General features: G+C 70.0%; 48 protein-coding genes and 1 pseudogene (1 of these 49 only partly in view). 24 read left to right on the forward strand and 25 right to left on the reverse strand.

Annotated features, from left to right (window positions below; all coding sequences use genetic code 11):
• Window positions 1-217 precede the first annotated feature (217 nt).
• Window positions 218-883: a GntR family transcriptional regulator gene (locus BW996_RS03335; RefSeq protein WP_051631993.1), complete on the reverse strand. Its 666-nt coding sequence runs from the start codon at window positions 881-883 to the stop codon at window positions 218-220.
• 103 nt (window positions 884-986) lie between these two features.
• On the opposite strand from BW996_RS03335, the gene scpA reads away from it, so the two are divergent.
• The 11 genes from scpA to BW996_RS03390 all read left to right on the forward strand — a co-directional run bounded on the left by scpA (window position 987) and on the right by BW996_RS03390 (window position 14,456).
• Window positions 987-3,146: a methylmalonyl-CoA mutase gene (gene scpA / locus BW996_RS03340; RefSeq protein ID WP_037482598.1), complete on the forward strand. Its 2,160-nt coding sequence runs from the start codon at window positions 987-989 to the stop codon at window positions 3,144-3,146.
• A gap of 141 nt (window positions 3,147-3,287) precedes the next feature.
• Window positions 3,288-3,671, forward strand: a complete 384-nt coding sequence (locus BW996_RS03345) for a GNAT family N-acetyltransferase (RefSeq protein WP_241461986.1) — start codon at window positions 3,288-3,290, stop codon at window positions 3,669-3,671.
• A gap of 32 nt (window positions 3,672-3,703) precedes the next feature.
• Window positions 3,704-4,744 (forward strand): methylmalonyl Co-A mutase-associated GTPase MeaB, encoded by a 1,041-nt coding sequence (gene meaB / locus BW996_RS03350; RefSeq protein ID WP_076458622.1) that lies wholly within the window; start codon window positions 3,704-3,706, stop codon window positions 4,742-4,744.
• Window positions 4,745-4,810: 66 nt separating this feature from the next.
• Entirely contained in the window at window positions 4,811-6,343 is a 1,533-nt protein-coding gene (locus BW996_RS03355; RefSeq protein ID WP_037482579.1) for an acyl-CoA carboxylase subunit beta, read from the forward strand.
• A 25-nt stretch (window positions 6,344-6,368) separates the two neighbouring features.
• Window positions 6,369-8,444, forward strand: a complete 2,076-nt coding sequence (locus BW996_RS03360) for an acetyl-CoA carboxylase biotin carboxylase subunit (protein ID WP_037482582.1) — start codon at window positions 6,369-6,371, stop codon at window positions 8,442-8,444.
• A 14-nt stretch (window positions 8,445-8,458) separates the two neighbouring features.
• Window positions 8,459-8,923, forward strand: coding sequence for a VOC family protein (locus BW996_RS03365; protein WP_037482584.1), 465 nt, complete (start codon window positions 8,459-8,461; stop codon window positions 8,921-8,923).
• 75 nt (window positions 8,924-8,998) lie between these two features.
• On the forward strand, window positions 8,999-10,246 hold the full coding sequence (gene bioF / locus BW996_RS03370; protein ID WP_139330727.1) for an 8-amino-7-oxononanoate synthase: 1,248 nt from the start codon (window positions 8,999-9,001) through the stop codon (window positions 10,244-10,246).
• Complete coding sequence (locus BW996_RS03375) at window positions 10,243-11,496, forward strand: cytochrome P450 (RefSeq protein WP_037482591.1); 1,254 nt, start codon at window positions 10,243-10,245, stop codon at window positions 11,494-11,496. The genes bioF and BW996_RS03375 overlap by 4 nt, the downstream gene beginning before the upstream one ends.
• 130 nt (window positions 11,497-11,626) lie before the next feature.
• Window positions 11,627-13,519 (forward strand): propionate--CoA ligase, encoded by a 1,893-nt coding sequence (locus BW996_RS03380; protein ID WP_076458624.1) that lies wholly within the window; start codon window positions 11,627-11,629, stop codon window positions 13,517-13,519.
• A 155-nt stretch (window positions 13,520-13,674) separates the two neighbouring features.
• Entirely contained in the window at window positions 13,675-14,187 is a 513-nt protein-coding gene (locus BW996_RS03385; RefSeq protein WP_037485942.1) for an ATPase, read from the forward strand.
• The gene (locus BW996_RS03390; RefSeq protein ID WP_037485938.1) at window positions 14,184-14,456 is read left to right on the forward strand and encodes a hypothetical protein; all 273 of its coding nucleotides are present in this window, start codon (window positions 14,184-14,186) and stop codon (window positions 14,454-14,456) included. Before BW996_RS03385 ends, BW996_RS03390 begins: the two co-directional genes overlap by 4 nt.
• Here BW996_RS03390 and ybiB read toward each other — a convergent pair.
• The 3 genes and pseudogenes from ybiB to BW996_RS03405 all read right to left on the reverse strand — a co-directional run.
• Complete coding sequence (gene ybiB / locus BW996_RS03395) at window positions 14,428-15,387, reverse strand: DNA-binding protein YbiB (RefSeq protein ID WP_037485936.1); 960 nt, start codon at window positions 15,385-15,387, stop codon at window positions 14,428-14,430. The two genes, BW996_RS03390 and ybiB, sit on opposite strands and share 29 nt — an antisense overlap.
• Before the next feature lie 20 nt (window positions 15,388-15,407).
• Entirely contained in the window at window positions 15,408-18,209 is a 2,802-nt protein-coding gene (locus BW996_RS03400; RefSeq protein WP_037485935.1) for a nitrate reductase, read from the reverse strand.
• Between the two features lie 74 nt (window positions 18,210-18,283).
• Window positions 18,284-19,525 (reverse strand): annotated as a pseudogene (locus tag BW996_RS03405) (NAD(P)/FAD-dependent oxidoreductase); the annotation flags it as partial.
• 90 nt (window positions 19,526-19,615) lie between these two features.
• On the opposite strand from BW996_RS03405, the gene BW996_RS03410 reads away from it, so the two are divergent.
• Window positions 19,616-21,340: a bifunctional protein-serine/threonine kinase/phosphatase gene (locus BW996_RS03410; RefSeq protein WP_037485932.1), complete on the forward strand. Its 1,725-nt coding sequence runs from the start codon at window positions 19,616-19,618 to the stop codon at window positions 21,338-21,340.
• A 20-nt stretch (window positions 21,341-21,360) separates the two neighbouring features.
• On the opposite strand, the gene BW996_RS03415 is transcribed toward BW996_RS03410, so the two are convergent.
• On the reverse strand, window positions 21,361-22,611 hold the full coding sequence (locus BW996_RS03415) for an MFS transporter (RefSeq protein ID WP_037485930.1): 1,251 nt from the start codon (window positions 22,609-22,611) through the stop codon (window positions 21,361-21,363).
• A gap of 277 nt (window positions 22,612-22,888) precedes the next feature.
• Between BW996_RS03415 and BW996_RS03420 the strand changes: the two genes are divergently transcribed.
• Entirely contained in the window at window positions 22,889-24,163 is a 1,275-nt protein-coding gene (locus BW996_RS03420) for a type IV pili methyl-accepting chemotaxis transducer N-terminal domain-containing protein (RefSeq protein WP_037485928.1), read from the forward strand.
• An 86-nt stretch (window positions 24,164-24,249) separates the two neighbouring features.
• Window positions 24,250-25,233: a GGDEF domain-containing protein gene (locus BW996_RS03425; RefSeq protein WP_037485926.1), complete on the forward strand. Its 984-nt coding sequence runs from the start codon at window positions 24,250-24,252 to the stop codon at window positions 25,231-25,233.
• Between the two features lie 7 nt (window positions 25,234-25,240).
• Here the strand turns inward: BW996_RS03425 and BW996_RS03430 are convergent, their stop codons facing one another.
• Window positions 25,241-27,826 (reverse strand): ABC transporter permease, encoded by a 2,586-nt coding sequence (locus tag BW996_RS03430; RefSeq protein ID WP_083701026.1) that lies wholly within the window; start codon window positions 27,824-27,826, stop codon window positions 25,241-25,243.
• A 100-nt stretch (window positions 27,827-27,926) separates the two neighbouring features.
• Here BW996_RS03430 and BW996_RS03435 point away from each other — a divergent pair, with 100 nt between their 5' ends.
• On the forward strand, window positions 27,927-28,763 hold the full coding sequence (locus BW996_RS03435) for a DODA-type extradiol aromatic ring-opening family dioxygenase (protein WP_037481920.1): 837 nt from the start codon (window positions 27,927-27,929) through the stop codon (window positions 28,761-28,763).
• A 29-nt stretch (window positions 28,764-28,792) separates the two neighbouring features.
• On the opposite strand, the gene BW996_RS03440 is transcribed toward BW996_RS03435, so the two are convergent.
• Window positions 28,793-29,560: a Nif3-like dinuclear metal center hexameric protein gene (locus BW996_RS03440; protein WP_076458626.1), complete on the reverse strand. Its 768-nt coding sequence runs from the start codon at window positions 29,558-29,560 to the stop codon at window positions 28,793-28,795.
• Between the two features lie 34 nt (window positions 29,561-29,594).
• Here BW996_RS03440 and BW996_RS03445 point away from each other — a divergent pair, with 34 nt between their 5' ends.
• The gene (locus BW996_RS03445; RefSeq protein ID WP_037481922.1) at window positions 29,595-30,755 is read left to right on the forward strand and encodes a S1C family serine protease; all 1,161 of its coding nucleotides are present in this window, start codon (window positions 29,595-29,597) and stop codon (window positions 30,753-30,755) included.
• On the opposite strand, the gene tatC is transcribed toward BW996_RS03445, so the two are convergent.
• From tatC to hisI, 6 genes are read right to left on the reverse strand one after another with little or no spacing between them, the layout of a single operon-like run.
• The gene (tatC, locus tag BW996_RS03450) at window positions 30,744-31,526 is read right to left on the reverse strand and encodes a twin-arginine translocase subunit TatC (protein WP_037481946.1); all 783 of its coding nucleotides are present in this window, start codon (window positions 31,524-31,526) and stop codon (window positions 30,744-30,746) included. The genes BW996_RS03445 and tatC overlap by 12 nt on opposite strands.
• Window positions 31,527-31,573: 47 nt before the next feature.
• Complete coding sequence (gene tatB, locus BW996_RS03455; RefSeq protein ID WP_037481925.1) at window positions 31,574-32,077, reverse strand: Sec-independent protein translocase protein TatB; 504 nt, start codon at window positions 32,075-32,077, stop codon at window positions 31,574-31,576.
• A gap of 33 nt (window positions 32,078-32,110) precedes the next feature.
• On the reverse strand, window positions 32,111-32,362 hold the full coding sequence (tatA, locus tag BW996_RS03460) for a Sec-independent protein translocase subunit TatA (protein ID WP_037481927.1): 252 nt from the start codon (window positions 32,360-32,362) through the stop codon (window positions 32,111-32,113).
• Between the two features lie 59 nt (window positions 32,363-32,421).
• The gene (locus tag BW996_RS03465) at window positions 32,422-32,769 is read right to left on the reverse strand and encodes a histidine triad nucleotide-binding protein (RefSeq protein WP_037481929.1); all 348 of its coding nucleotides are present in this window, start codon (window positions 32,767-32,769) and stop codon (window positions 32,422-32,424) included.
• A gap of 41 nt (window positions 32,770-32,810) precedes the next feature.
• Window positions 32,811-33,149 carry a phosphoribosyl-ATP diphosphatase gene (locus BW996_RS03470; RefSeq protein ID WP_037481933.1) on the reverse strand — a complete coding sequence of 113 codons (339 nt, stop codon included), beginning with the start codon at window positions 33,147-33,149 and terminating at the stop codon, window positions 32,811-32,813.
• A gap of 20 nt (window positions 33,150-33,169) precedes the next feature.
• On the reverse strand, window positions 33,170-33,577 hold the full coding sequence (hisI, locus tag BW996_RS03475) for a phosphoribosyl-AMP cyclohydrolase (RefSeq protein WP_037481936.1): 408 nt from the start codon (window positions 33,575-33,577) through the stop codon (window positions 33,170-33,172).
• A 60-nt stretch (window positions 33,578-33,637) separates the two neighbouring features.
• Here hisI and pdxA point away from each other — a divergent pair, with 60 nt between their 5' ends.
• A complete protein-coding gene (pdxA, locus tag BW996_RS03480) occupies window positions 33,638-34,708 on the forward strand; it encodes a 4-hydroxythreonine-4-phosphate dehydrogenase PdxA (protein ID WP_076458629.1) in 1,071 nt (356 codons plus the stop codon).
• Here pdxA and ubiA read toward each other — a convergent pair whose 3' ends face one another.
• The 3 genes from ubiA to BW996_RS03495 all read right to left on the reverse strand — a co-directional run bounded on the left by ubiA (window position 34,709) and on the right by BW996_RS03495 (window position 39,242).
• Entirely contained in the window at window positions 34,709-35,575 is an 867-nt protein-coding gene (ubiA, locus tag BW996_RS03485) for a 4-hydroxybenzoate octaprenyltransferase (protein ID WP_037482650.1), read from the reverse strand. It lies immediately after the preceding gene.
• 77 nt (window positions 35,576-35,652) lie between these two features.
• Window positions 35,653-38,178: a putative bifunctional diguanylate cyclase/phosphodiesterase gene (locus BW996_RS03490; RefSeq protein ID WP_051631998.1), complete on the reverse strand. Its 2,526-nt coding sequence runs from the start codon at window positions 38,176-38,178 to the stop codon at window positions 35,653-35,655.
• Between the two features lie 128 nt (window positions 38,179-38,306).
• Window positions 38,307-39,242 carry a LysR substrate-binding domain-containing protein gene (locus BW996_RS03495; RefSeq protein WP_037482649.1) on the reverse strand — a complete coding sequence of 312 codons (936 nt, stop codon included), beginning with the start codon at window positions 39,240-39,242 and terminating at the stop codon, window positions 38,307-38,309.
• Window positions 39,243-39,423: 181 nt separating this feature from the next.
• On the opposite strand from BW996_RS03495, the gene BW996_RS03500 reads away from it, so the two are divergent.
• Window positions 39,424-40,077 carry a c-type cytochrome gene (locus BW996_RS03500; protein ID WP_037482647.1) on the forward strand — a complete coding sequence of 218 codons (654 nt, stop codon included), beginning with the start codon at window positions 39,424-39,426 and terminating at the stop codon, window positions 40,075-40,077.
• 9 nt (window positions 40,078-40,086) lie between these two features.
• Here BW996_RS03500 and BW996_RS03505 read toward each other — a convergent pair whose 3' ends face one another.
• A complete protein-coding gene (locus tag BW996_RS03505; protein ID WP_310732043.1) occupies window positions 40,087-42,318 on the reverse strand; it encodes a heavy metal translocating P-type ATPase in 2,232 nt (743 codons plus the stop codon).
• A 245-nt stretch (window positions 42,319-42,563) separates the two neighbouring features.
• Here BW996_RS03505 and flhB point away from each other — a divergent pair, with 245 nt between their 5' ends.
• Genes flhB through BW996_RS03535 form a run of 6 tightly spaced genes read left to right on the forward strand, consistent with a single transcriptional unit; the run spans window position 42,564 to window position 50,702 of the window.
• Window positions 42,564-43,742 carry a flagellar biosynthesis protein FlhB gene (gene flhB, locus BW996_RS03510; RefSeq protein ID WP_037482644.1) on the forward strand — a complete coding sequence of 393 codons (1,179 nt, stop codon included), beginning with the start codon at window positions 42,564-42,566 and terminating at the stop codon, window positions 43,740-43,742.
• Entirely contained in the window at window positions 43,739-45,841 is a 2,103-nt protein-coding gene (gene flhA, locus BW996_RS03515; RefSeq protein WP_037482642.1) for a flagellar biosynthesis protein FlhA, read from the forward strand. The genes flhB and flhA overlap by 4 nt, the downstream gene beginning before the upstream one ends.
• Window positions 45,838-47,700: a flagellar biosynthesis GTPase FlhF gene (gene flhF, locus BW996_RS03520; RefSeq protein WP_076458632.1), complete on the forward strand. Its 1,863-nt coding sequence runs from the start codon at window positions 45,838-45,840 to the stop codon at window positions 47,698-47,700. The genes flhA and flhF overlap by 4 nt, the downstream gene beginning before the upstream one ends.
• 32 nt (window positions 47,701-47,732) lie before the next feature.
• Complete coding sequence (locus tag BW996_RS03525; protein WP_051631997.1) at window positions 47,733-48,557, forward strand: hypothetical protein; 825 nt, start codon at window positions 47,733-47,735, stop codon at window positions 48,555-48,557.
• Between the two features lie 20 nt (window positions 48,558-48,577).
• A complete protein-coding gene (locus BW996_RS03530; protein ID WP_037482665.1) occupies window positions 48,578-49,291 on the forward strand; it encodes an RNA polymerase sigma factor FliA in 714 nt (237 codons plus the stop codon).
• Between the two features lie 46 nt (window positions 49,292-49,337).
• The gene (locus BW996_RS03535; protein ID WP_037482638.1) at window positions 49,338-50,702 is read left to right on the forward strand and encodes a methyl-accepting chemotaxis protein; all 1,365 of its coding nucleotides are present in this window, start codon (window positions 49,338-49,340) and stop codon (window positions 50,700-50,702) included.
• Here the strand turns inward: BW996_RS03535 and BW996_RS03540 are convergent.
• From BW996_RS03540 to BW996_RS03575, 8 genes are all read right to left on the reverse strand, one after another.
• Window positions 50,690-50,971, reverse strand: a complete 282-nt coding sequence (locus BW996_RS03540; protein ID WP_037482636.1) for a hypothetical protein — start codon at window positions 50,969-50,971, stop codon at window positions 50,690-50,692. The genes BW996_RS03535 and BW996_RS03540 overlap by 13 nt on opposite strands.
• Before the next feature lie 217 nt (window positions 50,972-51,188).
• The gene (locus BW996_RS03545) at window positions 51,189-52,499 is read right to left on the reverse strand and encodes a citrate synthase (protein WP_037482634.1); all 1,311 of its coding nucleotides are present in this window, start codon (window positions 52,497-52,499) and stop codon (window positions 51,189-51,191) included.
• Window positions 52,500-52,565: 66 nt separating this feature from the next.
• Window positions 52,566-52,832 carry an FAD assembly factor SdhE gene (locus tag BW996_RS03550; RefSeq protein WP_037482631.1) on the reverse strand — a complete coding sequence of 89 codons (267 nt, stop codon included), beginning with the start codon at window positions 52,830-52,832 and terminating at the stop codon, window positions 52,566-52,568.
• An 85-nt stretch (window positions 52,833-52,917) separates the two neighbouring features.
• A complete protein-coding gene (locus BW996_RS03555) occupies window positions 52,918-53,625 on the reverse strand; it encodes a succinate dehydrogenase iron-sulfur subunit (RefSeq protein ID WP_037482629.1) in 708 nt (235 codons plus the stop codon).
• Window positions 53,626-53,647: 22 nt separating this feature from the next.
• A complete protein-coding gene (gene sdhA, locus BW996_RS03560; protein WP_037482627.1) occupies window positions 53,648-55,474 on the reverse strand; it encodes a succinate dehydrogenase flavoprotein subunit in 1,827 nt (608 codons plus the stop codon).
• A complete protein-coding gene (gene sdhD, locus BW996_RS03565) occupies window positions 55,474-55,839 on the reverse strand; it encodes a succinate dehydrogenase, hydrophobic membrane anchor protein (protein WP_037482624.1) in 366 nt (121 codons plus the stop codon). Before sdhD ends, sdhA begins: the two co-directional genes overlap by 1 nt.
• A 41-nt stretch (window positions 55,840-55,880) precedes the next feature.
• A complete protein-coding gene (sdhC, locus tag BW996_RS03570; RefSeq protein WP_037482622.1) occupies window positions 55,881-56,303 on the reverse strand; it encodes a succinate dehydrogenase, cytochrome b556 subunit in 423 nt (140 codons plus the stop codon).
• A gap of 89 nt (window positions 56,304-56,392) precedes the next feature.
• A protein-coding gene (locus BW996_RS03575) for a GntR family transcriptional regulator (RefSeq protein WP_241461988.1) crosses the window boundary here: on the reverse strand, window positions 56,393-56,583 show its 3' end. The gene runs 568 nt beyond the window's last position; only the last 191 of its 759 coding nucleotides appear in the window; its start codon lies beyond the right edge, outside the window — the gene reads right to left on this strand; its stop codon occupies window positions 56,393-56,395.

The following is a 56,583-nucleotide window of genomic DNA, read 5'->3' on the forward strand; positions in this document are numbered from 1 at the left end:
CGCCTCCTGGACCGTGAACGCCGGGTAGCCGCGCGGCACCGGCACGTCGAACTGGCGCAGGATTTCCTTGCCTTGGTATTCGTGGATCTTCATCGGGGCGATCTCCTCGATCTTCAGGTGGTGAATCTGTGGGATGGGGTGGGGCGGGTCTTCTCTGCGGGCCAGGGACGGCAGGCTGCGCAGGCGCTGCGCGGCACTCTGCGGTCCCAAGCTGACCTCAGGGTGACGCAGCCTCCAGGCCGTTCTCGAAGTGCTGGCGCATCAGCCGGCTGGCGGCCTCGGCATCGCGGCGCTCGAGCGCTTCCATCAGCGCGCGGTGCTCCTGCAGCGATTCCTCGGGGCGGCCCATCTTGAACAGCGAGTGATGTCGGTTGAGCTTCATGACCTTGCGCAGGTCGGTGACGATCTGCTGGCGCCAGCGATTGCCCGACAGCGCCAGCAGCTGCATGTGGAAGGCCTCGTTGGTGGCGAAGAAGAACTCGCGCTGGCCGACCTCGCGCTCGAGCCGCTCGTGCAGCGCACGCAGCGTGGCCAGATCGGTGCTGGCGGCCGAGCGCGCGACCTCGCCGGCGGCGTCGCTCTCCAGCAGCGCGAGCAGGTGATAGACCTGGCGCACATCGTCGGTCGACATCTCGGTGACATAGGCGCCGCGGCGCACCTTCATCGTCACCAGACCTTCGACCGCCAGCACCTTCAGCGCCTCGCGCAGCGGCGTGCGGCTGATGCCGTACTCGGCCGAGAGCTTCTGCTCGTCGATCCAGCTGCCGGGCTCGAGCTCGCGGTTGAAGATCTGCTGGCGCAGCCGCTCGGCCACATCCTGATAGAGGGCGCGAGGCGCCAGGGCATGTTCGGGGTCGTGGGTGGGCAGGCGCACGGTGGGCATCATTCGGAATTCGGTCGGGATGATAGCGGACCGGGCTGCGGTCTTGAATTCATAATTATGCATCATGTATCATGGCGATGCACTGCGTCAGGAACCCCGCAACATGTCGAACTCCCCCGAATTCCAGCCCGCCTCGATGGAACAGTGGCTGAAGGCCGCTGCCAAGTCCGCGCCCGGCGGCAATGTCGAGGCGCTGAACTGGGTCACGCCGGACGGCATCACCGTCAAGCCGCTCTACACCGCGGCCGACGTGGCGGGGCTGCCCTTCACCGACACGCTGCCCGGGTTCGAGCCCTTCATCCGCGGCCCGCAGGCCACGATGTACGCGGTGCGCCCGTGGACCATCCGCCAGTACGCCGGCTTCTCGACCGCCGAGGAGTCGAACGCCTTCTACCGCAAGGCGCTGGCCGCCGGCGGCCAGGGCGTCTCGGTCGCCTTCGACCTGGCGACCCACCGCGGCTATGACTCGGATCACCCGCGCGTGACCGGCGACGTCGGCAAGGCCGGCGTGGCGATCGACTCGGTCGAGGACATGAAGATCCTTTTCAACGAGATCCCGCTCGACAAGGTCTCGGTCTCGATGACCATGAACGGCGCGGTGCTGCCGGTGCTGGCGGGCTACGTGGTCGCGGCGGAAGAGCAGGGCGTGTCGCAGGACAAGCTCAGCGGAACCATCCAGAACGACATCCTCAAGGAGTTCATGGTCCGCAACACCTACATCTACCCGCCGGAGCCGTCGATGAAGATCATCGGCGACATCATCGAGTACACGGCGCAGAAGATGCCGAAGTTCAACTCGATCTCGATCTCCGGCTACCACATGCAGGAAGCGGGCGCGAACCAGGCGCTGGAACTCGCCTTCACGCTGGCCGACGGCAAGGAGTACGTCAAGACTGCCATCGCCAAGGGCCTGGACGTGGATGCCTTCGCCGGCCGCCTGTCGTTCTTCTGGGCGATCGGCATGAACTTCTATCTGGAGATCGCCAAGATGCGCGCCGCGCGCATGCTGTGGACCCGGATCATGAAGGGCTTCGACGCCAAGAACCCCAAGAGCCTGATGCTGCGCACGCACTGCCAGACCTCGGGCTGGTCGCTGACCGAGCAGGATCCGTACAACAACATCGTGCGCACCACGATCGAGGCGATGGCCGCGGTCTTCGGCGGCACGCAATCGCTGCACACCAACGCGCTGGACGAAGCGATCGCGCTGCCGACCGCGTTCTCGTCGCGCATCGCCCGCAACACGCAGCTCATCATCCAGGAAGAGACCCACATCACCAACGTGGTCGATCCGTGGGCGGGCTCGTACCTGATGGAGTCGCTGACCCAGGAGATGGCCGACAAAGCGTGGGCCATCATCGAGGAAGTCGAGGCGATGGGCGGCATGACCCGGGCCGTCGATTCCGGCTGGGCCAAGCTGAAGATCGAGGCCTCGGCGGCCGAGAAGCAGGCCCGCATCGACTCCGGCAAGGACGTGATCGTCGGCGTCAACAAGTACAAGCTGACCAAGGAGGATCCGGTCGAGATTCTCGAGGTCGACAACATGAAGGTGCGCGACGCGCAGATCGCTCGCCTGCAGCAGATCCGCGCCACCCGCGACACTGCGGCGGTGCAGGCCGCGCTGGCGGCGCTGACCGACGCGGCCCGGACCGGCCAGGGCAACCTGCTGGATCTGGCGATCCAGGCGGTGCGCCTGCGCGCCACGGTCGGCGAGGTCTCGGACGCGCTGGAAGCCGTCTACGGCCGCCACCGCGCCGACATCCAGAAGGTCACCGGCGTCTACGCGGCGGCCTACGACTCGGCCGAAGGCTGGGAGAAGCTGCAGGGCGAGATCGCGGCGTTTGCCGAGACCTACGGCCGCCGCCCGCGCGTGATGATCGCCAAGCTCGGCCAGGACGGCCATGACCGTGGCGCCAAGGTGGTGGCCACCGCCTACGCCGATCTCGGCTTCGACGTCGACATGGGCCCGCTGTTCCAGACGCCGGAAGAATGCGCCCGCCAGGCCATCGAGAACGATGTGCATGCGGTCGGTGTCTCGACGCTGGCGGCCGGTCACAAGACCCTGGTGCCGGCGATCATCGCGGAACTGAAGAAGCAGGGCGCCGACGACATCATCGTCTTCGTCGGCGGCGTCATTCCGCAACAGGATTACGATTGCCTGTTCGAAGCCGGCGTGAAGGGCGTCTATGGTCCCGGCACGCCGATTCCGGCCTCGGCCAAGGATGTTCTGGAGCAGATCAAAGCCCATGTGTCTGCGGCCTGAGGTGCGCCCATGACCTATCGGTGATCCATGCAACCTCCCTCAGCCGCTTCTGCCACGTCTGCCGCCGGCACACCGCATCTCCAGCTCACCCCCGCCGGTGAGGATGATTTCGAAGCCCTGCTGTCCTTGCGGATGGCGGCGATGAGGGAGAGCCTGACGCGGCTTGGCCATTTCGATCCGCAGCGGGTGCGCGAGCGGCTGAGCCGGGGCTTCAACCCGGCGCATGCGCGTCACATCCTGCGCGATGGCGATCTGGTGGGCTTTGTCGTGGTGATCCCGCGGCCCGGCGACATGCTGCTCGATCACCTCTACATCCACCCGAGCGCGCAGGGCGAGGGCATCGGTGGCTGGGTGATGCGGCGGGTGCTGGCGGAGGCCGATGCGCGGGCCATGCCGATGTCGGTGACCGCGCTGAAGCACACCGCAGCGGCGCGCTTCTACGAGCGCCACGGCTTCATCCTGGAGGCCGAAGGCGAATGGGACCTGTATTTCCGAAGGCCGGCGCATCCGGCCAGCGATCACTAGCGATCACACCGGGCGATCACTCGCCTCTTTCGATGACCGACGACTTCTCCCACCTGCCTGCCACCGAGCAGGCCCTGGCTGCCGGCATCGCCGGCACGCAGCCGGCGGTGCAGCGGCGCGCGATGGCCAAGGCGATCACGCTGCTCGAGTCGACCCGGGCCGACCACCGCGCCCGCGCCGACGCGCTGCTCGACGCGCTGCTGCCGCGCACCGGCCGCTCCTTCCGGCTCGGCATTTCCGGCGTTCCCGGCGTGGGCAAGTCGACCTTCATCGAGACGCTCGGGCTGCACCTGATCGGCCTGGGCCACCGGGTGGCGGTGCTGGCGGTCGATCCGTCGTCGACGGTCTCGGGCGGCTCCATCCTGGGCGACAAGACCCGCATGGAGCGGCTGTCGGTGCACCCGGACGCCTACATCCGGCCGAGCCCCTCCTCGGGCACGCTCGGCGGTGTCGCCGAGAAGACCCGCGAGGCGATGCTGGTCGCCGAGGCCGCCGGCTACGACATCGTCATCATCGAGACGGTCGGCGTCGGCCAGAGCGAGACCGCGGTCTCGGGCATGACCGACATGTTCTGCCTGCTGCAGCTGCCCAATGCCGGCGACGACCTGCAGGCGATCAAGAAGGGCGTGATGGAGCTGGCCGACCTGGTGGTCATCAACAAGGCCGACATCGACCCCGACGCCGCCACCCGCGCCCGCGCGCAGATCACCAGCGCGCTGCGCCTGCTGGGCATGCACGCCCAGCACGGCCATCCCGACCGTGGCCATGAGGGCGCGAGCCTGTGGCTGCCGCGCGTGATCCAGATCAGCGCGCTCAAGGGCGCCGGGCTCGACGATTTCTGGAGCGCGGTCAGCACCTTCCGCGAACTGCAGCAGGCCAGCGGCCGGCTGGCGCTGCGCCGCCAGCAGCAGAACCTGGCCTGGATGTGGGAGCGCATCGAGTCCGGCCTGCGCGAGCGTTTCCGCGCGCACCCCGAGGTGCGCGGCCAGCTCGGCGAGCTCACCGCCCAGGTGCGCGAGGGCCGCACCGCCGCGTCGGTGGCCGCGCGCCGGCTGCTCGACCTGATGACCTGATCGCCCCCGCCGACCTTTCCCGATCCGAACCGATTTCGAATCACGGACCCACCCGAGGAGATTCCCATGCATGACATCCAGCAGATGCTCGAAGCCAAGCGCGCCAAGGCGCGCCTGGGCGGCGGGCAGAAACGCATCGACAGCCAGCACGCCAAGGGCAAGCTGACCGCGCGCGAGCGCCTCGAGCTGCTGTTCGACGAAGGCACCTTCGAAGAGTGGGACATGTTCGTCGAGCACCGCTGTGCCGACTTCGGCATGCAGGACAACAAGATCACCGGCGACGGCGTGGTCACCGGCTACGGCATGATCAACGGCCGCCTGGCCTTCGCGTTCAGCCAGGACTTCACCGTCTTCGGCGGCGCGCTGTCCGAGGCGCATGCCGAGAAGATCTGCAAGATCATGGACCAGGCGATGAAGGTCGGCGCGCCGGTGATCGGCCTGAACGACTCGGGCGGCGCACGCATCCAGGAGGGCGTGGCCTCGCTCGGCGGCTATGCCGAGGTCTTCCAGCGCAACGTCATGGCCTCGGGCGTGATCCCGCAGATCTCGATGATCATGGGCCCGTGCGCGGGCGGCGCGGTCTACTCGCCGTCGATGACCGACTTCATCTTCATGGTGAAGGACTCGAGCTACATGTTCGTCACCGGCCCCGAAGTCGTGAAGACCGTGACGCACGAGGAAGTGACCGCCGAGGAGCTCGGCGGCGCGGTCACCCACACCGCCAAGTCCGGCGTGGCCGACCTGGCCTTCGAGAACGATGTGGAAGCGCTCTTGATGCTGCGCCGCTTCTTCAACTACCTGCCGCTGAACAACAAGGACAAGCCGCCGGTGCGCCCGAGCGGCGATCCGGCGCTGCGGCTGGACCCCTCGCTCGACACGCTGGTGCCGGACAACCCGAACAAGCCCTATGACATGAAGGAGCTGATCACCAAGGTGGTCGACGACGGCGACTTCTTCGAGCTGCAGCCCGACTACGCCGCCAACATCGTCATCGGCATGGCGCGCATGGAAGGCCAGACGGTGGGCATCGTCGCCAACAACCCGCTGGTGCTGGCGGGCTGCCTGGACATCAAGAGCTCGATCAAGGCCGCGCGCTTCGTGCGCTTCTGCGACGCCTTCAACATTCCCGTCATCACCTTCGTCGACGTGCCCGGCTTCATGCCCGGCACCGCGCAGGAGTACGGCGGCATCATCAAGCACGGCGCCAAGCTGCTCTACGCCTACGCCGAGTGCACCGTGCCGAAGGTCACCGTCATCACCCGCAAGGCCTATGGCGGCGCCTATGACGTGATGAGCTCCAAGCACCTGCGCGGCGACGTGAACTTCGCCTGGCCGAACGCCGAGATCGCGGTGATGGGCGCCAAGGGCGCGGTGGAGATCATCTTCCGCGAGGAGAAGAAGGATCCGGCCAAGCTGGCCGAGCGCGAGGCCGAGTACAAGGCCCGCTTCGCCAACCCCTTCGTGGCCGGCGCGCGCGGCTTCATCGACGACGTGATCCAGCCGCACGAGACGCGCAAGCGCATCTGCCGCTCGCTGGTGATGCTCAAGGACAAGAAGCTGGACAACCCGTGGCGCAAGCACGGCAACATCCCCCTCTGATCACGCGGCGCGAAAGCAAACCATCATGTTCAAGAAGATCCTGATCGCCAACCGCGGCGAAATCGCCTGCCGCGTCATCGCCACCGCCCGCAAGATGGGCATCAAGACGGTGGCCGTCTACTCCGAGGCCGACCGCGACGCACGTCATGTCGAGCTGGCCGACGAGGCCGTGCTGCTGGGCCCGGCGCCCTCGCGCGAGTCGTATCTCGTCGCCGACAAGATCATCGCCGCGTGCAAGGCCACCGGCGCCGAGGCGCTGCACCCCGGCTACGGCTTCCTGTCCGAGAACGAGGACTTCGCCCGCCGCTGCGAGGAAGAAGGCATCGCCTTCATCGGCCCGAAGCACTACTCGATCGCGGCCATGGGCGACAAGATCGCCTCGAAGAAGCTGGCCAACGAGGCCCGCGTCTCGACGATCCCGGGCTGGAACGACGCCATCGAGAGCCCGGAGCGCGCGGTCGAGATCGCCCGCGACATCGGCTATCCGGTGATGATCAAGGCCTCGGCCGGCGGCGGCGGCAAGGGCCTGCGCGTGGCCTTCAACGACCGTGATGCCTTCGACGGCTTCGCATCGTGCCGCAACGAGGCGCGCAACAGCTTCGGCGACGACCGCGTCTTCATCGAGAAGTTCGTCGAGCAGCCGCGCCACATCGAGATCCAGATCCTGGGCGACGCCCACGGCAACGTGGTCTACCTGCACGAGCGCGAGTGCTCGATCCAGCGCCGCCACCAGAAGGTCATCGAAGAAGCGCCGAGCCCCTTCATCAGCGACGCCACCCGCCAGGCCATGGGCGAGCAGGCCGTGGCGCTGGCCAAGGCGGTCAAGTACCAGTCGGCCGGCACGGTCGAGTTCGTCGTCGGCAAGAACCAGGACTTCTACTTCCTGGAGATGAACACCCGCCTGCAGGTGGAGCACCCGGTCACCGAGTGCATCACCGGGCTGGACCTGGTCGAGCAGATGATCCGCGTGGCCGCCGGCGAGAAGCTCGGCTTCACGCAGGACCAGATCCCGCGCCAGGGCTGGGCGATCGAGTGCCGCATCAACGCGGAAGACCCGTTCCGCAACTTCCTGCCGTCCACCGGCCGTCTGGTCAAGTACCAGCCGCCGGCCGCCGACCTGGTGCAGGGCAGCGAGACGCTGCAGGGCGCGGCCTACGAGGCCGGGCGCTTCGGCGGCGTGCGCGTCGACACCGGCGTGGTCGAGGGCGGCGAGATCCCGATGTTCTACGACTCGATGATCGCCAAGCTGATCGTGCATGGGCGTGACCGCGACGACGCGATCGCCAAGATGCGCGCCGCGCTCAACGGCTTCGTGATCCGCGGCATCAGCTCGAACATCCCGTTCCAGGCCGCGCTCTTGGCGCACCCGAAGTTCGTCAGCGGCGACTTCAACACCGGCTTCATCGCCGAGCACTACGGCAAGGGCTTCGACGCCGCCGACGTGCCGCACGACGACCCGCTGTTCCTGGTCGCGCTGGCGGCCTTCGTGCGGCGCAAGGCGCGCGAGCGCGCCGCCGGCATCAGCGGCCAGCTGCCCGGCCATGGCGTGGCCCATGCGGCCGCGCTGGTGGTGGTGCAGCTCGGTGCCGACGGCCAGAACGTCTATCACGACGTGCAGCTCGGCGACTTCGACGCGGCGCACGGCACGATGAACGTGACCGTCGGCGGCCGGGTCTACGCGATCCGCAGCACCACCAAGCTCGGCGACATCCTGATGAGCGGCTCGGTCAACGGCCAGCCCTTCAGTGCCCAGGTCGAGCGCGGCTCGGCCAAGCGGCCGCTGGCGATGCGCATCGCGCACGACGGCACCGCGATCGAGGCGCTGGTGCTGCAGCCGCGCGCCGCCGACCTGCACAAGCTCATGCCCTACAAGGCGCCGCCCGACACCAGCAAGATGCTGCTGTCGCCGATGCCGGGCCTGCTGGTGCAGGTGCCGGTGGCGGTCGGCCAGAAGGTGCAGGCCGGCGAGCGCCTGGCGGTCATCGAGGCGATGAAGATGGAGAACATCCTCGTCGCCACGCAGGACTGCGTGGTCAAGGAGATCCGGGCCACGGTCGGCGAGAGCCTGAGCGTGGACCAGCAGATCATCCTCTTCGAGTGAAGCCGGGAGCCACGATGCAAGCCAAGCCCTTCAAGATCCTCGGCATCCAGCAGATCGCCATCGGCGGGACCGACAAGCAGCGGCTCAAGACGCTCTGGGTCGACATCTTCGGCCTGTCGGTCAAGAGCACCTTCGTCAGCGAGCGCGAGAACGTCGACGAGGACATCTGCGCGCTGGGCACCGGCCCGACCGCGGTCGAGGTCGACCTGATGCAGCCGCTCGACATCGAGAAGAAGCCGGCGGTGCACGCCACGCCGCTGAACCACGTCGGCCTGTGGGTCGACGATCTGGCCCGGGCGGTCGAGTGGATGAGCGCCAACGGCGTGCGCTTCGCGCCGGGCGGCATCCGCAAGGGCGCGGCCGGCTTCGACATCTGCTTCATCCACCCGAAGTCGAACGACGAGTTCCCGATCGGGGGTGAGGGCGTGCTGATCGAGCTGGTGCAGGCGCCCCCTGAGGTGATCGCCGCGCTCGGTTAAGCTCCGAGCCCCTGGCGGCCCGGTGTCCGTTGTCCACGGATGTCGGGCCGTTGTCGTTTGGATTTGCCATTTTCCATGCTGATCGATCACCTGAGCCAACAGCTGCAGCAGCGCCGCGCGCTCGGCCTCGAGCGGGTGCGCCGCATCGCCGAGGGGCCGTGCGCGCCGCAGCTGCCGGTGAGCCTGCCTGGCACGGGCGCAGATGCGGATGCGGCGCAGCCGATGCTGGCCTTCTGCAGCAACGACTACCTGGGCCTGGCCGCGCATCCGGCGGTGGTCGAGGCGCTGGCCGAGGGCGCGCGGCGCTGGGGCGCCGGCAGCGGTGCCTCGCACCTGGTCAGCGGCCACAGCCGTGCGCACGAGCAGCTTGAGCAGGCGCTGGCCGAGTGGCTCGCGCCGCTGTGGCCCGAGGGCGCGCGGGTGCTGGGCTTCGGCACCGGCTATCTGGCCAATCTGGCGCTGGTGACCGCGCTGGGCGAGGCGCGCGCCACGCTGTTCACCGACCGGCTCAACCACGCCTCGCTGATCGACGGCGCGCAGCTGGCGCGCGCCGAGGTGCGCCGCTATCCACACAACCGCGTCGACCGGCTGGAGGCGATGCTGGCCGACAGCAGCACGCCGCTGAAGCTGATCGTCACCGACGCCGTCTTCAGCATGGACGGCGACCTGGCGCCGCTGGAGCGGCTGCTGGCGCTGGCCGAGCGCCATGACGCCTGGCTGGTGGTCGACGACGCGCACGGCCTGGGTGTGCTCGGCGAGGCCGGACGCGGCAGCCTGGCGCATTTCGGCCTGCGCGGGCGCCGGCTGATCCTGATGGGCACGCTGGGCAAGGCCTTCGGCGTGGCGGGCGCCTTCGTGATGGCCGATCCGGTCATCGTCGAGTGGCTGCTGCAGACCGCGCGCCCCGGCATCTACACCACCGCCGCGCCGCCGGCGCTGGCCGAGGCGACGCGCGCCAGCCTGGAGATCCTGCGCGGGCCGGAGGGCGACGCGCGCCGTGCGGCGCTGCAGGCGCGCATCCTCCAGCTGCGCGAGGGGCTGGCGGCGCTGCTGGCCGCGCATCCGGACTGCGGCTGGTCGCTGCCGGCGTCCGCCACCGCGATCCAGCCGCTGCTGATCGGCGACAACCACCGCGCCGCCGCGCTGGCCGAGCGGCTGCGCCAGGCCGGGCTGTGGGTGCCGGCGATCCGCCCGCCGACCGTGCCCGAGGGCACCGCGCGGCTGCGCATCACGCTCTCGGCCGCGCACCGGCCGGAGGAGGTCGCGCGGCTGCTGGCGGTGCTGGGCCAGGCGCTGCAGGACCCGGCCGGAGGCCCGCGATGAGCGCGGTCGTGCTGCAGCCTGGCGCGGCCGATCCGCATCCGGCCTATGCCGCGCTGCGCCAGGCCGGCCCGATCCACTGGAGCGAGGATTTCTTCGGCGGCGCCTGGGTGCTGACCCGCCATGCCGATGCCGAGCAGGTGCTGCGCGATCCGCGCTTCTCGGCCGCGCGCACTGGCGGCTGGGTGCGCCGGGGCGAGACGCAGCGGCGCGAGGCCGGCGCCTTCCAGCGCCTGTTCGCGCGTGCGCTGCTGTTTCTGGACGGGCAGGACCATGCGGCGCTGCGTCGGCTGATGATGGCCGGCTTCGATGGTCAGGCGATGGCGGCGCTGCGCCCCTGGATCGAGCAGCGCTGCACCGCGCTGATGGACGCGCTGCAGGCCGAGCAGGCCGCCGCACCGGCGCGGCCGGTCGACTGGATCGCCGGCGTGGCGCGCCGGCTGCCGGCCGGGGTGATCTCGCGGCTGCTGGGCCTGCCGGCCGAGGACGAGCCGATGCTGGTGGGCTGGTCCGACGAGATCGCGCCCTTCCTGGGCGCGGCCGATCCCGCGCCCGAGCTGACCCGCCGGGCCGAGCGTGCGCTGGTGGCGATGGCCGGCTATTTCCGGGGCCATTTCGCCCGCGCGCCCGGCGCGGCGTCCCCAGCGCCCGCGGGCCTGCTGGACCGGCTGCTGCAGGCCCATCGCCAGGGCCAGGCCGGCCTGGACGACAGCGTCGGCTTGCTGGCGCAGGCGACGATGCTGCTGTTCGCCGGTCATGAGACCACCCGCCATCTGCTCGGCAATGCGGTGCAGCTGCTGCTGACGCATCCGGCACAGTGGCAGGCGCTGCGCGCCGATCCGGGCCTGGCGCCGGCCGCGGTGCGCGAGGCGCTGCGCCATCAGTGTCCGGTGCAGTACAGCGGCCGGCGGGTGGTGACGCCGCTGGAGCTGCACGGCCAGCGCCTGGAGCGCGGCGATGGCGTCATCGTGCTGATCGGCGCGGCCAACCGCGACCCCGAGCGCTTCGAGCGGCCCGACGACTTCGACATCCAGCTGCCGCGCCGCGCCTCGCTGGCCTTTGGCAGCGGACCGCATGTCTGCATCGGCGCGGCGCTGACCCGCCTCGAGGGCGAGATCCTGCTCGGCCAGCTCGCGCGGCGCTGGCCGCATCTGACACTGGCGCGGCCCGAGACGCCCGACTGGGTGCCTGACCAGCCGCTCTACCGCGGTCTGCGCTCGCTGCCGCTGTGGCTGCAAGGCCCGCCGGCCTGATCCCGGTCAAGAATTTCCCGGGCGATCGCTGACGGCAGGCGCGGCTGACAGCGAATTGACAGGCGGACGTCAGGCGTGTCATTTTGAATTATGAATTCAGCCGGACCCTCAGGATTCAGGAGACAAGCGCATGACCGCCTACGCCGACTTTCACCGCCGTTCCATCGAAGACCGTGACGGCTTCTGGGGCGAGCAGGCCCAGCTGATCGACTGGCACAAGCCCTTCGATCAGGTCTGCGACTACTCGAACCCGCCGTTTGCCAAATGGTTCGCCGGCGGCGAGACCAATCTCTGCCACAACGCGGTCGATCGCCATCTGGCCACCCGCGCCGACCAGAACGCGCTGATCTTTGTCTCGACCGAGACCAACACCGAGAAGGCCTACAGCTACCGCGAGCTGCACGCCGAGGTGCAGCGCATGGCCGCGATCTACCAGTCGCTCGGCGTCAAGAAGGGCGACCGCGTCCTGATCTACATGCCGATGATCGCCGAGGCGGCGTTCGCGATGCTGGCCTGCGTGCGCATCGGCGCGATCCACTCTGTGGTGTTCGGCGGCTTCGCCAGCCACTCGCTGGCCAGCCGCATCGACGACGCGCAGCCGACCGTCATCGTCAGCGCCGACGCCGGCATGCGCGGCGGCAAGTCGGTGCCGTACAAGCACCTGCTCGACGAGGCGATCAACCTGGCCAAGCACAAGCCCGCCAAGGTGCTGATGGTCAACCGCGGCCTGGCCGACTTCGCCCGGGTCGAGGGCCGCGACGTTGACTACGCGACGCTGCGCGAGCAGAACCTGGACGCGGTCGTGCCCTGCGAATGGGTCGAGTCCACCCACCCGAGCTACATCCTCTACACCTCCGGCACCACCGGCAAGCCCAAGGGCGTGCAGCGCGACACCGCCGGCTACACGGTGGCCCTGGCCGCGTCGATGAAGCACATCTACCTGGGCAACCCGGGCGAGACCTACTTCAGCACGTCGGACATCGGCTGGGTGGTGGGCCACAGCTACATCATCTACGGCCCGCTGATCAACGGCATGGCCACGATCATGTACGAGGGCCTGCCGATCCGCCCGGACGCCGGCATCTGGTGGAGCCTGGTCGAGAAGTACAAGGTCACGGTGATGTTCTCGGCGCCGACCGCCGCGCGCGTGCTCAAGAAGCAGGATCCCGCCTTCCTGACCAAGTACGACCTCTCGTCCCTGAAGGCGCTGTTCCTGGCCGGCGAGCCGCTCGACGAGCCCACCGCCACCTGGATCGGCGGCGCGCTGAACAAGCCCATCATCGACAACTACTGGCAGACCGAGACCGGCTGGCCGATCATGGCCATCTGCAACGGCGTCGAACCGGCGCCGACCAAGTTCGGCTCGCCCGGCAAGGCGGTCTACGGCTATGACGTGAAGCTGATCGACGAGACCACCGGCGAGGAGATCACCGAGCCGAACAGGAAGGGCGTCATCGCCGTCAACGGCCCGCTGCCGCCGGGCTGCCTGCAGACCGTCTGGGGCGACGACAAGCGCTATGTCAGCACCTACTGGTCGAGCATCCACAACAAGGTCATGTATTCGACCTTCGACTGGGGCGTGAAGGACGAGGACGGCTACTTCTTCATCCTCGGCCGCACCGACGACGTCATCAACGTCGCCGGCCACCGCCTGGGCACCCGCGAGATCGAGGAGAGCATCTCCAGCCATCCGAACGTCGCCGAAGTGGCGGTGGTGGGCGTGGCCGACCCGCTCAAGGGCCAGGTCGCGGTCGCATTCGCGGTGCTGAAGGATCCGAGCAAGGTCGCCGGTCCGGACGACGCCAAGGCGCTGGAGGCCGAGATCATGAAGGTCGTCGACGGCCAGCTCGGCGCGGTGGCGCGTCCGGCCTCGGTGCGCTTCGTCTCGGTGCTGCCGAAGACCCGCTCGGGCAAGGTGCTGCGCCGCGCCATCCAGGCGGTCTGCGAAGGCCGCGATGCCGGTGACCTGACGACGATGGAAGACCCGGCCGCGCTGGCACAGATCAAGGATCTGGTGTCCTGACCCTGAGCGGATCCTGATCCGGGATCCGCGTCTTCGATCCGCGCTGAACCGCAGGGGCCCCGTGGCGACACGGGGCCCCTTTGTCTTGTCCCGCCTTCATCGGATCTTCAGAAAGGCTTGTGAACTCTGTCACATCTGATTACATAATCAGCGCCATGCCGCGCATTCACATCATTGCCGGCCCGCCGGGAGCGGGCAAGACCACCTTCGCCAAGGAGTACCTGCCCCAGGAGGCGGCCTGCCGCAACTTCGTCGATGCCGATCTGATCGCCGAGGGGCTGTCGCCGTTCTCGCCCGAGCGCATGGCGATGCGTGCGCACAAGCTGATGCAGATCACCATCGGCGACCTGCTGCGCCGCCATGAGAGCTTCGGCTTCGAGACCACGCTGCGCAGTCGCGAGGTGTCCAGCCAGATCCCGGAGTGGCGCCGCCAGGGCTATGTGGTGCAGCTGGTCTTCCTGTCGCTGAGCAGCCCGGAGCTGGCGATCCAGCGCGTCGGCGAGCGGGTGCGCCAGGGCGGGCACAAGGTGGCGCCTGACGCGGTGCGACGGCGCTTCGAGGCCGGGCTGGACAACTTCCACACCGTCTACAAGGACCTGGTGGACCTGTGGGTGCATTTCGACAACTCGGGGCCGGCTCCGAGGCTGATGGACTGGAGCGGCGCATGAGCATCTTCGGCAAGGACCGATCGGGCCGCAGCGACCGCCAGCCCGGCAACGAGCCGGTGGCGCCGGAAGTCCGTGGCATGCTGGCCGCCCTGCGCCGCTCGACCGAGATCGCCCGGCAGATCGCCTATCTGACCGGCACCGACGTGATCCTGGCGCGTGAGGGCCGTCTGGTGCGCGAGGCCGGATCGGAGAGCTACGATCTCGATCCGGACCCGCGCAGCCGACCGCTGCCCGGCAATGTCAGGCCACTGAACCGGCCGACGCGCTGAGGCTGCCGCGGCGGGCGGCACATGCCGCCTGCAGGCACGCGAGCTGCTGCGCGATCGGCGCGGGCACCGGCTGGCGGCCGGCGAGCACCTCGCGCAGGTGCGCGGCGGTGGTCGCGGCGTCGATGCCGGCGGGCAGCACCGGCAGCTCGACCAGCACGCCGTCCTGCGGCGCCAGCGAGGCCTCGGCATCGATCCGGCCGTCGCGGAAGACCTGCATGCGCGGCTGGCGGCGCGCGTCGGCGACCGGCTCGCCCTCGGTGCCGCGCATCAGCACCGCGCAGGCCTGGGTGTCGGTGAGGTACTGCGTCAGGCTGACCGCGTATTCCGGGTGCGTGTGGTTGACCACCCGCAGCGCGCCGGGCAGCGCGGGCAGGATCTTCGCGACGGTGTGGCCGCTGTTGCGCAGGCCCAGCACCGGCCGGATCGCCAGCAGGCTGGCCAGCGGCCGGTTCAGCGTCTCGATGGCGATGAAGGCCGGCTGGCCGGCGGCCCAGCGTGCGGCCACCGTGGCGGCGTCGGGGCAGGGCGGCAGGCCCAGCTCGGTGAAGATGGCGGCGCTGGTGATGCGCCCGGTCGGGTCGGCGACCATGCCGTGCACCAGCACCGGCACGCCCTCGCGCGCCAGCAGCAGCGCCAGCAGCGGCGTCAGGTTGGGCAGGCGGCGCGCGCCGTTGTAGGACGGCAGCAGCACCGCCAGCCGGCCCGGATCGGGCAGGGCCAGCGTGTGCGCCATCGTCGCGTCGACGAAGCCGGCGAGCTCCTCGGGCGTCTCGCCCTTGATGCGCATGGCCAGCGCGAAGCCGCCGAGCTCCAGGTCGGTGACGCGGCCGTCGAGGATGCGCGACATCAGGTCGTGCGCCTGCTCGCGGCTCAGCGAGCGGGCGCCGTCCTTGCCGCGGCCGATTTCCTTCAGATAGGGGGCGATGCTCATGGGCCGGATTGTCGCCCGGCTCAGCCGGCCACCGGCACCAGCGGGATCGAGGCCCGCACCAGCCCGCGCAGCACCGGCAGGCAGGAGCCGCAGTTGGTGCCGCACTTCAGCGCGCCCTGCAGCTGCTGCAGCCGCGCCTCGGCGCTGCCTTCGCAGTGGCCGAGCTGCTCGACGATCTGCGGTTCGGTCACGTTGAAGCAGGTGCAGACCTGGCGGCCGCGCTCGGCGATCGCCACCGGCGGCGTGGCGCTGGCGGCCAGCAGGCGCCGACCGTAGGCCTGCGCAGGCAGCTCGTCCTTGACCAGCGTGCGGAGCCAGGATTCGGCCCGGGTGTCGCCTGCCAGCAGCACGCCGCGCAGCCGGCCGCCGTCCAGGCGGGCGCTGCGGAACTGGCCGCGCTCGGCGTCCTCGTAACGCATCGCGGTGGGGGCGTCCAGGCCGAGCAGCGCGGCGATCTCGGCGATCAGACTGGCCTCGGCCGGCGTGGCCGCCGAGGCGCGCCAGATCACGCCGCCCAGCCCGCCGTCATGGGGCTCGCGGCCGAAGGGCAGCACCATCGCGTGGGCGAAGCGCGGCATCAGCGCGCGCAGGTGCTCGCGCACCCGCAGGATCTCGTCCTGCGGCAGCCAGGCCAGGCCGACCATGCGCCAGGGCAGATCGGCCTTCACGACCGAGACGGCCGCGTGCTTGAGCTCGGGCTGCTTCGATCCTGGGCAGAAGGTCGGCAGCGTCAGGCCGTTGACGCCCCGGCGCGGCGTGCCATCGGCATCGGTGCCGCCCAGCACCTCCTCGCCCCAGTGCATCGGGATCGAGACCTGACCCCGAGCGACCGCCCCGCCGGCCTGCGCAGCCAGCACGACGCTGCCGCGGCGCGAGCGCACCTCGACCAGATCGCCGTCCTTCAGGCCCAGCGCGGCCAGGTCGGCGGCGTTCATCTCGACCCCCGGCTCGGGCACATGGCCGAACAGGCGGCCCAGCGTGCCGGTGCGGCTCATGCCGTGCCACTGGTCGCGCAGCCGGCCGCTGATCAGCGAGAAGGGGTAGAGCGCATCGACCGGCTCGGCCACCGGGCGGAAGCTCACCGGCGCGAAGCGGGCGCGGCCGTCCTCGGTGGGGAAGACGCCGTCCTCGTAGAGGCGGGGTCGGCCAGCGCGGGCGCCCTCGGGCATCGGCCACTGCTGCGGGCCGTGCTGCTCGAGGTGCGCCCAGCTCAGGCCGGTGATGTCGAGGTCGCGGCCGCGGGTGCTCTCGCGGTGCTCGTTCCAGATGGATTCGGCGTCTGCGTAGGGGAATAGCGTGGCCTGGCCGTGCAGGCGCTCGGGCAGGCGCGCCTCGATGCGGCGGGCCACGTCGATGGCGATCTGCCAGTCGTGGCGCGCCTGGCCGGGCGCGGCCACCGCCGGGCGCACCCGGCTGATGCGCCGCTCGGAGTTGGTCACCGAGCCGATCTTCTCGCCCCAGGTGGTGGCCGGCAGCAGCAGGTCGGCGTAGGCGGCGGTCGCGGTGGTGGCGAAGGCTTCCTGCACGATGACGAACTCGGCGCGCTCAAGCGCGCGGCGCACCATCGCCTGGTCGGGGATGGACTGCGCCGGGTTGGTGCAGGCGATCCACAGCAGGCGGATCTCGCCGTCGGCGGCGGCCTCGAACATCTCGATGGCGCTGCGCCCCGGCGTGGCCGGCACGTCGGGCAGGCCCCACAGCGCGGCGACCTCGGCGCGGTGCGCCGGGTTGGCCAGGTCGCGGTGGGCGCTGAGCAGGTTCGACAGGCCGCCGACCTCGCGTCCGCCCATCGCGTTGGGCTGGCCGGTCAGCGAGAAGGGACCGGCCCCGGCGCGGCCGATCTGGCCGGTGGCCAGGTGCAGGTTGATCAGCGCGGCGTTCTTGTCGGTGCCGGCGGCGCTCTGGTTCAGGCCCATGCAGTACAGCGACAGCGTGGCGCCGCCGGGGCGGTCGGCCTGCGCGAACCAGCGCGCGGCCTGGATCAGGTCGGCCTCGGCGATGCCGCAGACCTCGGCGGCGCGCGCCGGGGTCCAGTCCTGCACCACCTCGCGCAGCGCCGCGAAGCCGGTGGTGTGCGCGGCGATGTAGCGCGCGTCGGTCAGGCCCTCGGCCAGCATGACGTGCAGCAGGCCGTGGTAGAGCGCCACATCGGTGCCCGGGCGGATCTGCAGGAACAGGTCGGCGGTCTCGGCCGTCTCGGTGCGGCGCACGTCGACGACGATCCAGCGCTGGCCGGGGCGCGCGGCGCGGGCGTCCTCCATGCGGCGGAACAGGATCGGGTGCGCCCAGGCGGTGTTGCTGCCGGTGATGAAGACGGTGTCGGCGTGCGCGACGTCCTCGTAGCTGCACGGCGGCGCGTCGGCGCCGAGCGTCTTCTTGTAGCCGGCAACCGCGCTGGACATGCACAGCCGCGAGTTGGTGTCGACGTTGTTGGTGCCGAGCAGCCCCTTGGCGAGCTTGTTGAAGACGTAGTAGTCCTCGGTCAGCAGCTGGCCCGACAGGTAGAGGCCGACCGCGTCGGGGCCATGCTGGCGCACGACGTCGGCGATGCGGTCTGCTGCGGTGTCCAGCGCGTGGGTCCAGTCGATCGGCTGCGGGGCGGCGTCGCGCTGGAGCCGCTGCATCGGCTGCAGCAGCCGGCTGCTTCGGGTGATCGCCGCGCTGGCGGTCAGGTGCAGCGTGCTGCCCTTGGTGCACAGCCGGCCGAAGTTGGCCGGATGCTCGGGATCGCCGCGCACGCCGGTGATCTGCGTGCCATCGGACTCGATGATCACGCCGCAGCCGACGCCGCAGTAGGGGCAGGTGGAACGGGTCTGCATCATGGCGGGGAGCCTGTCTCGGGTTCGGTGTCTTGGGGTGTCAGGTCGCGGCGTCAGGCCAGCGCGGATTCGGCCTCGGCACGGCCGAACATCAGCCGCTCGCGCATCTCGCCCAGCGTCGCGCCTTCCCGGATCAGGTCGAAATACCAGCTGCCGTCCGAGGTGTCGCCGTACAGGCAGGCGCCGACCAGGCGGCCCTCGCGCAGCACCAGCTTGCGGTAGACCCCGTCGACCGGGTCGGACAGCAGGATCTGCTCGCTGTCCTCGTCGCCCATGAAGTCGCCGGCGGAGAACAGGTCGATGCCGGTGACCTTCAGCCGGGTCGCGGTCTGGCTGCCGGTGTAGCGGCCGATGCCGGTCTCGCCCAGATGGGCGGCCAGAACCCGGGCCTGCTCGTACAGCGGCGCGACCAGGCCGTAGGCGATGCCGCGGTGGCTGGCGCATTCGCCCACCGCCCAGATGCGCGCGTCCGTCACGGTCTGCATCGTGTCGCTGACGCGGATGCCGCCGCGGCCGTCATGGTCGCACAGCAGACCGGCCGCGCGCGCCAGCGCGGTGTTCGGGCGGATGCCGGCGGCCATCACCACCAGGTCGGCCGGGATCTCGCGGCCGTCCTTCAGCCGCAGCGCGCGCACCCGGCCGGACTGGCCGTCCTCGGCATCGCCCAGCAGCGCCTCGGTCTGCGCCCGCAGCGCGAAGCGCAGGCCGCGCGCCTCCAGCGCCTGCTGCAGCAGCCGGCCGGCGGTCGGGTCGAGCTGGCGGTCGAGCAGCCACGCGCCCAGATGCACCACCGTGACCTCCATGCCGCGCAGCTTCAGGCCGTTGGCGGCTTCCAGGCCCAGCAGGCCGCCGCCGACCACCACCGCGTGGCGGCGGGTGCGCGCGGCCTCGATCATGGTCTCGGTGTCGGCGATGTCGCGGTAGGCGATGACGCCTTCCAGCCGGTGGCCGGGCACCGGCGGGATGAAGGGCGTCGAGCCGGTGGCCAGGATCAGCCGGTCGTAGTCGGCGCGGATCGTCGTGCCGTCGGCCCGGGAGGCGATGACCTGGCGACGGGCCCGGTCGATCGTGGTGACGGTCGTGCCCAGGTGCAGCGTGATGCCGTGCTGCGCGTACCACGACAGCGGGTTGAGCACGATCTGGTCGAGCGTCTGCTCGCCGGCCAGCACCGGGCTGAGCATGATGCGGTTGTAGTTCGGGTACGGCTCGGCGCCGAACACGGTGATGTCGTAGCGATCCGGCGCGATCTTCAGCAGCTCCTCGAGCGCGCGCGCGCCGGCCATGCCGTTGCCGATCATCACGAGCTTCATTCTGGGCATTGCGAACTCCTGGCTGCGGGAGACCCGTTCAGGGTCTTCCCATGCAAATTCATGTGGAACAAGTTGCATTCCCATTCACAATGCGGCCGCATGAGCTTTGATGTCGACATCGGACACACCAGCGCCAGCGGGGTGCGGGAACGCAACGAGGATTTCGCCGCTGCCGTGCGCGCCGGTGCGCAGGAGCCGGGTCGCGGCCTGATCGCGGCCGTGGCCGATGGCGTGTCGGCCGGCGGTCTGGGGCGCGAGGCCGCCCAGACCACGGTGACGAGCCTGGTGCAGGATTTCCATGCCGCACCGGCCACCTGGGAGACGACGGTCGTCCTTGACCGTCTGATCGGCGCCCAGAACGCCTGGCTGGCCGACCACAACCGGCGCCGCAGCGGACCCGGCGGCGATCGTGCCTCCGGACTGACCACGCTGACGGCGCTGGCTCTGCAGGGCCACACCTGGACGCTCGCCCACGTCGGCGACACCCGGGCCTGGCTGCTGCGCGGGGGCGAGCTGCAGCAGCTCACCCAGGACCATGCCATCGATCATCCCGACTTCCGCAGCCAGCTCACCCGCGCAGTCGGCCTCGACCTGGCGGTGCGCGCCGACTACCTCCAGGGCGAACTGCAGACCGGCGACATCTTCATGCTCACCACCGATGGCGTGCATGGCGTGCTCCGGCCCGAGCAGATCCGCGCGCTGCTGGCCACCGCGCCGGCTCAGCGGGCCAGCGAGGCGGTCGTCAAGGCCGCGCTGGAGGCGGGCAGTCAGGACAACGTCACGGCATTGGTCATGCAAGTTCTGGGCCTGGAGCCGGTGCGGCTGCAGGACACGCTGCTGCAGGCGCGCCAGCTGCCGGTGCCGCCGCGCATGCGCCCGGGCGACACGCTCGACGGCTGGAGCATCACCGCGCTGGTGGCCGACACCGGTGTGCACCGGCTCTACCAGGCGCGTGATCCGGCCAGCCGCGAGCTGGTGGCGATCAAGACGCTGCACGAGTCGCGCGCCAGCGACCGCGAGGAACAGGCGATGCTGGCGCACGAGGCCTGGCTGGGCCTGCAGGTGACCGACAGCGGCGCTCCCGGCTTCGTGCGGGTGCGTCAGGTCAAGGCGCCGAGCGCCTTCTACACCGTCTTCGACTGGCACAGCGGCCACACGCTGGAGCAGCTGCTGGCCGAGGAGGCGCGCCGCTTCGCGATCCCCGAGGTGGTGCAGGGCGGGCTGGCGGTGTGCCGCGCGCTCGGGCGGCTGCACCGCATTGGGGTGATCCACCGCGACATCAAGCCCGGCAATCTGCATCTGGGCGAGGACGGCCAGTGGCGGGTGCTCGACCTGGGCGTGGCGGTGTCGGGCCGCGAGCCGGCCTCCACGCGCACGCTGCACGCCGGCACGCCCAGCTACATGAACCCGGAGCAGTGGGAGGGCGCCGAGGGTCGGCCGGCCGACGCCGGCAGCGACCTGTTCGCGCTGGGCGTGACGCTCTACCAGTGGCTGACGGGGCGGCTGCCCTACGGGGAGATCGAGCCGTGGCAGACCGCGCGCTTCCGGCGCGATCCGGTCGCGCCCTCGCGCCTGCGCCCGGAGGTGCCGATCTGGCTCGACCATGTGGTGATGAAGGCGATCGCGCGGGATGCGCGCCAGCGCTTCGAGACCGCCGAGGAGTTCGCGCTGGCGCTCGAGCGCGGTGCCTCCAGGCCGCTGAACGCGCCCCAGGCCACGCCGCTGGTGCGGCGCGATCCGGCCTGGGCCTGGAAGGTCACCTGCGTGATCTCGCTGATCTTCAACCTGATGCTGGTGATCTGGCTGCTGTTCCTGCCGCGCTGAGCGGCAGGGCCGGGCCGAGCTCAGGCAGCCCGGCGCGCGCCCGAGGTGCCGACGGTGGTCGGCGTGCTGCGGGCACGGCCCCCCTTCTCGGCCCAGGTGCGGGTCCAGCGGATCTGCACGATGCGCAGCATCACCAGCATCGCCACCGCCAGCACCGCGAAGGCGACGAAGCCCCACAGGTAGGTGCCGCTGTGCTGCTTGGACAGGCCCATCGCGTTGGGGATGAAGCCGCCGCCCAGGGCGCCCACTTCACCGATCATCGAGCCGGCCACCGCGGTGGTCAGCGGCCAGCGCAGCGGTACCAGCTGGAACAGCGCGCCGTTGCCCGCGCCCAGCGCGGCGAAGCACAGCATGAACAGCAGCGTGGTCACCGCCAGCGAGCTGCCGGCGAAGCCGCAGGCCACCAGCGAGATCGCCACCAGCACCAGCACGCCGCTGAGGGTGTTGATGCCGCCGACGCGGTCGGAAATGTAGCCGCCGACGACCCGCACGCCCGAGCCCATCACGGTGGCCAGCATCGTCAGCTGGCCGGCCTCGATCTTGGTGACCTTGAACTGGTCGTAGAAATAGGTCGGCAGGAAGCTGGCCAGACCGATGAAGCCGCCGAAGGTCACGACATAGATCAGGCTGAAGGACCAGCCGTCCTTTTCGAACAGACAGGAGATGTGCTCGCGGAAGGACTGGTGCTCGACATCGGGCGGCTCCTTCGCGGCGAACCACATCACCAGCATCGGCAGGATCATCGTGCAGGCCGCCAGGCCATAGACGGTCTGCCAGCCGAACTTCGCCGCCAGCGGGGGCGCGAACAGCACCGCCAGCACGGTGCCGGAGTTGCCCGCGCCGGCGATGCCCATCGCCAGGCCCTTGTACTTCGGCGGATACCAGCCCGAACCGAGCGACAGCGCCACGCCGAAGGAGGCGCCGGCGATGCCCAGCAGCACGCCCATGGCCAGCACCTCGTCGTAGGTGTCGACCATCGTGTAGCCGAAGGCCAGGGCGGCCACGATCAGGCTCATCTCGACCATGGCCGCGTTCTTGCGGCCGATGTACTGCGCCAGCACGCCCAGCGGAAAGCGCATCAGCGCGCCGGCCAGGATCGGCACCGAGATCATGAAGCCCTTCTCGGCGGCGCTCAGGTTGAAGCTCTCGCTGATGAAGGGCGCCATCGCGCCGTTCAAAACCCAGATCGCAAAACAGAAGTCGAAGTACAGGAAGGAGGCCGCCAGGGTCGGCCAGTGGCCAGCCTTGGCGAAGGACTTGAAGTCGGACATCGGAGTGGAGGGGGCGTGGGGGTGGGACGGCTCCGTCGCGGAAGGGGCCACAGCAGCCTGAGCGCGGAGGGTCGATGCGAGGTGCTCTGGCGGCACCATGCGGTCCGGCGGCGGACCGGGGCCGGCATGCGGCGCCGGCAGATCGCGGCTGTGCGATCGTGATGGGCCATCAAGCATCTTCCATGCCGGCACCCGGACAGTGCATGCCTGGCGTGGTGCGTGCTTAGTCTTCCGTCACAACAATGATGACCCCCTCCTGGTTCAAGACGTTCAAGACATGCTGAAGATCCTTGCCGTGGCTCCGGCGCAGCCCGATGCGCCGACCCTCGTGACCGACCTGGAGTCCAACGGACTGCAGGTCTGTGCCCGCTGCACATGCGCCGCCATGGTGCGTGAGGCGGTGCGTCATGCACCAGACATGGTCATCGTCTGGGATCCGCACCCCGGCGAGGAGCTGTTCGAGGCGGCGCGGCTGCTCGAGTCGGCCGCGCCCGCGCCGGTGCTGGTCTTCACCAGCGACGTGCGCGCCGAGACGATGGAGACCGCGATCGCCTCGGGCATCGACGGCTGGGTGGTCAACGGCTATGCGGCCGGGCGGCTGCGGCCGCTGATCCAGTTCACCAGCGCGCGCCACCGCCAGATGCGCCAGATGCGCGAGGAGCTCGGCGACCTGAAGCGCCGGCTCGAGGAGCGCAAGCTGGTCGACCGTGCCAAGGGCATCCTGATGAGCGCGCGCCAGATCAGCGAGGACGAGGCCTTCCGGCTGCTGCGCTCGGCCTCGATGCACGCGAAGCTGCGCATCGGCCAGGTCTCGCAGCAGGTGATCGACTCGGCGCACTATGCCGAGGCGATCAACCGCGCCGGCCGGCTGCGCATGCTGTCGCAGCGCATCGTCAAGCTCTACGCGCTTGCCGCGGCCGGCGTCGAGGCGGCGGGATCGCGCGCGCTGCTGGCCGATTCGGTCACCCAGGTCGAGCAGAGCCTGTCAGTGCTGGCGCGCACCCTGTCGCAGCCGACCTTCGGCGATCTGCTCGGCGCGGTGCAGGGCACCTGGGCGACGGTGCAGGCCGGGCTGGGCGGCCTGCCGGTGAGCTCGCGCACGGGGGTGCTCGACCAGGAGGCCGAGCGGCTGCTGGAGCTGTCGGACCGGCTGACCCAGGCGCTGGAGAATGCCGGGCTGACGCCGTCGCTGCATGTCATCAATGTCTCGGGGCGTCAGCGCATGCTGGTGCAGCGCCTGGCCAAGCTGGCGCTGCTGCGCAGCGGCCCGGCGATCGCGCCTGCAGAGCCGCTGCCGGTCGATCTGGCGCCCACCGCCGAGGCCTTCGAGCGCGGCCTGGCCTATCTGCACGAGATTCCGCTGTCGACGCCGCTGATCCGCGAGGGCCTGGCCCGCGCCGAGGCGACCTGGCGCGACATGCTCGCCGCGGTGCGTGCCGGCGCGCAGCAGGGCGCGCGCATCACGCTGGCGGCCAGCAGCGAGTCGCTGCTGGAGCTGTTCGACGCGCTGACCCGCGAGTACGAGCAGAGCATGCAGATGCTGATGGGGTGATGGGTTGATGGTGATGCCGGTGAGGCTTCACGGCCGGCGCTGATCCGCGTCAGCGTCGGCTGGGATGCGCTGCTTATCATCTTCGGATGAGCATTTCCGCGCTGTCCGACCTCTCCGATGCCGTCGTGGCTCCCGTCGCACTGAACGAGGGCCTTCTCGATCTGCTGCTGATCGACGGCGCGATGGCCACCCTGAAGCGGGCCGCGGACGGCCGCCATGTCTGGGCCAGTCCCTCCTGGCAGGACTGGGTCGGCGGCGAGGCGCCGCTGCCGCAGCCGGTGGCCAACGCGATCCAGGCGGCCGATGTCCGCGCGCTGGCCAGCGGGCAGCCGATGTCGGTCGATGACCATGTGTTCGAGCGCGCCGGCGGGCGGCGGGTCGAGCTGCGTGCGGTGCGCCGGGTGCTGCACGGCCTGGCCGGCGAGCCGCTGCTGCTGACGCTGTGGCGCGACGTGACCGCGCTGCGGCGCGAGTCGCTGCAGCTGCAGCAGGCGCTGGGTCAGATCGAGCGGCTGCAGCAGGCCATCGAGGCGATGCGCCGGCAGCATGAGCAGGGCCTGGATCGGCCGGGCGAGCTGTTCCGGCGCGAGCATTTCGAGGAGCACCTGCGCCGCGAGGCCGCGCTGTCGCAGCGCGAGCACCGCGAGTTCGCGCTGGTGCTGCTGGCGATCGACCGCATCGAGGCGATGCGCCAGAGCCACGGCGAGGCGGCGGTGCAGCGCATCGTCGAGATGATGGGCCACCTGATGCGCACCAACACCCGCGCGATGGATGTGCTGTCCCAGCTCGGGGAGGGCCGCTTCGCGATCCTGCTGTCCGGCGTCGGCCTGGCGACCGCCCATGCGCGGATGGAGCATCTGCGCCGCGCCTGCGCCACCCAGGTGGTGGTGCAGGATGGCCGCAGCCTGGGCTTCGAGATCTCGATCGGCATCGCCAGCTTCCCGCACACCGCCGCGACGCTGGCCGAACTCAGCCAGGCCGCGGTGCGGGCGCTGACCGATGCGCGGCTGCGCGGGGGCAACCGCATCGCGCTGGCCTCGATCCGGCTGCCCGAGGCCTCGGGGGTCTGAGCGAGGATCAGTCGGTCGCGGCCTGGCGCAGCGTCTCGCTGACCGGCCGCTGCAGCACGCCGCGCAGGCTCCACCAGCCCGCCAGCGCGGCCATCAGCGCCCCGGCTGCGGTGCCGGCCAGCGGCACCCAGGGCGAGGGCGTCCAGGCGAAGCCGAACACCTGGCGCGCCAGCGCCCAGCTCACCGCCACCGCCGCCACGGCCGCCAGCAGCCCCGCCAGCGCGCCCAGGCCGAGCAGCTCGGTGCGCTGCACATGGCGCAGCAGCGCGCTGCCGGCACCCATCGCGCGCAGCAGCGCGAACTCCCGGGCGCGTGATTCGCGGGTGGCGCTGACGGCGGCGAACAGCACCAGCAGGCCGGCCGCCAGCGTGAAGCCGAACAGGAACTCGACCGCGCGGATCACCTGATCCAGCACCTTCTGCACCTGCGCGATCTGCTGCGACACATCGACCACGGTCAGGTTGGGATAGTCGCGCGCCAGCTGGGCGTCGAATCCGGCCTGCGCAGGCGCCCGCAGCGCCGAGATGTAGGTCGCCGGCAGCTCCGGCATGGCCGCGCGCGGGAACATCACGAAGAAGTTGACCCGCATCGAGCCCCAGTCGACCCGGCGCAGGCTGGTGATGCGGCCCTCCACCACCGTGCCGGCGATGTCGAAGCCCATGCGGTCGCCCAGCTTCAGGCCGAGCGTGCGCGCCAGGCCTTCCTCGACGCTCAGCCCGTCGGCCTCGTCGGCCTGCCAGCGCCCGCCCGCCAGCGTGTTGTGCGTCGGCAGCGTCGCGGCATGGCTGAGGTTGAACTCGCGCTCGACCAGGCGCTGCGCCCGGTCGTCGGAGAAGCTGGCCGGGCTGACCGCCCGGCCGTTGATCGTGGTCAGCCGGCCGCGGATCATCGGGTACCAGTCGTAGCCGCTGACGCCGGCCTGCTCGACCGTGCGGCGGAAGTCCGTGGCCTGGTCGGGCTGGATGTTGATGATGAAGCGATTTGGCGCATTGGCCGGCGTGGCGGCGCGCCAGCTGTCGACCAGATCGGTGCGCATCAGCACCAGGACCATCAGGGCCATCAGGCCGATGGCCAGCGCGCTGACCTGCAGCACCGCCAGCGCCGGGCGGGCGCCGATCTGGCGGGTGGCCAGCGCCAGCCAGCGCGGCGCGCCGACCTCCGGCACCGCGCGGCGCAGCAGGCGTACCGCCAGCCAGGCCACGCCGGCGAAGAGGGCCCAGGCCGCCGCGAAGCCGCCGACCGCGATCGCACCGAGCTTGGCGTCGTCGGCCACCGACATCAGCAGCGCGGCGTAGCCGGCCAGCCCGGCGCCGAGCACGCCCAGCGAGGTCGGCCGCAGTCCGCCCAGATCGCGGCGCAGCACCCGCAGCGGCGGCACGCGCGCGAGCTGCAGCACCGGCGGCAGCCCGAAGGCCGCCAGCAGCACCAGGCCGGTGCCCAGGCCGAACAGGCCCGGGCGCAGGCTGGGCGCGGGCAGGTCGCTCTCGACCAGTCCGGCCAGCAGCCGCACGAAGACCTCATGCACCGCCAGGCCCAGCAGCACGCCCAGCACGCTGGCGGCCAGGCCGACCATCAGCAGCTCCAGCGCATAGATGGCGGCGATGCGCCGCTGCGACAGGCCCAGCACCCGCATCAGTGCGCAGGCGTCCAGGTGACGCGCCGCGAAGCCGCGCGCGGCGATGCCGACCGCCACCGCCGCCAGCAGCGCCGCCAGCACCGCCACCAGCTGCAGGAACTGGCTGGCCCGGTCCAGCGCCTGGCGCATTTCCGGGCGGGCGTTCTCGATCGACTCGATGCGCACGCCGCGCAGCCGGCCCGCCTCGATCGCGGTCTCGGACCAGGCGACGAAGCCGCGCACCGCAGTCTGGCGTCGCTCGCCATCGGGCGCGGCCACCGCCAGGCGCCAGCTCACCCGGCTGGCGGGCTGGATCAGGCCCGTCGAGTCCAGATCGGCTTCGGCCATCAGCACCCGGGGCGCGAAGCTGACGAAGCCGGCATCGCGGTCTGGCTCGGCGCGCAGCAGCGCGCCGATGCGCAGGCCGCGCTCGCCCAGCATCAGCGTGTCGCCGACCGTCAGCCCCAGGCTGTCGAGCACCGCGGCCTCGACCCAGACCTCGCCGGCCTGCGGGCCCTGGCGGCGGATCTCGGTCGGACCTTCGGCGCGCAGCGCCACCTGCAGCTCGCCGCGCAGCGGATAGGTGCTGGCCACCGCCTTGACCGAGACCAGCCGGATCGCGCCGCCGCGCTCGTCGGGCGCGCGCGCCATGCTGGGGAAGCGGGCGCTGGTGGCGCGCTGCAGGCCCATGCGCCGTGCGGTGTCGTCGAAGGTCGCCGGCAGGGGCTGGTCGCTGGCGATGACCGCGTCACCCCCGAGCATCGTCAGCGCGTCGCGCGACAGTCCGGCCGCCAGCCGGTCGGCGAAGAAGCCGACCGCGCACAGCGCCGCCACCGCCAGCGCGACAGCCACCAGCATCAGCCGCAGCTCGCCGGCGCGGAAGTCGCGCAGCAGCTGGCGCCAGGCCAGGGTGGTGACCGCCGGCGGGCGGGGAGGGGGGACGGTCGCGGGGCGGGCGGGCAGGGCAGTGGCGCTCATGGTGCTCCGGACCTTACACCAGGGTTCGAGCCGCTTCAGAACGCAGCGTGCAAAGTCGCAGAACATCACGGGGTGCCGGCCATGCTGCAATGGATTCACCATGAACACCTCGCTGCCCACCCTCTATCTGTCCCACGGCTCCCCGATGATCGCGATCGAGGATTCGCCGGCGGCCCGCTTCCTCGACCGGCTTGGCCCGGTGATCGAGCGCACCTTCGGCCGGCCGCGGGCGGCACTGGTGGTGTCGCCGCATTCCTCGACCCGCCAGCCGATGGTGCTGGCCGGTGCGCGCCATCCGGCGATTCACGACTTCGGCGGCTTTCCGGCCGAGCTGTACGCGCAGCGCTATGACGCGAAGGGCGCGCCGGCTCTGGCGCTTCAGGCCTCCCGGCTGCTGGCCGCGGCCGGCATCGAGGCGCCGGCGGTCGAGGCCGAAGGTCTCGATCACGGCATCTGGACGGTGATGAAGCGCGCCTGGCCGGGCGCCGAGGTGCCGGTGGTCCCGCTGACGCTGGTGCCGACGGCCTCGCCGGCGCAGCAATGGGCGATCGGCGCGGCGCTGGCGCCGCTGGCCGCCGAGGGCGTGCTGGTGATCGGCAGCGGCGCGATGACGCACAACCTGCGCCGCTTCTTCGGCCTGCGCGGTGCGGTCGATCCGGCTGCCGCCGATGTCGTCGCCTTCCAGGACTGGGTCCGTGACCGCGCCGCCGTGCGCGACTGGCCGGCGCTGTTCGACTACCGCCGCCAGGCGCCCGAGGCCGCACAGCAGCATCCGACCGACGAGCACTGGCTGCCTTTCTATGTCGCGGCCGGGGCCGGCGGCGACACGCCGGGCGTGCGCATCCACGACAGCGTCGATGCCGGCGTGCTGGCGATGGACGGCTACGCCTTCGGCCCGCAGGCCGAGCGGCTGAAGCAGGCGCTGCAGGCCGCCTGAGCGACGCTTCCGGCCCGGCCCCGACGCGATCAGGCCGGATTGTCCAGATCGATGAAGCGGTGCTGCAGGCCGAACTCGGCCGCGAGCCGCTCGCCCAGCGCGCGCGCGCCGTAGCGCTCGGTGGCGTGGTGGCCGCAGGCGAGAAAGGCGCAGCCCGTCTCGCGCGCGATGTGCGCCTGCGGCTCGGAGATCTCGCCGGTCAGGTAGACATCGGCGCCGGCGGCGATCGCCGCCTCGAAGTAGCCCTGGGCGCCGCCGGTGCACCAGGCCACCCGCCGCACCGGCCGGCCGTCGCCGGGCGCGACCACAGGCGCGCGGCCCAGCGTGGCCTGTACGCGCGCCGTCAGGTCCGCGAGCGCGCAGGGGCCGCCCGCCGGCGCGCCGATCAGCCCGAGCGCCTTGTCGCCGAAGCTGCCCTCCACCGTCAGGCCCAGCTCGGCGCCCAGCCGGGCGTTGTTGCCGACCTCCGGGTGCGCGTCCAGCGGCAGGTGGTAGGCGTAGAGGCTGATGTCGTGCGCGAGCAGCGCAGCCAGCCGGCGCTTCATCCAGCCGGTGACCCGGCCGTCCTGGCCGCGCCAGAACAGGCCGTGGTGCACGACGATCGCGTCGGCGCCCTCGGCTGCGGCGGCCTCGATCAGCGCCAGGCTGGCGGTCACGCCGCTGACGACGCGCCGCACCCGGCGCCGGCCCTCGACCTGCAGGCCGTTGGGACCATAATCCGAAAATCGACCGCTTTCGAGCAGTCGGTCCATCCAGCCTGCCAGCGCATCGCGGTCCGCGCCGGCGTCGTCGGTCATCAGGTTCTCAGCCAATTCTCTCTCCGGTTCTTCCATGCGCAGGCTCTGGCTCATATTCTCGCAGGCCGTCACGGTGGCGCTGGCTGCCGTCTTCGTGCTGGCCACGCTCAAGCCGCAGTGGCTGGGCGGGCGCCCGGGCAGTGCGCCGGTGCAGTTCAGCATCATCCAGGCGGCCCCCCTGCCGCTGGACGGGGCCAGCAGCCCCGGCAGCTACGCGCCGGCCGCACGGCGTGCCTCGCCCTCGGTGGTCAGCGTGATGACCTCGGCGGCCGAGGGCTCGGCCAGCGCCAGCGACGCCCTGCGCCGCCATTTCGGCGACCCCGACGGCGGCAGCAGCGCCGGCACCGGCTCGGCGGTCATCGTCTCGCCGGACGGCTATCTGCTGACCAACAACCATGTCATCGACAACGCCGAGCAGATCGAGATCGGTCTGGCCGATGGTCGGCGGGTCGCCGCCAAGGTGGTCGGCACCGATCCGGACAGCGATCTGGCGGTGCTGAAAGTCGATCTTGGCGGCCTGCCGGCGATCACCTTCGGCGATGCCGACGCGCTGCAGGTCGGCGACATCGTGCTGGCCATCGGCAATCCGTTCAATGTCGGCCAGACGGTGACCTCGGGCATCGTCAGCGCGGTCGGCCGCAGCGGCCTGGGGCTCAACACCTTCGAGAACTTCATCCAGACCGATGCGGCGATCAATCCGGGCAACTCGGGGGGCGCGCTGGTCGACATCAACGGCCAGCTGCTGGGCATCAACACCGCGATCTACTCGCGCTCGGGCGGCAGCATGGGCATCGGCTTCGCGATTCCGGTGGCCACCGCTCGCCAGGTGATGGAGGGCCTGATCACCGAGGGCGTGGTCACCCGCGGCTGGATCGGCGTACAGCCCAGCGATCTGACCCGCGACATGGCCGAGTCCTTCGGGCTGGAGGTCGAGCGCGGCGTGCTGATCACCGGCGTGCTGCAGGACGGCCCGGCCAGCGCGGCCGGCGTGCAGCCGGGCGACGTGGTGGTCAAGGTGGCCGGCACCCCAGTGATGAACACCGCGCAGCTGCTCGATGCGGTGGCCGGGCTGAAGCCCCAGACGCAGGCGGTGCTGTCGGTGCACCGCGGCCGCCAGCAGCTCGAGCTGACGGTGCGGGTGGCGCAGCGGCCCAAGGCGCGGACCGCGCGGGGATCGTCCGGCTCAGGACGCTGAGGAGTCCGGGGCGGCCGAGTACTTCAGGAAGAAGCCCGCCGCCCAGATGCCGACCTCGTAGAGCAGGCCCATCGGCACCAGCAGCGCGATCATCGACACTGCGTCTGGCGGCGTCACCAGACCGGCCACCGCCGCGGCGGCGACCCAGAAGTAGCGCCGCCACTCGCGCAGCTGCTCGACGGTTACCACCCCCAGGCGCGCCAGCACCACCACCGCCACCGGCACCTCGAAGGCCACGCCGAAGGCGATGAACATCGTCAGCACGAAGTCGAGATAGGCCTCGATGTCCGGGCTGACCGCCACCGAGGCCGGCGCCATCTTCTGGATCGCCGGAAAGGCCTGGCCGAAAACGAAGAAGTAGCAGAAGGCCACGCCAAGGTAGAACAGGATCGTGCTGCTGGCCACCAGCGGCAGCACCAGACGCTGCTCATGGCGGTACAGGCCCGGGGCCACGAAGGCCCAGACCTGGTAGAGCACCCAGGGCAGCGCGACGCCGAAGCCGGCCAGCAGCGTGACCTTGATCGGGATCAGGAAGGGCGAGACGACGCCGACGGCGATCATCTTCGAGCCTTCCGGCAGCGACTTCACCAGCGGCAGCGCCAGCAGGTCATAGACCTGGGACGGGCCGGGATAGAGGCACAGCAGGATGAAGATGGCGCCGACGCCGTAGACCGAGTGCAGCAGGCGGTCGCGCAGCTCGATCAGGTGGCTGACGAAGGGCGCTTCGGTCCCGGCGAGCTCGTCGGGTTGGGGGTCAGGGCTCGAACTCACGATGGGGTGGGGGCGCAAGGAGAAGTCCCGCCGGGCGGGACGGATGATCAGACGCTGCGGCGCGGCGGACGAAAGCGCGCGACCCGCGCGGCGCCGGACTGCACATGCCGGCGCACGCCTTCGCGCTGCTTGTACCACTGCGGAATGGCGCCACGCTTGACGCGCCATTTCTTGCGCGGGTGCACATAGGTCGGCACCGCCGGCGAGCTGTCCCACTCGTAGGGCTCGTAGGTCGGGGCGCCGTCGTCGTCCGTGCCGGTGCTGCCCGGGCCGCTCAGGGCCGCGTTGATCTGGCCGGTGGCCGAGTCCAGGCTCGAGGAGACCGACTGGCCGACATCGCGCGCGGCGGTCTCGAACTCGCGGCGCACCTTGTTGAGCTCGTCGAGCTCCATCGAGCGGTTGACCTCGGCCTTGACGTCGGCGACATAGCGCTGCGCGCGGCCGAGCAGCGTGCCGGCCATGCGCGCGACCTTGGGCAGCCGCTCCGGACCGATCACGACCAGCGCGATGCCGGCCACCAGCATCAGCTTCGAAATGCCTATGTCGAGCATTCAGGGGTTCCCGAGGAGATCCGGTTCAGCGGATCACTGCTTGGTGCGGGCCTCGACGTCGATCGCCTGGCTGTTGTCGACGCGCTTCTCGGCGACCTGCGCGGTGGCGGTCGTGGTCGGCTGGGCGGCTGCGTCGGCGGCCGGCTTGTCGCCGTCCTTCACGCCATCCTTGAAGCCCTTGACCGCCGAGCCGAGGTCGGAGCCGATGTTCTTGAGCTTCTTCGTGCCGAAGACCAGCACGATGATGACGAGGAAGATGATCAGGTGAGTGGTGGACAGGCCCATGAGGGTGCTCCGTGAGTGCTGCGGGTGCGGTGGGTGGTCGGGATTCTAGGTGGGGCGCCTCAGCCCTGTTTCCAGGGGCGCGGACCGCCCATGACATGCATGTGGAGGTGGTAGACCTCCTGGCCGCCGTCCGGGCCGGTGTTGATCACCGTGCGGAAGCCGTTGTCGGCGCCATGCTCGCGCGCCAGCTTCGTCGCCAGCAGCGCCATGCGGCCGAGCAGCGCCTGGTGGCGCGGCTCGGCGTCGGCCAGCGTGGCGATGTGCTCGCGCGGGATGATCAGCAGATGCACCGGCGCGGCCGGGCGGATGTCCTTGAAGGCGATCAGCTCGTCGTCCTCATGGACCTTCTGCGCGGGAATCTCGCCGGCGGCGATGCGGCAGAAGATGCAGTTCGGGTCGTGGCTCATGGCGGCAGCTCCGTCGATGCGTGAAAGGGGCGGTGTGCGGCTCAGCGCGGCCGGCTGGCGAACTCGGTCAGGCCCGACAGGCCCTCGCGGCGCTCGAGCTCGGCGATCACCTGCGCCGGCGTCAGGCCGAACTGCGCCAGCGCGACGATGCTGTGGAACCACAGGTCGGCGACCTCGTAGACGATCTTGGCCGGATCGCCGTCCTTGGCGGCGATGACCACCTCGGTGGCCTCCTCGCCGACCTTCTTCAGGATGGTGTCGGTGCCCTTGTGGAACAGGCGCGCGACATAGCTCTTGTCGGGGTCACCGCCGCGGCGCGAGGCGATCACCTCGGCCAGACGGGCCAAGCTGTCGCGAGAGGGGTCGAGGGGGTCGGTCATCGGGTCGGGAACGCGAGTGCTCATGAGCGGTAGATGGTGGCGGGATCCTTCAGGACCGGATCGACCGCCTGCCACGCCTTTTGACCGTCGGCCGTGGTGTGCAGTTCCTCGAAGAAGCAGGAATGGCGGCCGGTGTGGCAGGCGATGCCGGGCTCGTGGCCGAGCTGGGTGATGCGCAGCAGCACCACGTCCTGGTCGCAGTCGATGCGGATCGAATGCACCTTCTGCACATGGCCCGATTCCTCGCCCTTGTGCCAGAGGCGATGGCGCGAGCGGCTCCAGTAGACCGCCTCGCCGAGCTCGGCGGTGCGCGCCAGCGCCTCGCGGTTCATCCACGCGAACATCAGCACGTCGCCGCTGTCCTTCTCCTGCGCGATCACCGGCACGAGGCCGTCGGCAGTCCAGGTGATTCTTTCCAGCCAGTCCATGGCGGTGGAGTGTAGCAACCGTCACGAAGCGGTCCGCGACGAGTCCATGACAATCGGGGCATGACGACCGATCTGCACACCGCCGCCGCTTCCTTTTCCTCTGCACCTGTCCGCCCGCTTGCCCTGACGCTGGGCGACGCGCTGGGCATCGGCCCGGAGATCATCGTGCGCGCCTGGCGCGAGGGCCGCGTCGGCGCGGGCGTGGTGGTCATCGGCGAGCCCGCGGTGCTGCGCCGGGCCGCGCGGGCGCTGCGCCGCCTCGACGATGTGCCCGAGGTGCCGATCGCGGTGATCGACACGGTGGCCGATCTGGCCGAGGTGCCGCCGGGGGCGCTGCCGGTGCTGCTGCCCAGCCACCGCGAGCCCGCGCTGGCCCAGGCGCCGTGGGGCACGGTCGACGCGCGCGCCGGCCGGCTGGCGGCGGCGTGCATCCGCGACGCGGTCGCGCTGGCGATGCGCGGCGAGATCGCCGGCCTGGTCACCGCGCCGATCCACAAGGAGGCGCTGGCCGCCGCCGGCGAGCCCTTTCCCGGTCACACCGAGCTGCTGGCCGACGAGAGCGCGCGCCACGGCCGCCCGGCCGACGTGCGCATGATGCTGGCCAACGAGGAGCTGCGCACGGTGCTGGTGACCATCCACTGCGCGCTGCGCGAGGCGATCGACCGGGTGAGCTTCGACGCGGTGCTCTCGACGCTGCGCATCAGCCACGCCTCGGCGGCGCTGTGGGGGCAGCCGCGCCCGCGCATCGCGGTGGCGGGGCTCAATCCGCATGCGGGCGAGGGCGGGCTGTTCGGCCGCGAGGAGATCGAGATCATCGCGCCGGCGATCGCCGCCGCCCGCGCCGAAGGCATCGACGCGCAGGGGCCGTTCCCGCCCGACACCATCTTCATGCGCGCGCGCCGCGGCGAGTTCGACCTGGTGCTGGCGATGTACCACGACCAGGGCCTGATCCCGGTGAAGTACCTGGGCGTCGAGCAGGGGGTGAACGTCACGCTGGGCCTGCCCTTCGTGCGCACCAGCCCGGACCACGGCACCGCCTTCGACATCGCCGGACAGGGCCGCGCCGAGGCCGACAGCCTGGTGGCGGCGCTGACGATGGCGCGCCGGCTCGCCGCAGGGGTTGCGGGCTGATCAGCGCAGCGCCAGATCCAGCACGTAGCCGGCGAAGACCGCGAAGCCCACCCAGTGGTTCTCGCGGAAGGCGCGGAAGCACCCCTCGCGGCTGCGGCCCCGGATCAGCGTGAAATGCCAGCCCACCTGCGCGGCCGCCGCGGCGATGCCCAGCCAGAAGGCGCCGCCCAGGCCGGCCTGCAGCGCCGCCCAGGACCAGATCGCCAGGTACAGGCCGTAGAACAGCATCACCGCGGCGACGTCGGCGCGCCCCAGCGTGATCGCCGAGGTGCGGATGCCGATCTTCAGGTCGTCGTCGCGGTCGACCATCGCGTACTCGGTGTCGTAGGCCAGCACCCAGAACAGGTTGCCGATCACCAGCGCCCAGGCCAGCGGGTCGACCGTGCCGCGCACCGCGGTGAAGGCCATCGGGATGCCGACGCTGAAGGCCACGCCCAGCACCGCCTGCGGCATCGCGACGAAGCGCTTGGCGTAGGGGTAGGCCATCGTGATCGCCAGCGCGGCGAACGAGATCGCGATGGTGGGCGCGTTGGTCGTCAGCACCAGCGCGAAGGCGACCAGCGCCAGCGCGGCGCCCAGGCCGAGCGCCTCTTTCACGCCCATCGCGCCGGAGGTGATCGGGCGCTGCGCGGTGCGCTTGACATGGCGGTCGAAGTCGCGGTCGGCCACGTCGTTGATGCAGCAGCCGGCACTGCGCATCAGGATCGTGCCCAGCGTGAACACCAGCAGCAGGTGCAGCCCCGGCCAGCCGCCGGCGGCCAGCCACAGCGCCGAGAGCGTCGGCCACAGCAGCAGCAGCCAGCCGGCCGGGCGGTTCCAGCGGATCAGGTCGAGGTAGAGCGGCAGGCGGGAGGCGAGGGCGGTCATCGCGCGGCGAGGCAGAGGCGGTCGGGCAGGGCCGCCATTGTCGCCGCTCGTCGCTGTTCGTCGCTGTTCGTCGCCTTTCAGATCAGCGTTTCCGGCAGCGTCTGCGGCAGTGCGGCAGTCTCGGTGTTGGCCAGGTCGAAGTCGCGCGGGCGGTCCGGGCGGTGGCGCTCGCCCCAGTTCAGCACGAACTCGAGCACGTCGCGGGCCGGCATCGGCCGCGAGGCGTAGTAGCCCTGCACCATGTCGCAGCCTTCGGCCTCGAGCACGCTGACCTGCATCGGCTCCTCGACGCCCTCGGCCACGGTGGACATGCGCAGCGACTGCGCCAGCGCCAGGATGTTGCGCACGATCGAGCGTGCGTCGCGGCTGATCAGCAGCTCGCGCACGAAGGCGCGGTCGATCTTCAGCGTGTCGAAGGGGAAGCGGCGCAGGTAGGCCAGCGAGGAGTAGCCGGTGCCGAAGTCGTCCAGCGCGATCTGCACGCCCAGCCGGCCCAGCGCATGCAGCCGCTCCACCGTGCCGCGCGTCTCGTTGATGAAGACCGATTCGGTGATCTCCAGCTCGAGCCGGTGCGGCGCCAGGCCGCTGCGCTGCAGCGCGCGCTGCACCGCGTCGGGCAGGTTCTGCGCCATCACCTGCACCGGCGAGATGTTGACCGCCACCTGCAGCGGATCGGGCCAGCGCGCCGCCTCCAGGCAGGCCTGGCCGAGGGCCCACTCGCCCATCTGCAGGATCAGGCCGCTTTCCTCGGCCACCGGAATGAACTCGACCGGCGAGATCGGGCCGTGCTCCGGATGATTCCAGCGCAGCAGCGCCTCGAAGCCGGTCACCGTCCAGTCGCGCAGGCTGACCTTGGGCTGGAAATGCAGCTCGAGCTGGCCGCGCTCGATGGCTTCGCGCAGGTCGCGCTCGAGCACCAGGCGGCGGCGCACCTGCTCGCCCAGCCGCGCGACGAAGAAGCGCACCGAGCCGGGCGCATGGCTCTTGGCGTCGTACAGCGCCAGGTCGGCGTGCTGCATCATCTCGTCGACCGTCATGCCGTCCTGCGGGAAGCGCGCGATGCCGACGCTCACCCGCACCGGCACCGCCGCCCCCATGACCTCGCAGGGCGCACGCATCGCCTCGATGATGCGCTGGCCGGCCGCCCCGATCTCCTCGTCCTGCCGCACCGAGCGCATCAGCACCGCGAACTCGTCGCCGCCGAGCCGCGCCACCACCTGGCCGCGTCCGGCTGCCTCCTTGAGGCGGCGTGCCACCTCGACCAGCAGCGCGTCGCCGGTGGCGTGGCCCAGGGTGTCGTTGACATTCTTGAAGCCGTCCAGGTCCAGGCACATCACCGCGCCGCAGTGCGGCGGGCCGCCGGCCTGCTCGCGGGCCTTGGCGCCGCCGAGCACCTTCTCCAGCAGCACCCGGAAGTGCGCCCGGTTGGTCAGGCCGGTCAGGGTGTCGTTGTGCGCCAGCCAGGTCAGGCGCCGATCGGCATGGCGGGCCTGGGTGACGTCGCGGGCCACGCCGCGCCAGCCCACCGGCGTGCCGCGTTCGTTGACCAGCGGCTTGGCGGTCATCGACCACCAGCGCTGCTGGCCGCCGACCATCATCGGCAGCAGCACGTCGCGGAAGGGCTGGCCCTCGGTGAGCCGCTCATGGAGCTGACCGGCCGATTCCCGCTCGCTCTCGGGCAGATCCTTCTGCAGCTCGGCCAGCAGGCCCAGCAGCGAGCGGTCGTTCAGCGTGGCGGCCTCGCGCCCGAGCGCCTCGGCCAGATGGCTGGAGACATGGCAGAGGCGGCCGCCGGCGTCGATCTCCCAGATCACGTCGCTGCCCTGCTCCTCGAAGTCGCGCAGCAGCAGGCCGACCAGCTGCATCTGGTGATCGGACTTGACCTCGGCGCTGACCCGCGCATGCAGGTTGCGCTGCACGCCGCGGCTGCTGGCGATCGCGATGCCGGCCAGCAGCAGCCACTGCAGCAGCAGGCTCCAGGCCGGCAGCCCGCCTTGCAGGCCCGCGCCGATCACCGGACCCAGGCTGAGCAGGCCGAGAAAGGCATGCAGCGCCCGCGGCATCGACAGCAGGGTCAGCGACCCGGCGCACAGCACCGTCATCAGCGTGGCGCCGCCGACCACGCCCAGGGTCGCATCCCCGCCGAAGGCCATCAGCACCGGCGGAGCGCTCCACAGCAGCCCGGTCAGGCCGGCCTGCAGCTCGTAGGCACCGATGCGGCGGCGGTGGATGTGCAGCGGCCGACCTTGGCGGCGGCACTGGTGCCAGAACTGCAGATGGCCGAGCGTCAGCACCATCAGCGCCACCAGCCAGCCCCACAGCGGTGCCTGAGGCACGGTCGGGGGCGCCGCTGCGGCCACCGACAGCGCGCCCAGCGCCGACATCACCGACATCCACGGCAGCGCCCGCACCACCGCTGCATGCTGGCGCAGCCGCACGCGGGCCTCGATCGCCTCGTCGGAGGCCTGCAGCGTGCGCCGCCGATCTTCGCGGCGGCGGTCGGAGGCCGGGCGCGCAGGGCGCGGTGTCGCACGGGCCGGCACACGCGGCGAGGCGCGGGGCGCAGAGGACGAGGAGCGGTGGGCGGTCTTCGGTGCGGGCATCAGCGGGGGCGCGAAAGCGGAGAAATGGACATCCGGAGATGTCCTGTTCCCGGCTTTCGGCATCCGTGCGCCGTGCCTTGAGCTGAGCGCCGTGCGGGCAGGGGGCCAAAGGCCCCCAGGTTTCGGTGTCAGTCGGTGATGCGCCGCACGCCCTCGAGCGGGCAGCTCATGATCGCGTTGCGCAGCGCCGCGATCGCCTCGTAGCGGGTGAAGGATCGGCGCCAGGCCAGCACCACCCGGCGGGTCGGCACCGGATCGGCGAAGGGCAGGTAGCGCACCAGCGCATCGCGGTCGGTGCCGGCGCCGGGCGGGATCGACAGCTGCGGCACCACGGTCAGCCCCATGCCGGAGGCGACCATGTGACGGATCGTCTCCAGCGACGAGCCCTCGAAGCTCTTGCGGATGCCCTCCGCGTCGCTGGCGAAGCGGGCGAACTCCGGGCAGACCTCGAGCACATGGTCGCGGAAGCAGTGGCCGGTACCCAGCAGCAGCATGGTCTCCTGCTTCAGCTCCGCCGAGGAGATGCGCTCGCGCGTGGCCAGCGGATGATCACGCGGCACCGCGACCATGAAGGGCTCGTCGTAGAGCGGCGCGATCGCCAGGCCGGTGTCGGGAAAGGGCTCGGCCAGCACGGTGCAGTCGAGCTCGCCGGTGCGCAGCATCTCGAGCAGGCGCACGGTGAAGTTCTCCTGCAGCATCAGCGGCATCTGAGGCACCTGCGCAATCGTGTTGCGCACCAGGTCCGGCAGAAGATAGGGGCCGATGGTGTGGATCACGCCCAGTCGCAGCGGCCCGGCCAGCGGGTCCTTGCCGCGCCGGGCGATCTCCTTGATCGAGGCGGCGCTCTCCAGCGTGACCTGGGCCTGGCGCACGATGTCCTCGCCCAGCGGCGTGACCGAGACTTCGCTGCCGCCGCGCTCGAAGATCTTGACCTCGAGTTCTTCCTCGAGCTTCTTGATGGCCACCGACAGGGTGGGCTGCGAGACGAAGCACGCCTCGGCCGCGCGCCCGAAATGTCGCTCGCGCGCGACCGCGACGATGTAGCGCAGTTCGGTAAGGGTCATGCCGCCGATTGTGCGGAAAACCCGTACCGGTGTCATGGCCCTCTTTTGGTTGGTGCGCTGCATTTCCGTGCAGCCGACCGAAGGGTTTTCACTATCCGTCAGCGCTGCCTGCTGCATTGATCCGTATCTATAATCGATCAAACTTCATTGATCGGCATCAAACCGTTGCCCATCCATTGCCATGATCCCTTTCCTTCACGCCGCGACGGCCTGTGTCCTCGCCACGATGGTTCTTGGTGCACAGGCTCAGGATGTGACCGGTGATCCGGCCGCCGGCCAGCGCAAGGCGGCGATGTGCATCGGCTGCCACGGCATCCCGAACTATCGCGCCAGCTTTCCCGAGGTCCATCAGGTGCCGATGATCTCCGGGCAGGGCGCCAAGTACATCGCCGCGGCGCTGAACGGCTACCGCAGCGGCGAGCGCCGCCATCCGACGATGCGTGGCGTGGCCGGCTCGCTGACCGATCAGGACATCGCCGACCTGTCGGCCTACTACGCCAGCCACCCGCCGGCGGCCAGCACTGCCGCCGCTGCCGCCCCGAGCGAGCAGGTGGCCGAGCTGCTCAAGCGTGGCAACTGCATGTCCTGCCACGGCGAGAACCTGAACAAGCCGATCGACGGCAGCTACCCGAAGCTGGCCGGCCAGCATGCCGACTACCTGTTCGTCGCGCTGAAGGCCTATCAGGGCGGCAACGGCCGCAACACCGGGCGCGGCAACGCGATCATGGCCGGCATGGCCAAGCCCTACAACGCAGCCGAGCTGAAGGCGATGGCCGATCACATCGCCGCGCTGCCGGGCGACCTGCGAACGGTCACCCAGGGTCGCTTCCGCTGAGCCGGTTCTTCAGCGCTTGTCCAGGCCTGGACCCGGCCGCCAGCGCGACAGCAGCAGCGCATTGCTGATGACGCTGACGCTGCTGGCGGCCATCGCCGCGCCGGCCACCACCGGGCTCAGCAGCCCGGCCGCCGCCAGCGGAATGCCGACGATGTTGTAGACGAAGGCCCAGAACAGGTTCTGGCGGATCTTGCGCGTGGTGCGCCGCGAGATGTCGATCGCGTCGGCCACCGCGCCGGGGTCGCCGCGCATCAGCGTGATGCCGGCCGCATGCATCGCCACGTCGGTGCCGGTGCCGTCGCTGTGGGTGATGGCCAGGCCGACGTCGGCCGCGGCCAGCGCCGGCGCGTCGTTCAGGCCGTCGCCGACCATCGCCACCTTCCGGCCACCCTCGCGCAGGGCCTGGATCACGCCGGCCTTGTCGCCGGGCAGCACCTCGGCGCGCACCTCGTCGATGCCCAGCAGCCGCCCGGCGGCCTCGACCGCGCTGCGGTTGTCGCCGCTGAGCAGCAGCGTGTGCAGGCCCATCGCGCGCAGGCGACCGATGGCCTCGACGGCGCCCGGCTTGAGCGTGTCGCCGAAGGCCAGTGCGCCGAGCAGGCGCGGCGGGCCGTCCGGCACGATCTCGGCCAGCCAGGACAGCGTGCGGCCTTCGCCCAGCCAGACCTGGGCCTGCGCGTGCAGCGGCGCGGTGGCCACGCCCAGCTCGTCCATCCAGCGCTGGCTGCCCAGCCGCAGCGCGCGGCCCTCGACCGTGCCGGAAACGCCGCGGCCGGGCTTGGCGCGCAGGTCGGCGGCGGTGCTCGCGGGGGCGGCGGCCGAGGCTTGCGCCCGAGCGGCCTCGTTCACCGCGCGCGCCAGCGGATGCTCGCTGCCCGACTGCAGCGCCGCGGCCAGGCGCAGCACTTCCTGCTCGCTCAGGCCGGGGGCCGGCGCGCAGCCGGTCAGCGCGGGCTTGCCCGCCGTCAGCGTGCCGGTCTTGTCGAAGGCCACGACCCGCACCGCCTGCGCCACCTCCAGCGCCTGCGCGTCCTTGATCAGGATGCCGTGGCGCGCCGCCGCGCCGGTGCCGACCATGATCGCCGCCGGCGTGGCCAGACCGAGCGCGCAGGGGCAGGCGATCACCAGCACCGCCACTGCCCGCAGCAGCGCGACCTCCCAGTCGCCGCCGACCCAGCCCCAGCCCAGCAGCGTCAGCAGCGCCAGCACGATCACCACCGGCACGAAGACCGCGCTGACCTGATCGACCAGGCGCTGGATCGGCGCCTTCTTCGCCTGCGCCGACTCGACCAGCCGCACGATGCGCGCCAGCGTGGTCTCGGCGCCGATCGCTTGTGTGCGCACGATCAGCCGGCCTTCGCCGTTGACCGCGCCGCCGGTGACGCGCTGGCCGGGCTCGCGCGCCACCGGCAGGCTCTCGCCGGTCAGCAGCGACTCGTCCAGGTGGCTGGCGCCCTCGACGATCTCGCCGTCGACCGGCACCCGCTCGCCCGGCCGGATCACCACCCGGTCGCCGACGCGCACTCGCGCCAGCGGGCGCTCCTGCTCGGAGCCGTCGGGCGCGATCACCCGCGCGGTCTCCGGCGCGAGCGCTCGCAGCGCGCGGATCGCCTCGACGGTGCGGTGCTTGGCGCGCGACTCCAGCCACTTGCCCAGCATCACCAGCGTGATGACGACGGCCGCGCTCTCGAAGTAGAGATGGTGGCCGTGGCCCGTCATCAGCAGCCACAGTGACAGCGCATAGGCCGCGCTGGTGCCCAGCGCGACCAGCAGGTCCATGTTGCCGCTGCCGGCGCGCAGCGCATGCCAGCCGGCGCGGTAGAAGCGTGCACCCAGCCAGAACTGCACCGGCGTGGCCAGCAGCGCTTGCCAGCCGCCGGGCAGCATCGCCTGCACGCCGAAGGGCTCGAGCAGCATCGGTGCCACCAGCGGCAGCGACAGCAGCGCCGCCAGCAGCACCCGCCGGCCCTCGCCCAGGAGCGGCTCGCGCGGCGCGACCGCCGGCGCGTCGGGCGCGGCCTCGTCGGGCACGCCGAAGCCGGTGCGGCGGATCGCCGCGGCCAGCGTCTCGCGTGCCACCGGATCGCGGGTGTGCACGGTGGCCTGCTCGGTGGCCAGGTTGACCTCGGCCTCGGTCACGCCAGGCACCTTCTTCAGGGCCTTCTCGACGCGGGCCACGCAGGATGCGCAGGTCATGCCGTCGATCGGCAGGGTGAATTCGGTCTGGGGGCGCGCTTGCATCGTCATGACTGTGCCTGGGTATACGCCAGGGTGATTGAGCATTGTCAATCTGCCATGGTTCGAATGAGGCCGACTTTCGGCAGTCTTTTCGATTCTGCACTTTCGGGTCGGGTGTGGCAGCGCCGGATCTTGCCGGCTCCGGGCGTGAATACCTGTCGCTTCGGGGCGCTTATCGGCCTCAAGCCGTGCGGCGGCGTCGCAAGAATGGCGAATCCTGTTCCTCTGAAACCGCTTCCTCCCGCACGATGTCCGACGGCTCGCAAGACAAGCAGCTACCCGCCACCCCCAAGCGGCTGGAGAAGGCGCGCAAGGAAGGCCAGATTCCGCGCTCGCGCGATCTCGGCCATCTGGCGGTGATCGCGGCGGCGCTGGGCGTGATCGCCGCGACCATCGGGCCGGTCACCGAGCGGCTGCGCGACCTGATGGCCGCGGCGCTGCGCTTCGACGTGGTCACGCTGAAGTCCCCGGAGCGCATGCTCGAGCGCCTGCACGACATGGGCCTGTCGGTGCTGCCGATGGTGCTGATCTTCGGCCTGGTGACCGCGCTGGCGGCGCTGGCCGCGGCGGTGGGCTCCGGCGGCTGGGTGTTCACGATGCAGGTGCTCGAGCCGAAGTTCAGCAAGATCAACCCGCTCTCCGGCCTGGGGCGCATCGTCTCCAAGGCGCAGGTCGGCGACATGCTCAAGGCTTGTCTGCTGGCGCTGGTGCTGGGCATCGTCGGCGCCGTCTACCTGTGGCGACATCACGAGGACTTCGTGCGGCTGCAGTCGGGCGGCGGGCTGGCCCAGGGCTTCGCCGACGCCGGCGAGCTGCTGGTGTCCGGCCTGTGGCTGCTGGTGCTGGTGCTGGCGCTGTTCGCGGTGGTCGACGTGCCGCTGCAGCGCTTCCTGCATGCCTCCCGGCTGAAGATGAGCCATCAGGAGGTCAAGGAGGAGTTCAAGCAGCAGGAGGGCAACCAGGAGGTCAAGGGCCGCATCAAGGCGCGCATGCGCGAGGTCTCGCGGCGGCGCATGATGGCCGCGGTGCCCCAGGCCGACCTGGTGGTGATGAACCCGACCCACTACGCCGTGGCGCTGAAGTACGACCCCGACGGCCCCGGCGCGCCCCGGGTGGTGGCCAAGGGTACCGACGATCTGGCCATGCGCATTCGCGACGTGGCCGGAAGCGCCAAGGTGCCGGTGCTGCAGGCGCCGCCGCTGGCCCGCGCGCTCTATGCCACCACCGAGCTTGACCACGAGATCCCGATGCCGCTGTACAGCGCGGTGGCCCAGGTGCTGGCCCATGTCTACCGGCTGCGCGAGGCGATGGCCGGCCGCGCGCCCTATCCCGGCTCGCTCGAGGACATCGCGGTGCCTCCCGAGCTCGATCCCGCCGATCCCCGGCATTCTCCGAGGGCCGCCCGCCGAGGCGCCGCCACCCCATGAACGCCCAGATCCTCCAGCTCAAGCGCCTGTTCGGGGCGCCGGACGCCGCCCTGCTCAGCGGGCTGGCTGCGCCGCTGCTCATCATCATGGTGCTGATGATGATGGTCCTGCCGCTGCCGCCGCTGCTGCTGGACCTGCTGTTCACCTTCAACATCGCCACGGCGCTGATGGTGATGGTGGTGGCGTCCTACATGGTGCGGCCGCTGGACTTCGCGGCCTTTCCCGCGGTGCTGCTGCTGACGACGCTGCTGCGGCTGTCGCTGAACGTGGCCTCGAGCCGCGTCGTGCTGATGGAGGGCCACAACGGCCCCGGCGCGGCCGGCGCGGTCATCGAGGCCTTCGGGCATTTCCTGATCGGCGGCAACTTCGCGGTCGGCCTGATCGTGTTCGCGATCCTGGTGGTCATCAATTTCATCGTCGTCACCAAGGGCGCCGAGCGCATCGCCGAGGTCGGCGCGCGCTTCACGCTCGATGCCATGCCCGGCAAGCAGATGGCGATCGATGCCGATCTGGGCGCCGGCCTGATCGACGAGAAGGAGGCCAAGCGCCGCCGGCTGGAGGTCGGCAACGAGGCGGAGTTCTTCGGCTCGATGGACGGTGCCTCCAAGTTCGTGCGCGGCGACGCGATCGCCGGCATCCTGATCCTGTTCATCAACATCATCGGCGGCTTCGTCATCGGCGTGGCCCAGCACGGCCTGAGTGCCTCGCAGGCGGCCAACTCCTACATCATCCTGGCGGTGGGCGACGCGCTGGTGGCACAGATTCCCGGCCTGCTGATCTCGGTGGCCGCGGCGATGGTGGTCTCCCGGGTCGGCAAGGAAGAGGCGGTCGGCTCGCAGATCGCCGGGCAGATGTTCCGCTCGCCGCAGTCGGTGGGCATGGTGGCGGCGGTCATCGGCCTGCTCGGCCTGGTGCCGGGCATGCCGCATCTGGTCTTCCTGGGCAGCGCCGCCGGCCTGGGCTGGCTGGCGCATCACCTGGCCCGCAAGGCCGAGCGCAAGGCCGCCGAGCCGAGCGAGGCCGAAGTTGCCGCCCAGGCGCGTCCGCAGCCGGGCGAGGAGGCCAGCTGGGACGATCTGCAGCCGGTCGATGCGCTGGGCATGGAAGTCGGCTACCGGCTGATCGCGCTGGTCGACAAGGAGCGCGGCGGCGACCTGCTCGCGCGCATCCGCGGCGTGCGGCGCAAGTTCGCGCAGGAGGTCGGCTTCCTGCCGCCGGTGGTGCATGTGCGCGACAACCTCGAGCTCAAGCCCAGCATGTACCGCCTGACGCTGCGCGGGGCGGTCATCGGCGAGGGCGAGGCCTATCCGGGCATGTTCCTGGCGATCAATCCGGGCCATGTGCAGATCCCGCTGAACGGCCAGAGCGGCACCGATCCGGCCTTCGGGCTGCCGGCGATCTGGATCGACGAGCGTCAGCGCGAAACAGCCCAAATGGCTGGATACACGGTTGTTGATTGCTCGACCGTGGTGGCGACCCATCTTTCACACTTGATGCAACAACACGCAGCCCGCTTGCTGGGCCGCGCCGAGACCCAGGCTCTGGTCGATCATGTGACCAAGCTGGCCCCGAAACTCATCGAAGACGTGGTTCCCAAGATGATTGGCATCGCTCCACTGCAGAAGATCCTTCAGATGCTGCTGGAGGAGGGCGTCCACATCCGGGACATGCGCTCGATCATCGAGACGCTGGCCGAGCATGCCTCCGCCGGCGTGACCGATCCGCACGAGCTGACGCGCCGGCTGCGCGTGGCGCTGGCGCCGGCGGTGGTGCAGCAGATCTACGGCACGGTGCGCGAGCTCGACGTGATCGCGCTGGAGCCCGAACTCGAGCGGCTGCTGACGCAGGCGCTGATCTCGGCCAACGGCCCGGCGCTGGATCCCGGCGTCGCCGAGCAGCTGACACGCGGCGCGATCGACGCCGCCCGTCGTCAGGAGGATCTGGGTCAGCCTGCCTGCCTGCTGGTGCCTGACCCGCTGCGGCCGTCGCTGGCGCGGCTGCTGCGCCGTGCGGCGCCCCGGCTGAAGGTGCTGGCGCACAGCGAGATCCCTGATACCCACTCGATCCGCATCGGTTCGATCATTGGAGCCCACTCATGAATGTGAAGCGCTTTTTCGGGCGCAACTCGCGCGAGGCAATGCAGAAGGTTCGTCAGGCCTTCGGCGACAACGCGGTCGTGCTGTCGACCAAGCCCAGCAGCTCCGGCATCGAGATCGTGGCGATGCCGGCCGAGAGCATCGATGCGATCGAGCGCTTCGAGTCCGGCCCGGCCGTCCAGGCCGACGAGCGCTTCGAGGATGATCTGCACGAGGCCGAGCCGATGCTCGACAACTTCGATGCGGGGTCGACCGACGCCAGCGCGCAGGTCCAGGAAGATGTCGGCACGCTGGCGATGAGCACGCTGTCCTTCCAGGACTATGTGCGCGAGCGCATGCTGAAGAAGCGCCAGGCCGAGATGAAGTCGCGCGGCGATGGCGACGATGATCTGGCTGCCCCCGCCTCATCCGCTTCAGGGGCTGTCGCGCAGGCGCAGGCGGCATCGGTCGGCCAGCCGCGGCCGATGCCTGCACCGGCGCGTGCCAGCGAGAGCCGCCGCGAGGCCGGCGCCGGCGGTGCGCGGTCCGGCGAGACCACCATGCCGGGCATGTCGCAGCCCCCGGCCACCTATGCCGACTGGATGCGCCAGCAGGAGCGCGACGAGGCGGCCGCTGCCGCCGCTGCGGCGGCTGCAGCGACCTCCGAAGATCGCTCCTATCCGCCGGTCATGAGCCTGCATGACGACGAGCAGCTGTCGACCTCGGATGCTGATCTGTACGACAGCACTCTGATGCCGAGCCTGGACGTGCCGGCGCATTCTGCGCCGATGAACCCGGCGCCGGTGCGCGCTGCCGCGGGTCCGCGGGGCATCGATCCGGCCGACTCGATCCTTCCTTCGTCGATGGAGATGCTCAACGAGATCCGAGCCATGAAAGGCATGATCGAGGAGCGCTTCAACACGATGGCCTTCATGGACCGGCTCAACAACAGCCCGCGCCATGCCCAGCTCACCACCCGGCTGCTCGACGCCGGCTTTTCTCCCGGCCTGATCCGCAAGCTCTGCGACAGCCTGAGCGAGGATGTGACCGACGAGATGGTCTGGGCCGCCGACGTGCTGCAGCGCAATGTGCTGACCGGCGAGAACGAGCCCGACATCGAGGACCAGGGCGGTGTCTACGCGATGATCGGTTCGACCGGCGTCGGCAAGACCACCTCGACCGCCAAGCTGGCGACCTCGTTCGCGACCCGCCATGGCGCGGCCAATCTCGGTCTGATCACACTCGATGCCTACCGGGTCGGCGCGCACGAGCAGCTGCGTGCCTATGGCCGCATTCTCGGCGTGCCGGTGCACACCGCACATGACCGCGCGGCGCTGGAGGATCTGCTCGACTTGCTGTCGGGCAAGAAGATGGTTCTGATCGACACCGCGGGCCTAGCACAGCGCGACGCGCGCACCCGCGACCTGCTCGACATGCTCTCGCACCGCAGCATCAAGCGGCTGCTGGTGGTGAACGCCGCGCAGCAGGGCGAGACCATCGAGGATGTGCTCAATGCCTACTCGGCCAACCAGGCGCGCGGCATCATCCTGTCCAAGCTCGACGAGGCGGTGAAGCTCGGGCCGGCGCTCGACGCGCTGATCCGCCAGCATCTGAAGGTGGTGGCCATCTCGAACGGCCAGCGTGTGCCCGAGGACTGGCACCGCCTCAGCGCCCAGGCCCTGGTGAACCGGGCGCTGCGCAGCGGCGGCCCCCAGGCCTGGCGCCTGAACACGGGCGACGTCAACCTGATCTTCTCCCGGCCCGCCTCGGCCGCGACCGAGCCTGCGCCGGCTGTCAAGCCGGTGGCTCCAGCCGCAGCGAACGCATCGGTCCCCCCCGCACGTCGCCAGCCGTCCGCGGCGGCGCGTGACCTGGGCGCCTGAGCGGCCCGCCCCAGACCGCAACGGAGCACGCGATGGCCTTTCCCAGCGATTTCCGCCAGGCGCAGCCGGCCGATCAGGCCGATGGGCTGCGCCGCCTCTTCTCCGTGCGCTCCGTCCGCTTCATTCCAGTGGTGTCCAACCCGTTTGTCCAGCACCAGGACCAGCTGCTGCACCGCATGATGGTCGCGCTGGAGTCGCTGGGGCTCTACACGCTGATGGTGGACGCTTCCGAGCGCTCACCGCGGGTACGTGAGGGCGGCTTCGACGGTCTGGCGAAGTTCATCGAGCCGCGCTCCGACCGCCGTGCCTATCTGGCCGCGCGGGGTCTGCCCGAGCGCTGGTCCGAAAGCGTGGCCGGTCCGCGCGGCTTCCTGCGGGCGATCATCGATGCGGCGCCGCTGTCGCAGGCGGTGCTGCTGCATGCCAGTGCGGCCGAGCTGGCTCGCCTGCTCGGCAGCGGCGAGCAGGGCCTGAGCCGGCCGCGCCCGCTGGTGCTGTGCGACGAGCGCGCCGATGCGGTCACCCATGCCTACGCCTCGCTGAAGCGGCTGGCCACCGAGGTCGGCTGGCGCGAGCACGACATGCTGATGAGCGCCGAGATCGATGCGCCGGCCTCCTGGCATGTGCCGGGGCGGCTGGCGCAGTGCGCCGACCTGTTCTTCGGGGGCGTGCAGAACGACTGTCTCGAGATCGTTCCGACCCGCCCGGCGACCTGGCGAGCGGCCGAGGCGCTGGCCGCCTTCATGGACAGTGCCCTGCAGGCCGGGGCGGCCTTCGTGCCCGCCAGCCAGAGGCGTCCGCGTCCGGGTGCAGCTCCGCGCCCGATTTCATCCCCCAGTCTGCAGCCGATGGTCTGACCATGTCACGGAGCCAACCGATCTACAACTCCAACGGCCAGCTCGACGCCAAGACCATGCTCGAGCAGTACAGCTCGCTGGTGCGGCGTCTGGCGCACCAGATGATCGCCCGGCTGCCGGCGAACGTCGAGCTCGACGACCTGATCCAGGTCGGCATGATCGGGCTGACCGACGCGATGAGCCGCTTCGACATCAAGCAGGGCGTGCAGTTCGAGACCTTCGCCACCCAGCGCATCCGCGGCGCCATGCTCGACGAGCTGCGCGGCGGCGACTGGATGAGCCGCAGCGGGCGCAAGCACCAGCGCGACATCGAGGGGGCGGTCCACAAGCTCGAGCAGCGCCTCGGCCGGGCGCCGCACGAGAGCGAGATCGCCGCCGAGATGGGCCTGTCGCTACCCGACTATCAGGATCTGCTCAACCGGGTCCGGGGCACGCAGCTGGTCTATCTCGAGGACATGAGCGGCGACGAGGGCGACAGCGACTACCTGGATCGCCATGTCGCCGACACCGATGCCGATCCGCTGGCTCGGCTCAACGACCGCCGCATGCGCGAGGCGCTGGTCGAGGCGATCAAGGGCCTGCCCGAGCGTGAGCAGTACGTGATGAGCATGTACTACGAGCACGACATGAACCTGAAGGAAATCGCCGCAGTCCTGGGCGTGACCGAGTCGCGGGTGTGCCAGCTGCACAGCCAGTCGATCGCCCGGCTGCGCGCCAAGCTGCGGGCCTGGTGAGATTCAGGGCACCTCCATCGAGGTGCCCTTCAGCCGGAAATCCGAGATGTGGAAGCTGTTGCATGGTCGGCGTGCTGATGCCGACAAGGCCCTGAACCCGGCGTCCGACGGGCCGGCGATGCCGCCGGTGTTGTCCGAGAAGGGGGTGGTCCAGCGCATCGCTGCCCAGGTGTCGAACATCGGCCGCGATGCGGCCGAGACCCGCGGCGTGATCGAGGATGCCAAGCGCGATGCAGCCACCCATCTGGCCTCGCTGCAGCAGCTCGAGCAGTGGCTGCGCGAGGTCGAACAGTCCCAGCGTGCGATCGGCGAGGCCTCCGGGGCCACCCGAGACGCCGTGGTGCGGGCACGCACCGAGGTCGAGCAGGTCGCCGGCGAGGTGTCGAGCATCGTCGAGGTGCTGCGCCAGGTGGCCTCGGCCGCCAGCGACATCGGCCAGATCGCGCTGCAGACCCGGCTGGTCGCCTTCAATGCCTCGGTCGAGGCCAAGCGCGCCGGCGAGGCCGGGCGTGGCTTTGGCGTGGTGGCCGATGCCGTCAAGGATCTGGCCGGCCGGGTGGAGACTTCCTCCCGGACGATCATGAGCACGCTGACCGACCTGGACCAGCGCATCGAGTCCTTCTCGCGTGAAATCCGCTCGGGCGGGGAGGGTGCGGCCCAGGGCGCGATCCACCGTGCTTTTGCCGAGGTCGAGGTCTCAGTGGGGCGGATCGACGAGACCGCCGGGCGCAGCGCCACCACCGTCCAGCAGGTCTGCGAGCGCTCCCAGCAGCTCTCCAGCGGCATCAGCCATGCTTTCGATGGCCTGGACGTGGCGCTGGACTGCAGCGACCGTTTTCTGTCGGTGTCAGAAACCCTGATCGACGAGCTGGCCGGCTGCGGTGTCGAGACCACCGACACGCCGATGATCGCGCAGGCCCAGCGTGCGGCCGCCGACATGTCCCGGCTGCTCGAGCAGGCCGTCCAGCAGGGGCATATCTCGGCGCAGGCGCTCTTCGATGTGCGCTATCAGCCGCTCGAGGGCACGCAGCCCGAGCAGTTCCTGGCGGCCTTCTCGCCGTTGGCGGAAAAGCTCTTTCCGGCGATCCAGGAAAAGGTGCTGGGCAGCAGCGACAAGATCGCCTTCTGCATTGCGGTCGATCGCAACGGCTATGTGCCGGTGCACAACACCATCTACTGCCAGCCGCAGCGTCCCGGCGATATAGCTTGGAATACCGCCAACAGCCGCTATCGGCGCATCTTCAATGACCGAACCGGTCTGGCCTCGGCGCGCAACGAGCGGCCCTTCCTGGTGCAGACCTACCGCCGCGACATGGGCGGGGGCAAGCATGTGATGCTCAAGGAGGCCTCGGCACCGATCATCGTGCAGGGCCGCCACTGGGGCGGCCTGCGCATCGGTTACCGGTTTTGAGGCGACTGCAGCGCGCCCAGCCAGTCGCAGCGCAGCAGGCCGCGCTGGTGAAGCTGGCGCCGCGCTGCGGCGTAGAACGAGGGCGTCAGCGTCATCAGCAGCGACACCGGCATCATTTCCGGCGCATCAATGACAGCCAGGGCCAGCAGCAGCGTCCAGCCTGCCGCCCAGATACAGAGCACCAGATCGCACAGGGCTGCTTCCATGGCGCGACCGCCAGGATGATGGCGGTGCCATTGCTTGAGATCTTGCAGCTGCTGCAGTGTCATGGGCTGACCTGGGTACGGGCGGTGGGTGGCAGAGGGTGTGGGTCTTGCAGCTTTGCTGCTATGCAGCAATTTTAGGGTAAACCCGCGAGATTGCCCATGGGAAATGGGTCGGAAAGCACACCCCGGAAAAGGGGTGCCGAAAAGAAAAAAGGGCCCTGCAGGGCCCTGGGTCACGTCGCTCCGGCGGCAGGCGCCGCCGGGCGGGGTGTCGATCCGATCAGCGCTGGTCCAGCGGCTTGACGTCGCGGCGCTCGGCACCGACGAAGAGCTGGCGCGGACGGCCGATCTTGTACTCGGGATCGGCGATCATCTCGTTGAGCTGCGCGATCCAGCCGACGGTGCGGGCCAGCGCGAAGATCGCGGTGAACAGCTGCACCGGGATGCCGATGGCGCGCTGCACGATGCCGGAGTAGAAGTCGACGTTCGGGTAGAGCTTGCGGGCGACGAAGTAGTCGTCTTCCAGCGCGATCTTCTCGAGTTCCATGGCCAGCTTGAACAGCGGGTCGTTCTGCAGGCCCAGCTCGTTCAGCACTTCGTGGCAGGTCTCGCGCATCAGCTTGGCGCGCGGGTCGTAGTTCTTGTAGACGCGGTGACCGAAGCCCATCAGCTTGACGCCGCTGTTCTTGTCCTTCACCTTCTCCATGAACTCGCCGACCTTGGCGACGCCGCCATTGGCCTGGATTTCCTCGAGCATGTTCAGGCAGGCCTCGTTGGCGCCGCCGTGGGCCGGACCCCACAGGCAGGCGACACCGGCGGCGATCGCCGCGAACGGGTTGGTGCCCGACGAGCCGCACAGGCGCACCGTCGAGGTCGAGGCGTTCTGCTCGTGGTCGGCGTGCAGGATGAAGATGCGGTCGAGCGCGCGCTCGATCACCGGGTTGACCTTGTAGTCCTCGCACGGCGTGGCGAACATCATGCGCATGAAGTTGCCGGCGTAGGACAGGTCGTTCTTCGGGTACATGTACGGCTGACCGACCGAGTACTTGTACGCCATCGCCACCAGCGTGGGCATCTTGGCGATCAGGCGGATCGCCGCGATCTCGCGGTGCTGCGGGTTGTTGATGTCGGTGCTGTCGTGATAGAAGGCCGACAGACCCCCCACCAGGCCGGTCAGGACCGCCATCGGGTGCGCGTCACGACGGAAGCCACGCAGGAAGAACTGCATCTGCTCGTTGACCATCGTGTGGTTGGTCACGCGGGCGTGGAAGTCCTGGCGCTGGGCCTCGTTGGGCAGATCCCCGTACAGCAGCAGGTAGCAGGTGTCCAGATAGTCGCAGCTCACCGCCAGCTGCTCGATCGGGTAGCCACGGTACAGCAGTTCGCCCTTGTCGCCATCGATGTAGGTGATGGTCGAGTTGCACGACGACGTCGACAGGAAGCCCGGGTCGTAGGTGAACTTGCCGGTCTGCGCGTACAGCTTGCGGATGTCCAGGACATCCGGGCCGATGGTGCCCTTGTAGATGGGCAGGTCCATCGACGCACTGCCGTCGGAGAACGAGAGTGTGGCCTTCACGTCGGAGGGGATCATGGCTGTTTCCTCGGTAGGTCGGTTGGTATGGGGGTGGAGTCCTGGGTTCCGGTCGCCTGGGAATGCTCAGGGCCGCTGACGCAGCATGGCGAGCACGTCCCGGACGTCCGGACGATCGATGTCACCCTCGGGCTCTTTCCTGCACAGCAGCAGGTCGAGCAGATCGTTATCGGCCAGATCCATCAGCACCTCGAGGCCGCCGGCCTGACGAACGGTCAGGCTGGACTCGAAGCGCTGGAAGAACCGCTCGATGAACAGATCGTTTTCCAGCAGGCCACGCCGGCAGCGCCAGCGCAGCTTGCTGAGTGCACGCTCGTCGAGCAGAGTGTCCATTGCAGTTCTTTCAGAGGTCTGACCGCGGACGGTGCCATGCCGGGGTGGAAGGCAGGGCCCGCGCCGCGGTCGACGGATCGCAGGATCAGACGGCCCGGCGGACCATCAGCTCCTTGATCTTGCCGATCGCCTTCGTCGGGTTCAGACCCTTCGGGCACACGTCCACGCAGTTCATGATCGTGTGGCAGCGGAACAGGCGGTACGGGTCTTCCAGGTTGTCCAGACGCTCGGCGGTTTCCTGGTCACGGCTGTCGGCGATGAAGCGGTAGGCCTGCAGCAGGCCGGCCGGGCCGACGAACTTGTCCGGGTTCCACCAGAAGCTCGGGCAGCTGGTCGAGCAGCTCGCGCACAGGATGCACTCGTACAGGCCGTTGAGCTCGTCGCGCTCCTCGGGCGACTGCAGGCGCTCCTTCTCGGGCGGCGGCGTGTCGTTGACCAGGTAGGGCTTGATCGAGTGGTACTGCTTGAAGAACTGCGTCATGTCCACGATCAGGTCGCGGATGACCGGCAGGCCCGGCAGGGGCTTGAGCACCACCACGCCCGGCAGGTCGCGCATGTTGGTCAGGCAGGCCAGGCCGTTCTTGCCGTTGATGTTCATCGCGTCCGAGCCGCACACGCCTTCGCGGCAGGAGCGGCGAAACGACAGCGTCGGGTCGACCTTCTTCAGCTTGACCAGGGCGTCGAGCAGCATGCGCTCGTTGCCGTCGAGCTCGACCTCGATGGTCTGCATGTACGGCTTGGCGTCCTTGTCGGGATCGTAGCGATAGATCTGGAAACTGCGCTTCTGGGCCATGTTGTTTCTCCTTGGGCGCTTCTTAGAAGGTACGGACCTTCGGCGGCACCGACTCGACGGTCAGCGGCTTCAGGTTGACGGACTTGTACGACAGCGAGTTGGTGGCACTGTCCCACAGGGTGTGCTTCATCCATTCCTTGTCGTTGCGGCCCAGCGGGAATTCCTTGTCGTCGGCACCGCGCTCGTAGTCCTTGACGGTGTGCGCGCCACGGCATTCCTTGCGGGCGGCGGCCGAGGTCATCGTGGCCTGGGCGGCTTCCATCAGGTTGTCGACTTCCAGCGCCTCGATGCGGGCGGTGTTGAAGACCTTCGACTTGTCCTTGAGGGTGATGTTCTTCACGCGCTCGCGGATGGCGTTGATCTTGACGACACCTTCGTCCATCGTCTTCTGGGTGCGGAACACGCCGGCGTGCTGCTGCATCGCCGAGCGGATGTCGCCGGCGACGTCCTGGGCGTATTCGCCGGAGGTGCTGGCGTCCAGACGGGCCAGGCGCGCCAGCGAGCGGTCGGCGGCGTCCTTCGGCAGGTCCTTGTGCGACTTCGGCGCCTTCTGGTGCGACTCGATGATGTGGTTGCCGGCCGACTTGCCGAACACCAGCAGGTCGAGCAGCGAGTTGGTGCCCAGGCGGTTGGCGCCGTGCACCGACACGCAGGAGCATTCGCCCACCGCGTACAGGCCGTTGACGATGGTGTTGACGTCGTTCTGCGTCGTCACGACCTGGCCGGTGATGCCGGTCGGGATGCCGCCCATCTGGTAATGGATGGTCGGCACCACCGGGATCGGCTCCTTGGTGATGTCGACGTTGGCGAAGTTGTGGCCGATCTCGAACACCGAGGGCAGGCGCTTCAGGATGGTGTCGCCGCCCAGGTGGGTCATGTCGAGCACGACATAGTCCTTGTTCGGACCGCAGCCGCGACCTTCCTTGATCTCCTGGTCCATGCAGCGCGAGACGAAGTCGCGCGGCGCCAGATCCTTCAGCGTCGGGGCGTAGCGCTCCATGAAGCGTTCGCCGTTGACGTTGCGCAGGATGGCGCCTTCGCCGCGGCAGCCTTCGGTCAGCAGCACGCCCGCGCCGGCCACGCCGGTCGGGTGGAACTGCCAGAACTCCATGTCCTGCAGCGGGATGCCGGCGCGCGCGGCCATGCCCAGACCGTCGCCGGTGTTGATGAAGGCGTTGGTCGAGGCGGCGAAGATGCGGCCCGCGCCACCCGTGGCCAGCAGCACGCTCTTGGCCTCGAAGATGAACAGCTCGCCGGTCTCCATCTCGAGCGCGGTCACGCCGACCACGTCGCCTTCGGCGTCGCGGATCAGGTCGAGCGCCATCCACTCGACGAAGAACTGCGTGCGCGACTTGACGTTCTGCTGGTACAGCGTGTGCAGCATCGCGTGACCGGTGCGGTCGGCGGCGGCGCAGGCGCGCTGGACGGGCTTCTCGCCGTAGTTGGCGGTGTGGCCGCCGAACGGGCGTTGGTAGATGGTGCCGTCGGCGTTGCGGTCGAACGGCATGCCGAAGTGCTCGAGCTCGTAGACGACCTTCGGCGCTTCGCGGCACATGAACTCGATGGCGTCCTGGTCACCCAGCCAGTCCGAGCCCTTGATGGTGTCGTAGAAGTGGTAGTGCCAGTTGTCTTCCGACATGTTGCCCAGCGAGGCGCCGACGCCACCCTGGGCGGCGACGGTGTGCGAGCGGGTCGGGAAGACCTTGGTCAGGACGGCGACGTTCAGGCCGGCGCGCGCGAGCTGCAGCGAGGCGCGCATGCCCGAGCCACCTGCACCGACGATGACGACATCGAACTTGCGGCGCGGCAGGGAACCAGAATAGCTGGCGGAAGTAGCGATCGACGCCATCAGAGTCTCCAGAGAACTTGCACTGCCCAGCCGGCGCAGCCGACGAGCCAGACGACCGTGGCCACCTGCAGGGTCAGGCGCAGGCCGACCGACTTGGTGACGTAGTCCATGTAGATGTCGCGCACGCCCACCCAGGCGTGCCAGGCGAGGGCGACGATCACCGTGAAGGTGAGCGTCTTCATCCATTGCGCTGCGAAGATGCCCGACCAGCTGTCATAGCCCAGCGGGCCGCCGAACAGCACCTGCACCAGCAGCACGATGGTGAACAGCGCCATCAGCACCGCGGTGACACGCTGCGCGAGCCAGTCGCGCAGGCCGTAGTGCGCACCGGTGACGATGCGCTTGGAACCGTAGTTCTTGGACATGGGAAAAAGCGTCTCTCGACGTCTCTAAAGGGCGGACGGGCTCAGAACAGGCCGAACAGCTTGGCGCCGAGGGCGACGGTCAGCAGCAGGCTGATCGCGAAGCTGACGACGGCCGAGGACTTGCCCTGTTCCTTGGTGACGCTGTGGGTGGCGTCCATCCACAGGTGGCGCACGCCGGCGCAGAAGTGATGCAGGTAGGACCAGATCAGGGCCAGCACCACCAGCTTGACGAACACCCCGGGGAAGGGACCGAACCCGTGCGTGAAGACCGCAGTGAAGTCCTCGTAGGAGGCTTCCGAGCTGACGCTCTTGTCGAACATCCAGATGATGAACGGCAGCAGCACGAACATGATGATGCCGCTGGCGCGGTGGAGGATCGACAGCTTCGCCGCGAGGGGAAGCCGGTACTGGGTCGCGTCGATGAGACGCATCGGGCCTGGCCGCTGTTTGAGGGTGTCTGCCATGAGATGCCTTTGTAATTACGAAGAAACCGCGGAATTTTATTGCAACGCAGCAGTCAAGGCACGGGTGCCGACACTGCCAGCCGCTCTTTTCAGTTCAGCTCGTTGCGATAGTGATGCGTCGAGGTGTCGTAGAAGCCCCGGCGCAGTTCCACAGGCTTGTCACCATACGTGAACGACAGTCGTTCGACGCTGAGCAGGGGACTTCCCGCGTCAACACCGAGCACGCCTGCCACCTCACCGTCCGCCGCCACGGCCCGGATCTTCTCCTCCGCACGGATCA

The sequence above is a fragment of the Sphaerotilus natans genome (assembly GCF_900156335.1).
In the GTDB taxonomy this organism is placed as follows: Bacteria; Pseudomonadota; Gammaproteobacteria; order Burkholderiales; family Burkholderiaceae_C; genus Sphaerotilus; species Sphaerotilus natans.

Coding starts and splice junctions, on each gene's coding strand:
- BW996_RS03335 (WP_051631993.1), bottom strand. CDS start 883: ATGCCCACCGTGCGCCTGCCCACCCACGACCCCGAACATGCCCTGGCG.
- scpA (WP_037482598.1), top strand. CDS start 987: ATGTCGAACTCCCCCGAATTCCAGCCCGCCTCGATGGAACAGTGGCTG.
- BW996_RS03345 (WP_241461986.1), top strand. CDS start 3,288: ATGAGGGAGAGCCTGACGCGGCTTGGCCATTTCGATCCGCAGCGGGTG.
- meaB (WP_076458622.1), top strand. CDS start 3,704: ATGACCGACGACTTCTCCCACCTGCCTGCCACCGAGCAGGCCCTGGCT.
- BW996_RS03355 (WP_037482579.1), top strand. CDS start 4,811: ATGCATGACATCCAGCAGATGCTCGAAGCCAAGCGCGCCAAGGCGCGC.
- BW996_RS03360 (WP_037482582.1), top strand. CDS start 6,369: ATGTTCAAGAAGATCCTGATCGCCAACCGCGGCGAAATCGCCTGCCGC.
- BW996_RS03365 (WP_037482584.1), top strand. CDS start 8,459: ATGCAAGCCAAGCCCTTCAAGATCCTCGGCATCCAGCAGATCGCCATC.
- bioF (WP_139330727.1), top strand. CDS start 8,999: ATGCTGATCGATCACCTGAGCCAACAGCTGCAGCAGCGCCGCGCGCTC.
- BW996_RS03375 (WP_037482591.1), top strand. CDS start 10,243: ATGAGCGCGGTCGTGCTGCAGCCTGGCGCGGCCGATCCGCATCCGGCC.
- BW996_RS03380 (WP_076458624.1), top strand. CDS start 11,627: ATGACCGCCTACGCCGACTTTCACCGCCGTTCCATCGAAGACCGTGAC.
- BW996_RS03385 (WP_037485942.1), top strand. CDS start 13,675: ATGCCGCGCATTCACATCATTGCCGGCCCGCCGGGAGCGGGCAAGACC.
- BW996_RS03390 (WP_037485938.1), top strand. CDS start 14,184: ATGAGCATCTTCGGCAAGGACCGATCGGGCCGCAGCGACCGCCAGCCC.
- ybiB (WP_037485936.1), bottom strand. CDS start 15,387: ATGAGCATCGCCCCCTATCTGAAGGAAATCGGCCGCGGCAAGGACGGC.
- BW996_RS03400 (WP_037485935.1), bottom strand. CDS start 18,209: ATGATGCAGACCCGTTCCACCTGCCCCTACTGCGGCGTCGGCTGCGGC.
- BW996_RS03410 (WP_037485932.1), top strand. CDS start 19,616: ATGAGCTTTGATGTCGACATCGGACACACCAGCGCCAGCGGGGTGCGG.
- BW996_RS03415 (WP_037485930.1), bottom strand. CDS start 22,611: ATGTCCGACTTCAAGTCCTTCGCCAAGGCTGGCCACTGGCCGACCCTG.
- BW996_RS03420 (WP_037485928.1), top strand. CDS start 22,889: ATGCTGAAGATCCTTGCCGTGGCTCCGGCGCAGCCCGATGCGCCGACC.
- BW996_RS03425 (WP_037485926.1), top strand. CDS start 24,250: ATGAGCATTTCCGCGCTGTCCGACCTCTCCGATGCCGTCGTGGCTCCC.
- BW996_RS03430 (WP_083701026.1), bottom strand. CDS start 27,826: ATGAGCGCCACTGCCCTGCCCGCCCGCCCCGCGACCGTCCCCCCTCCC.
- BW996_RS03435 (WP_037481920.1), top strand. CDS start 27,927: ATGAACACCTCGCTGCCCACCCTCTATCTGTCCCACGGCTCCCCGATG.
- BW996_RS03440 (WP_076458626.1), bottom strand. CDS start 29,560: ATGACCGACGACGCCGGCGCGGACCGCGATGCGCTGGCAGGCTGGATG.
- BW996_RS03445 (WP_037481922.1), top strand. CDS start 29,595: ATGCGCAGGCTCTGGCTCATATTCTCGCAGGCCGTCACGGTGGCGCTG.
- tatB (WP_037481925.1), bottom strand. CDS start 32,077: ATGCTCGACATAGGCATTTCGAAGCTGATGCTGGTGGCCGGCATCGCG.
- tatA (WP_037481927.1), bottom strand. CDS start 32,362: ATGGGCCTGTCCACCACTCACCTGATCATCTTCCTCGTCATCATCGTG.
- BW996_RS03465 (WP_037481929.1), bottom strand. CDS start 32,769: ATGAGCCACGACCCGAACTGCATCTTCTGCCGCATCGCCGCCGGCGAG.
- BW996_RS03470 (WP_037481933.1), bottom strand. CDS start 33,149: ATGACCGACCCCCTCGACCCCTCTCGCGACAGCTTGGCCCGTCTGGCC.
- hisI (WP_037481936.1), bottom strand. CDS start 33,577: ATGGACTGGCTGGAAAGAATCACCTGGACTGCCGACGGCCTCGTGCCG.
- pdxA (WP_076458629.1), top strand. CDS start 33,638: ATGACGACCGATCTGCACACCGCCGCCGCTTCCTTTTCCTCTGCACCT.
- ubiA (WP_037482650.1), bottom strand. CDS start 35,575: ATGACCGCCCTCGCCTCCCGCCTGCCGCTCTACCTCGACCTGATCCGC.
- BW996_RS03490 (WP_051631998.1), bottom strand. CDS start 38,178: ATGCCCGCACCGAAGACCGCCCACCGCTCCTCGTCCTCTGCGCCCCGC.
- BW996_RS03495 (WP_037482649.1), bottom strand. CDS start 39,242: ATGACCCTTACCGAACTGCGCTACATCGTCGCGGTCGCGCGCGAGCGA.
- BW996_RS03500 (WP_037482647.1), top strand. CDS start 39,424: ATGATCCCTTTCCTTCACGCCGCGACGGCCTGTGTCCTCGCCACGATG.
- BW996_RS03505 (WP_310732043.1), bottom strand. CDS start 42,318: ATGCAAGCGCGCCCCCAGACCGAATTCACCCTGCCGATCGACGGCATG.
- flhB (WP_037482644.1), top strand. CDS start 42,564: ATGTCCGACGGCTCGCAAGACAAGCAGCTACCCGCCACCCCCAAGCGG.
- flhA (WP_037482642.1), top strand. CDS start 43,739: ATGAACGCCCAGATCCTCCAGCTCAAGCGCCTGTTCGGGGCGCCGGAC.
- flhF (WP_076458632.1), top strand. CDS start 45,838: ATGAATGTGAAGCGCTTTTTCGGGCGCAACTCGCGCGAGGCAATGCAG.
- BW996_RS03525 (WP_051631997.1), top strand. CDS start 47,733: ATGGCCTTTCCCAGCGATTTCCGCCAGGCGCAGCCGGCCGATCAGGCC.
- BW996_RS03535 (WP_037482638.1), top strand. CDS start 49,338: ATGTGGAAGCTGTTGCATGGTCGGCGTGCTGATGCCGACAAGGCCCTG.
- BW996_RS03540 (WP_037482636.1), bottom strand. CDS start 50,971: ATGACACTGCAGCAGCTGCAAGATCTCAAGCAATGGCACCGCCATCAT.
- BW996_RS03545 (WP_037482634.1), bottom strand. CDS start 52,499: ATGATCCCCTCCGACGTGAAGGCCACACTCTCGTTCTCCGACGGCAGT.
- BW996_RS03550 (WP_037482631.1), bottom strand. CDS start 52,832: ATGGACACTCTGCTCGACGAGCGTGCACTCAGCAAGCTGCGCTGGCGC.
- BW996_RS03555 (WP_037482629.1), bottom strand. CDS start 53,625: ATGGCCCAGAAGCGCAGTTTCCAGATCTATCGCTACGATCCCGACAAG.
- sdhA (WP_037482627.1), bottom strand. CDS start 55,474: ATGGCGTCGATCGCTACTTCCGCCAGCTATTCTGGTTCCCTGCCGCGC.
- sdhD (WP_037482624.1), bottom strand. CDS start 55,839: ATGTCCAAGAACTACGGTTCCAAGCGCATCGTCACCGGTGCGCACTAC.
- sdhC (WP_037482622.1), bottom strand. CDS start 56,303: ATGGCAGACACCCTCAAACAGCGGCCAGGCCCGATGCGTCTCATCGAC.